This is a genomic window from Pseudomonas sp. HT11, from assembly GCF_044875395.1.
In the GTDB taxonomy this organism is placed as follows: domain Bacteria; phylum Pseudomonadota; class Gammaproteobacteria; order Pseudomonadales; family Pseudomonadaceae; genus Aquipseudomonas.
This window is the reverse complement of sequence record NZ_CP173217.1, coordinates 180,172-237,842: the sequence shown is the minus strand read 5'-3', so window position 1 is coordinate 237,842 and position 57,671 is coordinate 180,172. Positions and strand designations below refer to the sequence as shown.

Below are 57,671 nucleotides of genomic sequence, written 5' to 3'. Positions count from 1 at the left end.
CGGCTGGAGACATTCACCGCGATAAAACTCAGCGGCGCGCCATCGGCCAGCCATTGGCACATCTGGCGGCAGGCCTGGTCCATGACCCAGGCGTCGATGTCGGCAATCAGCCCGGTACGTTCGGCGATGGGGATGAAATCGCCCGGTGGCACCAGACCGCGCTCCGGGTGTTGCCAGCGCACCAGCGCTTCGACGCCGATCAGGCGGCTGCCCTGCAGGTTGTGCACCGGCTGGTAATACACGCGCAGCTCGTGCTGGTCGAGGGCGCGGCGCAGTTCGCTGGCGATTTCCACACGGTTCTGCGCATGGGCGGTCAACTCTTCGGTGTACAGCGCGTAGCTTTCGCGCCCGGCACTCTTGGCCTTGAACAGCGCGGAATCGGCATTGCGCAGCAACTGCTGGGCGCTCAGGGCATCGCTGGGGAACAGGCTGATACCGATACTGGCGCTGATAAACAGTTGGTGGCCGTCAAAGATGAACGGCTGCTTCATCGCGTCGAGCATGCGCTGGGCCAGGGCGGCGGCCTGCACCACCTGTGGACAACTTTCGGCGAGCACGGCGAACTCGTCGCCGCCCAGGCGCGCCAGGGTCACGCCGGGGCCGAACAGCCCCTTGAGCCGCTCGCCGACCGCTTTGAGCAACTGGTCGCCGACGTTATGGCCGAGGCTGTCGTTGATGATCTTGAAGTGATCCAGGTCAAGCAACAGCAAGGCACAGCCGCGTTTGTGCACTTGCGCCGAGGCCAGCGCCTGCTCGGCGCGGTCGGTGAACAGCAGGCGATTGGGCAGGTCGGTGAGCGGGTCGTGATGGGCGAGGTGCGCCAGTTCGTGCTCGGAATCCTTGATCGCGCTGATATCGGAAAACACCGCGACGTAATGGCTGACCTTGCCTTGGTCATCCTGGATGACGCGGATGGTTTGCCACTGTGGATAAATTTCACCGCTTTTGCGCCGATTCCAGATTTCGCCGCTCCATTCGCCGGTGCGTTCCAGCGTCTGGAACATCTGTTGATAAAAATTCGACGAATGGCGCCCGGACTTGAACAAGCTTGGTCGCTCGCCCATGACGTCTTCGCGGCGATAGCCGGTGATCTCGATAAACGCCCGATTGACGTGCACGATCAACCCTTGGGCGTCGGTGACCAGCACGCCTTCGCGGGTGCAATCGAACACGGCAGCCGCCTGGCGCAGGCGCTCGCGGTTTTCTTTCAGGGGCTGCTGCAGCTGGTGAGCACGGGCAAACCGGGCGCAAATCAGAGACAGGGTCAGCGCGCTGAGCCCCACCCAGACATAGCCGCGCACCTGCAGCCAGCGTTCCAATTCTCGAGGGTCATCGAGAAAGTCGATCAATAGATGATGGCTGAGCTGGAGCCACGCAATGGAAACCAGCAGGTATACCAGCCCCACACGCAGGGCACCTCGGTATGAAAACAGCATATGGTCAGTAATCCTTACCAAAAAACAAAATCGCCCTACAAAGGCTGCGGATTATAGAATAAGAAACATCCAGTCACTTCTATCTGAAAGGGCGGCTGGTTTTCTCTGTAGGCTTAGTGATAATGCGTGAGCTGCTTTTTTCTTTATCTGAGGGCCATACAGCCTATGTGGTACAACGGTTTTCTTGACTTGTCAGCCTGGCAACTGGTGGCAGTCACTCTGTTGATGACCCACGTGACCATCGTTGGGGTCACGGTTTATCTGCACCGCTATTCAGCCCATCGCTCCCTGGAGCTCAATGCCGGCCTGAAACACTTCTTCCGCTTCTGGCTGTGGCTGACCACGGCGCAGAACACCCGCGAGTGGACCGCCATCCACCGCAAACACCACGCCAAATGCGAAACCGTCGACGACCCGCACAGTCCGGTCGTCAAAGGCCTGTCCACCGTATTGCGCAAAGGCGCCGAGCTGTACCGCGCCGAAGCCGAAAACCCAGAGACCCTGCGCATCTACGGCAAGAACTGCCCGGACGACTGGATCGAGCGCAAGATCTATACGCCTTACCCGCTGCTGGGCGTGGCGATCATGGGCGTCATCGACCTGATGCTGTTCGGCACCATCGGCATCACCATCTGGGCGATCCAGATGATGTGGATTCCGTTCTGGGCTGCCGGCGTGATCAACGGCCTGGGGCATGCCGTGGGCTATCGCAACTTCGAATGCCGTGACGCGGCGACCAACCTGGTGCCGTGGGGCATCATCGTCGGCGGCGAAGAGCTGCACAACAATCACCACACCTATCCCAACTCGGCCAAGCTGTCGGTGAAAAAGTGGGAATTCGACCTGGGTTGGGCGTGGATCAAAGTCTTCAGCTTCCTGCGCCTGGCCAAGGTGCAGCGCGTTGCCCCCATCGCCCACCGTGTCGAAGGCAAAGGCCATCTGGACATGGACACCGCCATGGCGATCCTCAACAACCGCTTCCAGATCATGGCCCAGTACCGCAAGTTGGTGATCGGCCCGCTGGTCAAGCAAGAGCTGGAGAAGGTCGATCACTCGGTGCGTCATCAGTTTCACCGTGCCAAACGCCTGCTGTCGCGTGAAACCAGCTTGCTGGATGACCGCCACCACGTGCGTATCCAAAGCCTGCTGGAACACAGCCATGCGCTCACCGTGATCTACGAGAAGCGCCTGGCGCTGCAGCAGATCTGGCTGAAAACCAGCTCCAATGGCCACGACATGCTGGCTGCGATCAAGGAATGGGTGCACGAGGCCGAGGCCAGCGGCATTCAGTCTTTGCGCGATTTTGCCCACCAGCTGAAGACCTATTCGCTGCGTCCTACAGCGGCCTGATCGAGCATTCACAGCCCGCTCGTGTGAGCGGGCTTGCCGTGGCAGGGCGGGTTGGCCTTGGCAGGCGGGCTCCCTGTGGCGAGCGGGCTTGCCCCGCGTTGGGCTGCAAAGCAGCCCCAATAAAAACCACCGCATTTCTCCCGACAAACCGCAGTGCCAGGTTTCAGGGCCGCTTCGCAGCCCAACGCGGGGCAAGCCCGCTCGCCACAACAAGCACCCTCACCACCGTAAAACTAATCACCAAAACCAGCCTATTCACCGCGAAAATCGGCCTACAACCGGTTTCTGACGTCATTTCTTAGTCAGCCTGTTCACGGAACTTCACCGCAATTCCCCTCTCTCAAAGAACACTTCGCCATCATGGTGACCCCTTGTAGTGACCGCTGCTCCATCCTGCGGCGCGCCCAGAGAGAGTTGTACCGATGGTTCACGAAAAGCCTTACTTGCCCGATGCCCCCACAGCTGAGCCCGCCCGCCCGGCTGCGGCGGCAACCTTGCTGGCGCTCATGCACGCCCAGGGTGAAGTCGAGCGGCTGAGTGAGCGCGAGCAACTGCTCAGCTCACTGCTGGTCAGCGTGAATGCCGTGCTGTGGGCCATCGACTGGGAAACGCGCCAAGTGCTGTACGTGAGCCCGGCCTACGAGCGAGTGTTTGGCCGTCCGGCCGGTCTGCTGTTGGCCGACCACCGCGAATGGCGCAACAGCGTTCACCCCGAAGACCTCGATTACGCTGAATACAGCCTCGCCCGCGTGCTGGAGCAAGGCGCCGTGGAGGACCGCGAATACCGCATCATTACCGCCGACGGGCAGATTCGCTGGCTGAGTGACAAATGCTATATCAACCAGCAGGTCGAGCCCGGCAGGCCGGTGATCGTGGTCGGCATGGCCGAAGACATCACCGAAAAGAAACAGATGGAGTTGGAACTGCACCGACTCGCCACCACCGACGTACTGACCCAGAGCAGCAATCGCAGGCACTTTTTCGAATGCGCCAACCTGGCCTTCGACAGCGCCTGCGCCCAAGGCACAACGCTGGCGTTCCTGTTGCTGGACATTGATAACTTCAAAGAGGTCAACGACAGTTACGGCCACCTAGAGGGCGATCAGGTGTTGCGGCGTATCGCCGAGAGCGGTCGCAGCGTACTGCGCCGTGGCGACCTGTTCGGGCGCATCGGTGGCGAAGAATTCGCCGCCGTGCTGCCCGGTTGTGCGCCGCACATGGCGTTGCAAGTGGCCGAGCGGTTGGGCAAGGAAATCCAGGCGCTGAGTTTCAGCTACGAAGGGCGGCAATTTACCGTCACCGTCAGCCAGGGCCTGGCTACGCTGCGCGAAGAAGATGCGTCTCTGGACAGCCTGTTTGCGCGCGCGGATGCGGCGATGTACGAGGCCAAACGCCAAGGCAAGAACCGCGTCATAGCGAGTTAACGGCACTCAACGATGGGAGCGGGCCGGCTCCCACACGTGACCTCGTTGCTGGCTAAGCCTTACGTACCCGAGTCAACTCCGACAACCCGACCCTCAGCAAGCGCGCCGTTTTGCTGCCGGCGAGCTCTTCCAACCCTTCACGCTCGGTCAGCCGCGCCATCTGCGCCGCCAGGTTCATCACCAGCGATTCTCGCGAATACACCCCGCCTTCGAGTGAATAGATCGACGCAATCAACTGGCGTAGCTCCAACGGCAAACGCCAACGCGCGCGCAATGCCGAACCATAGGCCGCACCGTAGGTAGCCAGAGACTCGCCAATCACCTCGTCATCCAACGCCCCGCCGCCCTGGCGCCAGTCTTCCAGGCAACGCAACAACGCCAAGTCGCCCAGCCGATGCAGGATGCCGGCGCTGTAGCAGCGCTCGTGGTCCAGCTCCAGCATGCGCGCCAGGCGGCGAGCATAGTCGGCAGTGTCTTGGGACAGTTGCCAGTGGCGCTCGGCATAGGCCACCAGCGCCGGGTCGCCCAGCACCACGTTGTGCTTGAGGGCCAGGCCCAGAATCAGGTTCATGCTCTGCCCGGCTGCCAGTGTGTGCAGCGCAGCGGCCAGGGTGTGCACCGGCGTGCCGTGATGGCCGGCGCTGTTGGCGGCGGCGATCAATACGGCCGTTATTTGCGGGTCCATGCGCACCTGGTCTTCCAGGCGTCCGAGGTCCAGGCCATCCGGCGTGAGGCTGTGCTCTACGGCGTCTTTTACATCCACCCGCAACGGCGCGCCGTCAGAGGCTTCGCGGCGGCGCTCCAGGAACACCGGCAACGTCATGCCCGGCGCCAGCGGCGCAATTTCGCAGTACACGCTTTCGCCTTCGTTGAGCAGCAGGTCTTGCAGGCGCTGGGTCAGGCCTTCCATGTTCAGTGGTTTGGTCAGGTACGCCGTCGGCGCCAGGGGCAAGGCTTCGCGCACGCTGGCGCTGTCATTGCGACTGCTCAACAGAATAAAGGGCAGCGAACGGCGCTTCTGGCGCACGCTGCGCAGCAGGCTCAGGCCATCGACGCCCGGCAACTCCCAATCCGCGAGAATCAGGTCGTAGGTTTTTTCTCGCAACAGTGTGGCTGCTTGCTGCCCATCAGCACACACATCCAGCCGTGCGTCGCAGCGCACATTCAACAGCACTTGCTTGAGCAGATCCCGCGACCAAGGGTCCGCCTCGGCAATCAACACTCGGGGTACAGCCGGTAAATCAACAGCAGTCATCCAGCACGCTCCATCGGCAATGCTGCAACCTTAGACAATCACGCTGCCTAGGTACAATGAACAAGGCCTGAATGTGCTGCACCGGGCACAAAAAAACCCGCCGAAGCGGGTTTTTTCTGTCGATCAAATCAGGTTCCGCTTACAGCTCGGAGAAACACTCTTCGATGATCGCCAAGCCTTTGTCCAACTGCTCGTCTGGCGAGGTCAGCGGGACCAGTACGCGCAACACGTTGCCGTAGGTGCCGCAGGACAGCAGGATCAGGCCCTTGTCACGCGCCTTGGCCACCACGGAGGCGACGGCAGCAGCGTTCGGCTTGTGGCTGTCGCCACCTTCGAACAGCTCGACCGCGATCATCGCGCCCAGGGCACGTACTTCACCGATTACCGGGTACTTGGCTTGAATGGCTTTGAGGCCAGTCACCAGGCGCTCGCCGACAGCCTTGCAGCGGTCCAGCAGGTGCTCTTCTTCAAACACTTCCATCACCGCCAATGCAGCGGCGCACGCGATCGGGCTACCGGCGTAGGTGCCGCCCAGGCCGCCTGGGGCGATGGCGTCCATGTATTCAGCCTTGCCGCACACACCGGCCAACGGGAAGCCGCCGGCGATGGATTTGGCGAAGGTGGTCAGGTCGGCGGCGACGCCCATCTGCTCCATGGCGAAGAAGGTACCGGTACGGCCGGCACCGGTTTGCACTTCGTCGGCGATCAGCAGGATGCCGTGCTTGTCGCACAGTTCGCGCAGGCGCTTCATGAAGGATTTAGGCGCGACGTAGAAACCGCCTTCGCCCTGCACCGGCTCGATGATGATGGCTGCGATATCACGCGGCTCGGCATCGTTTTTGAAGATGCGTTCGATGCTGGCGATGGCGTCGTCATCGCTCACACCGTGCAGTTCGTTCGGGAACAGCGCGCGGAACACGCCACCTGGCATCAGGCCCATGCCGGCCGAGTACGGCACGACTTTGCCGGTCAGGCCCAGGGTCATCATGGTGCGGCCGTGGTAGGCGCCGGTGAAGGCGATCACGCCGGCACGGCCAGTGGCGGCACGCGCGATCTTCACGGCGTTTTCAACCGCTTCGGAACCGGTGGTGACCAGCAGGGTTTTCTTGGCGAAATCGCCTGGCACCTTGGCGTTGATTTTTTCGCACAGTTCCACGTAAGGCTCGTAGGCCAGAACCTGGAAGCAGGTGTGGGTCAGCTTGTTCAGTTGCTCGGTCACGGCGGCGATGATTTTGGGGTGCACGTGGCCGGTGTTCAGCACAGCGATACCGCCGGCGAAGTCGATGAACTCGCGACCTTCAACGTCGGTCACGGTGGCGTTCTTCGCGGATTCGGCGAAGATCGGGTGAATCTGGCCAACACCGCGCGGTACAGCGGCTTCGCGGCGTTTCATCAGGGATGCGTTGGTCTTGCTCATAAAGTCCTCATTCGCCACTCATCGGGTGGCGTGGTCCAAGGAATACGTGGCGGGGAGGCAACTACGGCAGCATGCGATGATCGACTGCCACAGCTTTCCCGGCCACTACGAATAACGGTGCGAAACACGCAAAGGGTCAGCGCTCTCGTGCCCTCTGCGTTTGCTGCAAGCTCTTGCCGGTCAGATGCCCAGGCAGAGGTATTTGATTTCCAGGTAATCCTCGATCCCGTACTTGGAGCCTTCACGGCCCAGGCCCGACGCCTTGATGCCGCCGAACGGCGCCACTTCGTTGGAGATCAACCCGGTGTTGACGCCGACCATGCCGTATTCCAGGGCTTCAGCCACACGGAACACACGGCCCAGGTCGCGGGCGTAGAAATAGGAAGCCAGGCCGAACTCGGTGTCGTTGGACATCGCGATCACTTCGGCTTCGTCTTTGAAGCGGAACAGCGGCGCCAGTGGGCCAAAGGTTTCTTCCTTGGCAACAGCGGCGTCTTTCGGCACGTCGACCAGAATGGTCGGCTCGAAGAAGTTGCCTTCCATCACCTTGCCACCGGCCAACAGCTTGGCGCCTTTGCTCAGGGCATCAGCGATGTGCTCCTGAACCTTGGCCACGGCTTTTTCGTCGATCAGCGGGCCAGTCGTGGTGCCATCTTCCAGACCGTTGCCGATCTTGAGTTTGGCCACGGCCACTTTGAGTTTCTCGGCGAACGCGTCGTACACCGAATCCTGGATGTACAGGCGGTTGGCGCAGACGCAGGTCTGGCCGTTGTTGCGGTATTTGGAAATGATCGCGCCTTCGACGGCCTTATCCAGGTCCGCGTCGTCGAACACAATAAACGGCGCGTTGCCGCCCAGTTCCAGCGAGACCTTCTTGATGTCCTTGGCGCATTCGGCCATCAGCTGACGACCGATTTCGGTAGAGCCGGTGAAGGACAATTTACGCACGATCGGGTTGCTGGTCAGCTCGCCGCCGATGTCGCCGGCACTGCCGGTGACCACGCTGAGCACGCCTTTAGGGATACCGGCACGGTGCGCCAGCTCAACCAGGGCCAGGGCCGAGAACGGCGTTTGCGAAGCCGGCTTGATCACCATGGTGCAACCGGCGGCCAGGGCAGGGCCGGCTTTACGGGTGATCATCGCGGCCGGGAAGTTCCACGGGGTAATTGCAGCGGTCACGCCGATGGGCTGCTTGATCACGATCAGGCGCTTGTCGGGCTGGTGGCCGGGAATCACATCACCGTAGATGCGCTTGGCTTCTTCGGCGAACCACTCGATAAAGGAAGCGGCGTAGACGATTTCGCCCTTGGCTTCGGCCAGCGGCTTGCCTTGCTCCAGGGTCATCAGGCGACCGAGGTCGTCCTGGTTTTCGATCAGCAGCTCGAACCAACGGCGCAGCTTGTTGGCGCGCTCCTTGGCGGTCAGCGCACGCCAGGCCGGCAGCGCCTTGTCGGCGGCTTCGATGGCGCGGCGGGTTTCGGCGGCGCCCATCTTCGGCACGGTGCCGAGAATTTCGCCCGTGGCCGGGTTGTTGACCTTGATGGTTTGACCGTTGTCCGCATCGACCCAAGCGCCATCGATAAAGGCTTGTTGGCGGAACAACTGGGTATCTTTGAGCTGCATGTCGGCTTTCCTTAACAGCACCGCGCGCACGCGGAGCGAATTAGAGTTGTTGAAAGGCGCCTTGTGGGCTGCCGTCAGGGAAATCAGCCCCAGCGCGCGGCAAGAGTGAAAGAGCGCACGGGAGACAGAGCGTTTGAAATCTCAAACGAATCCTAGGATCAATGGGGGTACAGGGCAATAGTCTGTTCGAAAAAAAGAACGAAAACGGCGCATTTGCCGAATCTTTCTGATCAGCGTGATCCGGCCGCGTTCCACCCCATCGACCACCGGCGCCCGGCGCAGGGCCTCTGTGCAGCCAATTCCTACCCAAAAACGGCCAAAGACCGGCATGGACGCCCAAGGACGACATGGGTATGATGTCGCCCGCACAAGCATCCGTAGCTCAGCTGGATAGAGTACTGCCCTCCGAAGGCAGGGGTCGTGGGTTCGAATCCCGCCGGGTGCACCAGACACAGACGAAAAAGCCCCAGGTCGAAAGGCCTGGGGCTTTTTTGTGGGCGACCGATAGCACGTTTGGTCACGCGCCTGGGCTGGTAAGACTGTGAGCAGCTCACACCCATCAGCGAAACGCGCGCTCTGCAGCAATGGCAGCAGCAACTCGGCGCACTGTGCGTTGGTAACCATCGCTTGGCGTTTGCCGCCTCTGTGGCCTTTGCAGGCCCGTTGCTGAACCTGCTTGGACATGAGTCGGGCGGCTTCCACCTCTACGGCGACAGCTCCGGAGGCAAGACCACCCACTTGCAGGTCGCTGCCTCGGTCTATGGCGGGCCGCGTCTGGTACGTTCGTGGCGTTCAACAGACAACGCCCTGGAGTCCATCGCCGCCGCGCACTCAGACGGCCTCCTGGTGCTGGATGAAATCGGCATGTGCGACCCGCGCATTATCGGCGAGACGGTCTACATGCTCGGTAATGGCACCGGTAAGGCTAGGGCGAATGATCGAGGACAAGCGGGCCGACAGGTGCAGGAGTGGCGCTTGCTGTTTCTCTCGACCGGCGAAAAGACGTTGGCGCAGCACATGGCAGACGCAAACAAGGAGCTGAAAGCCGGTATGGAGGTACGCATGCTCGCCGTCCCAGCGGATGCCAGCAAGGGCCTCGGCATGTTCGATGTGCTGAACGGTTTTGAGGACGCTGCTGCCCTCTCTGATGCGCTCAAAGCCCGTGTAGCGAAATACTACGGCACGCCCCTCTCCGCCTTCCTGCACGCACTGTGCGCACCAGGGGAAATGCTCAGGTGGTCGGTGATCGTTCGCCGCACGGTGGAACAGTTCACCACCCAAAACCTGCCCGCCTCGGCCAGTGGTCAGGCCCAGCGCGCCGCCCTTCGCTTTGGCCTCGCAGCAGCGGCCGGAGAGTTGGCTACCGCCTTTGGCGTCACCGGTTGGCCTGATGGTACGGCCACGACGGCTGCACGGGTTTGCCTGCATGCATGGCTAGCCGAGCGTGGCGGCGCCGGTAACTTCGAGGGGGATGCGATTGTGGCTCGACTGCACCAGGTCATCGAACGGTTCGGAGAAAGCCGCTTTACCCGCTGGGAATCTGCGGCCGCCAAGATCGATGAGCACGGCCCACGCACGATTGATCGACTGGGCTTTCGCAAGACGATGGAACACGGCATGGGCGATGCCCTGCATACCACCAATACCTATTACGTGCTGCCGGAAGCCTGGAGGGCCGAGATCTTCAAGGGCATGAATATCAGTGCGGTGAACAAGGAGCTGCTGCAACGGGGCGTGCTCGAGCCGGGAACCGACGGAAAAGCGTACAGCTTGATTCGGCTACCTGGACTGGGGCCTCAACGCTGCTACGTGGTGAAGACCGTACCAGGAACGGACGAAGGCGAGGCTAAGGCCGCCTGACGGCATGCCTACTGATCGAGGTAGCGCCGGCTCAATTCCGGCCTCGCCAGCCGTTCGATAACCATCCCTATCAACCGCTGTACCCAGAGACAATACAGATGAACACTATCCAAGAACTGAAAGACCGCCGCGACACGCTGACCCTCGAAATGGAGAGCATTCAGCGCGACCTAGCGCCCTTCGAAGAAGCGCTGGAAAGCCCGGAGGTTATCCAGCAAGGCCGTCAACGGGCAGTGCAAGATGAAATCAACGATCATAAAAGACGCATCGAATCACGAGATCATGAGATCTATTGCCTGAATCAAAAAATCGATCGCCTCGAGACTCTTGCGAACCGCGAGAGCTTGGCTGCGGGATACCTCAGCGGCATTGCGAACTGGAAAGCCGACGAGATGGAGCTTAACGAAAAACGCAGCAGCATCGAGACCAGGTTGCAGCAAGTCCGCCAGAGCGATCAGGAAGACATGGCAAAGGCTCGACAAGCTGAAACGGACGCAGCCACCGCTTATGCGCAGGCTGTCGCCTGGGGCGATGTAGAGGGCGAGAAGGCCGCTAACGCGGAAGCTCAAAAGGCAGCAAAAAACCTCACGGCTGCGGCTGAGCATCACCGTCGCCAACAACTGATCATCACAGCGCTGGAGAGAGAGCTGGTGACGATTGATCTGCACATCACAGAGGCACAAAAGGAACGCGCCAAGATCGAGAATAAAGCGGCTCACCTGGCGAACACTGTGCTGGAAGAAAAGTGGAATGAGGCGGCGAAAGCACTGCTGGAGACCGGCGGCAAGCTGTGGGCTGCGCGAAGACTGATTAGTCAAGATCCGGTTGCGCTGCTGAAGCTGGAAATCCCTGAGCAAGGTGAAAACTTCGGAAGCTGGACCTTCCGAGAACTTGCAGAACGATCACACCAACACAGCCTGCTTGACCTGTTGGCGGCCTAACCTCAACCCTGCCCGAAGCAATCGGCGAAGGCGGGTTGCTTTGGCTCTACCATCGGTCTAACCATGAATGAACCACAACAGAACAGCGCTCAGATGCCGGATTACCTAAAGGCCCGAAAGCTGCATTTGAACGGAATAATTGCCGGCATGGCGGGCATGAAAAAGCTCAATGCAAAAGCAAACAAAGACAATAAAGTCGAGACGCTCACGATTGATGCAATCAAGGCAGAGCTTGATTTCATTGACCTCCAGCTCAAAAGAAAGAGTGGGTGATGAAGAAGCGGAAGCTTAAGCAGCTTTCGCTCGCTAGATCCTCCCATTACAAACAAGGCCTCTGACCTCTTCGGCGTCTGATCTATGGCGGCCGAAGGTGGACTTATAACCACTTTCGGCAAACAACGGTCGCAAGCCGCCCTAATCAAATCAAACTGAACCGTCAACCGAAAGTAAAGGATCAATCTCATCGACTCCATGCAAAGATGCGTAATAACTCCCCCCAACGTAACTTAATATCCTGCTGAAGATGCAAATGGAACACGCACCTCTCATATATCTACTTTAGAGTGACTTACTGTAATCATAGTATCCGGATCAAAAATCCCGTATTGAGACTGTTCATAATCTAATAAAGGACGGCCGCCAATACTAATATTTCCAGACTCCTTACTAGGCCAAAATATACCGAACGGCCGAGCACTGGAATACTTATAAATCTTAACGATTTGCGGCGCGCCGCCGATTAAGTCGTAGTTTCCTGTGCGTAGCATATCTCTCAAAACCTCAAGAGGCTCCATATCGAAACCCCCACTTTGCAATTTATCCTTTTCCTTTAATCGATTTATCAAACGCTCTTTATACTCGTCTTTATAATCACCGGTAATAGCTATAGACTTATCCCCATTAGGTCCAGTCCAGTTTCCAGTCGGCCGAAACGTAAAGCGTTTTATATTTGCATCATAATGCAGCAACCAAGACTGAAAAGCTGCTAGCTTCCAAGACCATCCCGCAATCAAAAAAGTAGCTTCTGGCTCATTACTTACTCCTAAAGGAAGGTCGTGAACAAGCCTAACCATACCGTTGAGTATCCTTAACAGATGACCCTTTAGATCGGTAATATCCATAGCTCTACTAAGCAATTTCGGATGTTGAGCTACTGCTGACTGCATCTGTAAAATTATGGGATATGCATACATTGTATCTCCCGCAAAGCAAACTACTGAATCTTCTCGTGGCAAAATCCTTATCTTCGGACAGCAGTCCCAGCGACACCCAAAGCCTAAACGGCTATCTGTTGCGACAACAAGCTCTTCAACTGACTCTATTTTTCTTGTCCAAGCTATACTTATGGTCATCACAAACTCCCTTTGCAAGCTATCAACCTTAGAACCCATCCACTTCAACTTAAGCCAACTGTAGCAACCCCTTCCAAAAAGCAAAAACAACAAATTACAAATAACCACTTACACGATAAGCCTCAAGATCCTTTATAAACATATGCAAATCAACTGGAACCTCATCCGCACGAAACTCGTCAATTATTTTGAAGTCCGTCAGGCTGATACCCCACGTATCTAAGGCATAGCCTCGAAGCTCCTTCAATATGGTTTTTCCGCAGACTATTTCCATTCTCCTATCTATGTCATCCCATTTCTTATGGAAAAAATCCAATGCTTCCCTTGCCAAGGTTGCACCATCCTTTCCTTGTGACCTATGAAATTCAGAAAATTTACTGATATACTGCCCTTGCAACTCAGTTTGAAACTTTACACTTAGCCTATCTAATATTTTATAAATATCGACATTTGGCTCCTCCACCTTGCCTGTACTACCGCGCTTAGCCTTTTCTCTTAAGGACGCCTTCACACACCTATCTAAAACAGAGGGCACCAATAGATAATTTTCTATCTCTTTTCTTAAGTGAATATGAGCGAACTTAAGGTCACTCTTTAACTCTGAAAGAACTTTATCAGTCTCTGCCTCACACCAATAATCTCGATCATAAACCGCTGCGATTTGAATGTCTGCACCAAGAGTGTTTTTCAAACCCCAAGCAAGAGCACGGACCTTAGGCCACGAGCTATATCCCCCAGACTCTAGCTGAGTAATATCATTGCCCGCAGCCAGCTCAATATATTTTAATTTTCTTGCAAACCGCCTTATAACTTTGTAGTCGTGGCTACCCTCCATGAAAAGGACTCGCTTGTTTCTAGCGAGCTGGGTTAATGTCATATTTTGGATGGAGCCCAGAGCATCTAGCGCCTCTTGAACCCCTTCTACATCCCGCACTCTTTTAGCAGAATTTTTGCTTTTATCAACTATTAGTATTTCCGCAGGGTCCGCATCACCTATAATCTCCGTAGAATGAGTTGCAATTACAAAATCATTTGTATGATCGCGAAGAAGTCCAAGCAACTGCCTTTGCAAGTCCGGATGCAAATAAACTTCAGGCTCGTCAACGACCGTCATACTAAATTCTTTTGACCTAGAAAGATGGGTTAGCAATTGGCACCATATTTGGAACCCAAACCCGGCCCAAAAAACCTCTCGATCCATTCGACCTTCAGTGCAAAACATTGAAAGCTTCCGAGCAAGTATATCTGTAATTTCCACTTTCTTCACAGACATTCCCGGCCAGGAGTTCTCCACCATCTCTTTAAAACTATCAAAGCCTTCGGGTCTCTGGTACCAGAAATTTCTAAAATGCCGACATGCTTTGGGTGTACCAAGTGATCTACGTACCGTATCTTCTGTTACTAAAGCTTCCTCATGTTCGAGAGGCCCAAGTACAGGAATCACTTGAATTGAAAACGGAAATGCTTTTTTGAATCCCGATACACTTTTTATAGGTGCACCCGGACACTCCCACGTCATAATACATCCGCCATCCTCAGGAAAGCCAAGATATATCTTGTTTCCATTATCAAATCTATATTCTATTTTTGTACCGGCGTATTCATAGTCCGTATGAACATTCTCCAAACTAACGGGAAGTCCATTTACCGGCACTTTATGACCAAGAACTCTACGTTCTTCAAAGTTTATATATTCAGGACTTCGGCTGTTTGCACACCGAAAAGCGGCGTCCAGTATGCGGAAGGCGCTTATTATTGTCGACTTTCCTGAGTTGTTTGGACCAACTAATATGTTGCAGGTATCAAGCGAGACTGAGTATGACTTTAACGCCTTGAAGTTTTTGAACCTTACAGAGCTGATATTGACCACTTCGAGATCCCTTTCGCTTATTTTGATCTCGTATACCATAGGGAATAACCGCAAACCATCCTATTCTCATGCCTCAGCCCTTTTTTAGAAGCTCCAAGCCCTTAGGTTGACCGCTAAGGGCTTTACGTCTGCTTTTTGGCCGAATGCTACCCGTCGGAACGGCCGTAATCGATCAAATGCAGCCAGTCAAAAGCGTCAAGAAATCATAGTACTTTCAGATTATCCTTTAGCCTGACCTTTGCCGTAGGGACAACGCCAACAAATGAGCCATCACTCGAACAACTCCGACTCCTCATGCATAACCACGAAGCCATCCTGAGGGATGTATTTAAGGTAGGTTCGAAAGTCGACTTGTGAGCCAGCGTCCCCTCGCTGGTCGATAAAACCACGATTCGCGAATCGCCTATAAAGCAGGCTTTTCCCTGTTTTTTCCAAGAATAAATCCAGTGCCGTTTTGCGTATAAACAACGCATTGTTGCGGTAGGGACCAGAGGTGAAAGCGATGAGAGAACCTGACTCATCCAGCCATCCACGTTGCTGATCCCAAATGAGATCCAGTGTCCTAACAAGATCTTGGCACGGCACATCTAGGCTGGGTCGATCAGTCTCAGATGTGAATTCATACTCCCATTCACCGCCCCTGCTCAAGGTCACCATTGTGCGTGCAAGCCCGTCACTATGTGTGTTGGTCGAACCTTCCTCTACAAGTTGATTAAAAGCAGCGCCGTCCGGGTACTCCCCAAGAAAGCTTCTGTAACAGCTCGCATTATGAGAGAAAGCACGGTCGATGAGATCGTAAGATCTCGTACCGAAAATCTCTTCATCAACTAATACTGACGTGTAGAAAACATCGAATGAAAGATACGGTGTTGTCCACGCATCATCCTCACCTAAATCGTCGGCGGCTTCACTACGCTGTAGAGCAATCCACATTACGCCACTGGCATCTGCGCAAGATAAGCGGGTCTCGTGCGCCGCGAAATCATCGGTTTTAACCCATTTTTTGACATCGCTTTCATGAGAAGGAAAAGCGTACTCACGCCGACGCAGTATGCTGTCGGGATAGATTCCCTCAGAGATCACATCTCTCATGTCGGTTAAATCACGCTTTCGCACATCTACTGACCAGTATTGATCTGGTCCAGGCACAGTGCCCTGATATGACGCACACGGAGGGATGTGATCTGAAAGGACCCCTAGTAGTCGATGAAGTGAGATCCAATAGTATTTTTTACCCAGCCGTTCGGCATAGCCCGCCCGGGCACGGCCAGAGCCGAACTCACTATTCAAAGCCCGATCGTAATTTAGTGCTCCTTCCTTGTAGCCGGGAAACCCGAGCCTCAAGGTCTCGACCATAATCCAGCAGGCAATGTTTTCCTTCGTTACCGAAGCAGCTTTAAGATCAAACCCAGAGACCTTTCCCTCCACCTGATACCGCCAAAAATCAGGCCCAATATTTGAGCCCCAAAGCTTCATATCTGGGGGAAGATGCTCCAGATCGAGAAGTGGCTTTGTATCAACTAGCGTCGGCCATGCTTGTATGACTGGACTTTTACTCGGAAAACGCCCCAACCGCTCTCTTAGCGGCTCATCAATACCGTGATCTTTGAGTAACTCCGCTAGCATCCGAATAGAATCCCGAATGATCACATTGGCTCGGTCGTATCCGTGAGAGACCAAGACCCGGAGGGCCGGAATGAATGAGGGACGCTGCTCGCGTGCGATCAAACATGCGCTGTATATGGCCTCAGTCACACTCTCAAGAATGTAATCATCATCGGATGCCAGAAAATTTCCAGCTAAACCACCTGAGAGCGGAGGATCAGCCACTATCAAACGCACCAGGCCTTTAGATGCTTGATCTCGAACGCGACGGTCCGCGCAAGACGTCAGCCACCCAAGAACAATGGCAGCCAATCGTCGGCTTTCACTTGGCCATCGCATAATATCAGCGGTCAGAGAGGCATCTAGCAGGGACTTGACCGCGCCATTATTGTCGTATGACTTGAACGCGGCACGCGATAGGTAAACATCCCTGTTTACCAAAGGCTGGCGAGTCAAGAAGTTGTCTAGCCATAGCTCTGCGTTAAGACGGTGGTGAGGCACCAAACTGACTTTTACAAAGACTTCGTATAAGTCTTCCCAAAGTCCCGGAACCTTCAGTGCAGCAAAGATCTCATCTTCCAGCCCGTTATTTTCGAAGCTCTTGCTAGAGCGCCATGCTAATCCGTGAACGAACAGTCGGTTGGCAAACTCGGCCTCCAATCCAATATCAGGATTTACGATTTCAATTCCCGTTTTCTCGGGAAGTACCGCCGCGAGTACTTCCAACAAGCCTCTGTCCTCAGGCGGAAGCAAGACCAAGCTGGCGCCTAATCCTTTCACATCGAATTCACCAGACTCATGTGTGTGAGCATCTACCAGCGATATGGCTCGAAGGACGTCGCCATATCGCTCGTATCCAAGCCTGACCGTCCAAGTGTCATCGGTTCCTTCAGTGAGTATAACTAGACCTTCACGCTGAAGCTCTCGAATGAATACCTCAGGCGTGAGTTCCGGACCCACTACATCACGAAGGCCGGCAGCGCATGATTCCCAAAGCCGATCACTTGCTGATGCACTCGTGAGCCTTTGCGCCAGACTCAGCATCGATTGGCGGACCAAATTTTTCGGACTTGAATAGCCCAGTCGTTCTTTGACCGCAGCGTTGCTATATTTGAGGTGCCGTTCGAGCAAGGCAGAAAAACCTGGCAAGGATACATCCAGGGTTTTGCTCCCCTCTTCCTGCAAAGTTTTGCATGCCAAATGGAGGAATAACGGATTGCTCAACTCCTCCGAAAAAAGAGGAGTGATTTCTGAATCAAGCCCATAGAAATCAGCGAACGCTTGGAGTGCTTCGACTCCATGCCCGTTAAATCCTCGGTGTTCAAATGCATAGCCTGGAAATCTGGAATCAGTAACCAAGTCTTTATAAGTATCACGTGCAGATACGCAAATTTTTACTCCAGGGTATGGCTTACACTGCTGGATCAGTTCGGGAAGTTTTGCCTTCCAACGAGCAGCAGCCCGACTTTCATTAAGCGCATCAATGAATATTACGAACGGTAGGCCTGCGTGCTCGGCGGACGTGCTCAAACACTGGAACAGGTCATCACGCCCAATTTGAGCACCAAAGCCAAGCTTGCTTCGAATGGTTTCCCAAGGCTCGCCCCCATCAAAATCGTCTCCAAACACCACGAGAGACAGACCACCTTCTGCGAAACGCCGATAGGCCGCGCTGACTATTGCGTGGGTTTTTCCGACACCCGCCGGTCCGACGAGAAGCAACGAATTGCCCTCTGAAACGCTCATTTGGGGACAGGTCAGAATCTTTTCCACAGATTGATTAAGCTGGAAAAGCTCTCTTGCCGAGTCCATAGCCTCGGCGGGAAAAGCGCACATGTACTCAGCGTTGAATTGCCGAAAACTCGGGGTATCACTTTCCATACCATGCTGTTTAGCAAACGCTGCCTCTTGACCCTCCTTTGCTGTGAGCAAAACGGGTTTTAGCTGAATGACCGTTTTCAAAGCCTGGGTGACTGACTGCTCCGGCTTCTCGCTCTCCCGAACCTCGGCTAAGTGCAGCGATAATTGTTCAAGCAAGCTTTCTGCTTCTGCTTTTTTGTTCTTGTTGAACAGATCGAAAACGTCGTTCGTACGTCCGCGCAGTGATCTCAGTTCGCTTCGGATTGGGGAAAAGGTTTGACGTCGCCATTTTGAAAAATCAGCTGTTCCACCGAAGAAATCCAGGATGTCATGGGCATCGGTCACCACGTCTAATTGGCCCATATACCGAGGCCCAGCAAACTCCCGAGCCTGGTCAAGGCATTGCTGAACTTGAACCGGTGTAAGTACAGAATCGTCAAACCAGTAACGACGAATCCCTCCATGCGTATCCAATTGCTGGAGCTGTTCACGCATCACTGTAGCGCTACACAAAACGATTTTGACGCGCTGACCTTCAGCTTCGCTACGCTGTTCTAGCTCCTCTTTCCATCTCTCAAATCGTTCGACCTCACCCTGCCCACGTGCACCTCCAGCGACTCGCCCGGTTAGATCGAATGGGATGTAGATCCAGTATTCTGAAAGGGCTGGATGGTTCAGGCGGGCCGCTGTGACCGATTTTGTTATTTGCCCTAGCTCTTTGGCGCCAAGCTGGAAAAAATACTTTGCCTGTGCTCCCAACACCTCCCCATGCGGTGAGCGGAAATACGCCTCAACACCACCATCTCCACCATCACCCCGCAGACTGAAGAAACTTGAGTCCTCGGGAGCATCGCAGCTGAAGCGGAATAGCTGTACAGATAAGGCTTCAAAACTGTCATTTTTGCTTTTTGGAGCGCTGCGAATATTGGTGAAGTCGATCGTTGGCATACGTGCTACTCCATTCGGTAATTTCGGATCCTAAAAATATTGTACTGGTATCTGAAGAAATGGCTCTAGGCGATTGTGGCCAGATTCGTTGACCCATTTGCGTCGTTTCATGACTTTCTTAAATGCCTGCAGATTGCCGGGTAGCAGTCCTTCTTAGTGAAAGGCTCTAGCTCGCTGACACCCGCCTTAATCATCACAAACCGCTCCTTCCAGAGCGTTCATTGATGTAACACATATTTGCCATGTAACACGCAAATCGGCAAACCAATAGCAGCTGTGTAACGCCATATAAATCATTTAAAATCATAAGCTTATACATAATTGTAACGCGTATAACACGCGTAACACGGTTTTATTAGGGTATCCCCCAAGCCCCATCAATATTGCTCCTCCAGCGAGACGAGATCGATCATGCTCTTGGCTTTGGATAGATAGTGGGGACCCTGACGATATTGCTGCAACACGGGGCATAAAACCCGCGGAATCGTGTTAGCGGGAAGCCTCACAGCTTAGTGAACAGGTGAACCTGGTGAACTCCAGTTCACCTGTGCATTTGCCCTACCGTTTGGGCGATCTGCTGGCATCGTTACCAGTACGGTAACGATGCCCTCTTTTCTTCAAAATCCTTTCAATTTCAACGATTGAAATTTCAGTAACTTTCCACGCCTCCCACTAACTCTATCCCGCGGGTTTCATGCCCCGTGTACTCAGGATATCGTCAGGGTCCCCAGCACCTTTTCTGCAAGCCACCCGAGATATCAGATGAGTAACCTCCAGAACCTAATCGTAAATGCCCGATCCGGCTTAGCTCTCGACGAAAAAATCTCTGATGGCAGTTGGCAGGCAATCGCTAAGCAATGCGGTGCCGCTGAGATCGAAGAAATCGAAAAGCGTATCGTCAGCTTACGAGCCGAGCTAGAAACGGTTGAGGAGTGGGACGGAGATACCCAAGATGACATACACCTCGCAATTTACAGCTTCACCCAATTACTGAAGGCAGCGAAAGCACGGTAGTTGTGCTGGTGGCGAAAGGACCACAGGTTCAACGTGGAGAGGCCATTGAAGACAGCGAGTCACCCATCGGATCTAGGTTACGAGGAGCTTCGATGGAGCCTTCACAAAGAGCGTTAACGGCGTCAGCACACTGCACCCTGTATGCCCACGTGTATGCCTAACCGACGAACTACCAAAGAAACCCAATAAATACGGGCATCTTACCGCCCAGTTCAAACGACGCCGGGCACCAGATACAGACGAAACAGCCCCAGGTCGAAAGGCCTGGGGCTTTTTTGTGGGTGTCGATTAACGCTTCTGCAAAGCCTCCACCCGCGCCGGCAAGTCTTCCTTGGGAAAGCGCTTATGCAGCGCCAGCAGCTGTTCATCGGCCGCTCTGGTTTCTCCAGCCCGGCGCAGCTCCACGATCTGCTGCAACCCCTCCTCCAATGATGGCAACGCCACCGCACGCTTGCTGAGTTTCGCGGCCGGCTCATCCGCCATTGCGCCGGCCACCTCAGCCTGAGCCGGTGGTGCGGCAGCCATGCGGGCCATGGGCGCCGGTGCTGGCGCTGAATACGCTTGGACCACTGGGCGAGCGAGTTCCGGGTGGGGCGCGGAGAAGGTCGCGGTGGATATCTCCGGTTGCGGCACGGGCGAGCGCATCACCACGCCGATCATCAGCGCCACGCCGGCGACGGTGGCGAAAGCCATCTGCCAGCGCGGCTGGCGGCAGGCGTTCAGCCAGCGTTGCCAAAGGCTCGGCGGCGGCGTTGGAGCTTCGCGGCGGGCGGTGTTGAGGATGAAGGCGTCGAGGGACGCGGGCGGTTCGCCTGTGCTGTGTTGACGAAAGTGTTGGAGCAACACGTCGTCGGGGTCCTGGGTGTGTCGGGAGTCGGTCATGCAGGTATCTCCTCGGCCAGCAGGCGGCGCAGTTTCTGCTGGGCGTAGCGCAGGCGGCTTTTGACGGTTTCCAGCGGGGCACCGGTGAGGGCGGCGATTTGCGGCACTTCGAGGTCGCCGTGCAGGCGCAGCAGGAAGACTTCGCGCTGGTCTTCGGGCAAGTCTTGCAACGCAGCGTCGAGGCGCGCCTGGTCGCGGCTCAGGCTCAGTTGCTGCTCGGGGCCGGCGCTGTCGTCGGGCTGGGCGTGCAGTTGCTCATCGTAGCTGTCGTGCAGCGGGTTGTGGATACCGTGCTTGCGCCAGTGATCGATCAGGCGGTTGCGGGCAATCTGGAATAACCACGTACGAAAGCTCGCCCGACCTTGTGGCTGGGTGCTGCTGCGGATCAGGCTGAGCCAGGTTTCCTGGTACACCTCTTCGGCCAGTTCGACCTTGTTGCTCAGGGACACCAGGAACCGGTACAAACCTTGGCGATGGCGCGCGTACAAAAGCTCGAACGCAGTGCCGTCACCGGCTCGGTAGCGGGCCAGCAGCGCTTCGTCGCTGGGTGAATCATCGGGTACGGCCATGTAGGTGGCGAACTCCTTTCGATGGATCAATGCAGATTACCTGTGGGAGCCGGGCTTGCCCGCGATGCAGACGCTTCGGTGTTTCAGGCGCACCGCAGTGATGCTATCGCAGGCAAGCCAGCTCCCACATTGGATCGGCGCTGCAGGCAAAATCAGTGCTTAAGACTCTGCGCCAACTCCACCAGTTGCACGAACTCGTTGCGCAGCCCGAACGGGTCATCGCCTCGGGCCGAGCGGGCCAGTGCGGCGGTGTCCTGCAAACTCATGCTGCCAGTGTAGCGGCCATCGCCCTTGAGCTGTTGGGCGAAGGCTGCCACGGCTGCCGAGAAGCGCAGGTCGTCGCTGGCGACGGTCGCTTGGTTGCCGATGGGCCGCTCTATCAATTGGCTGTCGCCGCCCGCTGCCGGTTTATAGCGCACGCGCAGCATCGCCAACTCTGTGGATGTGTGTTCAGCCGCCGGCGCAGCGGCGTAGCGCAACGGCTCCAGCCAGCCTTTCTGGCCCGTCGGGACAATTTCGTACAACGCCGTCACGGTATGCCCTGCGCCGATCTCGCCGGCATCCACCTTGTCGTTGTTGAAATCCTCACGTTTCAAGGCGCGGTTTTCATAGCCCAGCAGTCGGTACTCGCTGACCTGGGCCGGGTTGAATTCCACTTGCAATTTCACATCCCGCGCTACAACCGCCAGGGTTGAACTGAGCTGGTCGACGAGTACTTTTCGCGCTTCGCGCAAGTTGTCGATGTAGGCGTAGTTACCATCGCCCGCGTCGGCCAATTGCTCCATCAGGTGTTCGTTGTAGTTATCCACACCAAAGCCCAGGGTGGTCAGCGACACGCCGCTTTTACGCTGCTCGGCCGCCATCTGCTTGAGGCTGTCGAAGTCGCTGATGCCCACGTTGAAGTCACCGTCAGTGGCCAGCAGGATGCGGTTGATGCCCTTGTCGATAAAGCCTGCGCGGGCCATCTGGTAAGCCAGCTCGATGCCGGATGCGCCGGCTGTGGAGCCGCCCGCCGTGAGTTGGTCGATGGCATTGCGGATATTGGTTTTGTCGCGGCCGGAGGTGGGTTCGAGCACTACGCGGGACTCACCGGCATACACCACCAGCGACACGCGGTCTTGGTCACGGAGCTGGTCCACCAGTAATTTCAAGGTGCTTTTCACCAGCGGCAAGCCTTCGCGGCGGTCCATGGAACCGGACACATCCACCAAAAAAACCAGGTTGGCCGGCGCCAGCTCCGCGACGGTGCGGTCGGACGCCTTGATGCCGATGCGCAGCAGCCGAGTGTGCGGGTTCCACGGTGTGGCGGCGATCTCTGTGGTCACGCCAAACGGCGAGCCGTCGGTGGGGCGTGCGTAGTCGTAGGGGAAGTAATTGACCATTTCCTCCAATCGCACAGCACCTTCAGGCGGTAGACGGCCTTGGTTGAGGAAGCGTCTTACGTTGGCATAGCTGCCGGTGTCGACATCGACACTGAAGGTCGAGACGGGCGTTTCGGCCACGCGGTGCACCGGGTTGTCCGGCAGGTTTGCGTAGTGCTCGCGGGGTTCGCTGCGGTAGGCCATCGCCGCTGAATCCTGACTGACCATGCGCATGGCCATTGGCGCCGGCATCGGCATGCGTTTGCTCACCGCACCCTGTACCGGCGCGCTTTGCAGTTCGGCGACAGGTGCAGCCTGCTCAGGCTTGGCGGCATCACGGGAAGAAGACAACCCACAACCGGCCAACGCGACCAGCAACGTAACGATAAAGCCGTGGGCAGCAGGGCGCAGGAAAAGCAGCGGACGGGACATGGGCTGAACCTCGTGAATGAATGATCCGTTCACAAGGTCAGACGCAAGGTGTGGAGGGTTCGGGTTAAACCGGAGTCGGATAACACCTCGATCACTGTGCAAGTGTGTAGACGCTGGCTTGCCTGCGAAGCAAACGCCTCGGTTTTTCAGTTAAACCGAGGTGATGCTATCGCAGGCAAGCCAGCTCCCACATAAGATCTGCAGTGTTTTCCCTACCCGGATCAGTCGGTGCCGTACTTCGGATTACGCGGACCGTACAGAATCCCGGTGCGTTGCCCCGCCGACAGCAGGCGCGCACTGGTGATGCCGGCAATCGGGTGCGCGGCATCGGTGGAGCTGTTGATCACCTGCTTGACCGCCGCCGTGATCAGCATGCCCACCAGGCCGCCGCCATTGTTGTTGCCTTCCTCGCTCGACGCCCGCGCCGAACCGGTCCACAGCGTGGTGCCGGTGCGCAGGTCGACAAGCTTGGCCGACGCCGTCACCGAGGTGTCGCTGGAGATCAGCATGTACTTGGTGCCGTACTCGCTGACAGTGATGTACAGCGCCGCGTCCGCACCAAAGATGTCATGCAGCTTGGCCGGTGCCACACCCTGGATGTCGTTGGCGGTGGTCAGGCCGTTCTGGCGGAAGGTTTCGTCCACCAGGGCAATCGGCAACACGTAGTAGCCCGCTTCGGCCAGCGGGTACGTCACCTGCGACACCAGGCTGTAGGACGCTTGCACTTCCGGCGACTCATTGATCGGCGGCAGTACCAGGATCGACTTCGGCCGCGCCTGTTTGTACGCCGTGTAATCGATGGTCTTGGGCGCTGCGCAACCACCGAGCAAGGCCAGGGCCAGCAAGGCGCCCGTGAGTTTTAACAGGCTCATTTGGTGGCGACTCCGGTCTTGGCGTTTTTCAGCAGAAAGTCCATGTAGGAAGCAGACTCGGGGAACAGGGCCTTCTCGGTGCGAAACTCCTGCACCATCTGGTCATCCTTGCCCATGGTCATGTACAGCATGCCCAGGTGGGCGTGGTAACCCGGCGGCGCCTTGCGGCCACTGGCGTTGATCTTTTGCAGATCGCGCTCCAGCGCCTCAACCTGCGCTTCCTTGGGCTCGCCCTTGAAGTACTCGTAAACCTGCGGCTGGTAGCTTTCCCACTGATACAGGGGTTGGGGCGCCGTTTGGCACCCGGCGACCGTCGCGATTGTTGTCAGCATCAGCGCCAACTTCACTGCCTTGCTCATCCGTGTACTGCTCCTTGAGGTGCTGCTGATCAGTTGCGCGGGTTCCAGGCGCCGGCGTTGATGCCGTCGACGAGGCGGTTGATGGCTTCGCGCATGGCCAGGTCCAGGACCTTGCCATTGAGGGTGGAGTCGTAGCTGGCGGTGCCGCCAAAGCCGATGACTTCACGATTGGACAGCGCGTATTCACCGGCGCCCTGGGTGGAATACACCACTTCGGAGGTGCTGATGTTGACGATGTTCAGCGCGACTTTAGCGTAAGCCACTTGGGTTTTACCGCGGCCAAGAATGCCGAACAGCTGGCGGTCGCCGGTCTCTTTGCGGCCGAACTCGGTGACGTCACCGGTCACTACGTAGTCCGCGCCTTTAAGCTTCTGTACGGTGCCTTTGATCGCGGCTTCCTGGGAAATTTCGCCCATGTTGTCGCGGTCCAGCACGCTGAAGCGGTTGGTCTGCTGCAGGTGGGTGATCAGGATGGTCTTGGCCTGGCCACCGAGGCGGTCGACGCCGTCGGAGAAGATGCCGCGCATGTAGCTGGAGCGGTTATCGAATTTGCCCACGGCAATCGGCACGCGCACGCCGGAATAGGCGACGTTGGCGCTGGCGACTTGTTCCACCGGCATCGCGCGGTTGCTCTCCGTGGCGCAACCGGCCACGGTCAGCAGCGCTGCGGCGGTGAGGCCAGACAGCAGGATTTTGGACAGTGTTTTCACAGGGTGCTCCTAGGGTGAGAGGTCCGCGGTTGCAGCGGGTGAACCCGCGGGAGGGACTGTTGTGTACGTCAACTACGCTGTCGCGGCGATCAGACCTTGCTGAAAAAAACGCGCGATCTTGCCCAGCACCTCAACATCAAAGGTGTCGGGCCAGCAGGCAGGTGTTTTGGCAAGGATGACCGGCGCGCAGCGGCCCGGCTGGAAAGTGCAGCCCGCCATCAGGCAGGTGACGGGGAGAAAAGCAGAAGTGCGCATTGCTTGATTCGTCCTTGAAAAATGCGATGTAGCCAATGCCGCGGCATTTTACGGGGTTGCCCGATGTACTCAAGCGGTTTTGCCGCCACCGTGAAGTTCGCCGCCCAACGGCGGCCTGCTAAGCTGCGCGCCCACCTCAAGTTTCACAGCCACCGGTCGAGACACTGGCTTGGCTTGCTCATTAAATAGGGATATTGCGTGTTGAACACCCTCCTGAGGGCTGCGGCCCTGATCGCGACGCTGTCGATGACCGGCTGCGTCTCCTACACCGTCACCGGCCCCATCGGTGCCCCGCTCCACCCGGCTGCTGCCAGCAGCCCGCGCAGTGCACAAATCGCTGACGTGACGGTGAACGCCGCCGACGTCAACGAGGCCAACAAAACTGCGATCAGCCGCTCGCTCACGGCCCAGCTCAACCAGTACGTGCGCGCGGCGGGTTACTTCAAGCAGGTCACCGAGTACCCCACGCGCCTGGAAGAAAACGACGTGGTGCTCAAATTCAACATGACCTCACTCAAAGGCCATCGCGCACCGCACCCGGCCTACATACCCGGCGCACTGCTGACGCTGACGATCTGGATCTGGGTCAACGGGCCGATCTACGTCGACAGCTTCGACGTGGCCGGCAACCTGGTGATCGTCGACCGCAACGGCAAAGAACTGGCCACGGCCGAGCAAGCGCTCAAGTTCGAACACAACGTCGGTCTGTATGGCGGCGAATACTGGGCACCGTCGATGGGCGCCCAGCAGCTGAACAAACTGGTCGCGCAACTGCTCGATACCGCTACCGCCAAACTGGCCAAACCCTGAATTCAAGGAGCAACACATGAAAGGATTGATCAAGCACAGCCTGGTCCTCGCCGCGATCTTGCTGAGCGGTTGCGTGTCCTACTCGCAACACGAACTGCCACCGGTGCAGACCTGGCCGCCGACCGCCAACGCGCCAGCGCAGAAACCCAGCGCATTCGTGCGCACCACAGCGCTGAACCAGGTCAACGGTGGCCCCGCCAACGCCGCCGCCGGCGCCCCGGCAGCGCTATGGGAAAAAGCTGTGGCGGATGCCTTCCGCCAGTCCAACCGCTTTGCGCGGGTAAGCACTGACAAAGTGGACTCGGACATTTACGCCGACGCCAAGCTGTATAACAACGAACAGTTCAGCATGGCCTCGGCGATCATTACCGGTGCCACCTTCTTCATTATTCCGTCCACGGCGAAAAACACCTTCACGATGGAAACGGTGTTCAAGGACAAGGACGGCAAAGAATTGGGCCGGGTGAGCAAAAGCGAATCCGTGCGCACCTGGATGCACCTGGTGCTGATCCTGGGCATCCCGTTCCAGGCGAACACGGGTGAAGTGGTTGAAGCGTTGACGCGCAGCACGCTGGACGAAGCGGTGCAGCGCAAGTTGTTCTGATTCGGCAGCGATCGCACCCTGTGGCAAGCGGGCTTGCCCCGCGTTGGACTGCGTAGCAGGCCCATTTTTGGGGGTCGCTTCGCAACCCAACGCGGGGCAAGCCCGCTCGCCACGGTCACCGTGCTCGCCTTGGCAATTGCGTCGCCGGCTCAGTCCGCGGCCACTGTCACCTCCACCGGTTTGCGCTCACCCGTCGCCGTCACTTCATAAATGCTCATCACAAACGCATCACTGATGACCGTCTCAATCAGGTAATGCTTCTTCGGCTGCACGGTGACGATCGCACCCTGTGGCGAGCGGGCTTGCCCCGCGTTGGACTGCGTAGCAGGCCCATTTTTTGGGGTCGCTTCGCAACCCAACGCGGGGCAAGCCCGCTCGCCACGGTCGCAGTGCTCGCCTTGGCAAGTGCGTCGCCGGCTCAGTCCGCGGCGACTGTCACCTCCACCGGTTTGCGCTCACCCGTTGCCGTCACTTCATAAATGCTCATCACAAACGCATCACTGATGACCGCCTCAATCAGGTAATGCTTCTTCGGCTGCACGGCAGCGATCGCACCCTGTGGCGAGCGGACTTGCCCCGCGTTGGACTGCGTAGCAGGCCCATTTTTGGGGGTTGCTTCGCAACCCAACGCGGGGCAAGCCCGCTCGCCACGGTCGCAGTGCTCGCCTTGGCAAGTGCGTCGCCGGCTCAGTCCGCGGCCACTGTCACCTCCACCGGTTTGCGCTCACCCGTCGCCGTCACTTCATAAATGTTCATCACAAACGCATCACTGATGACCGTCTCAATCAGGTAATGCTTCTTCGGCTGCGGCGTAAACACTTGAGTCGCCGGTTGCGCCGTAATGGCATAGCCAAACATGGAATGCATCGGAATGCCGTTGAGCGTCGCGATCTGCTGCTTGACGTTCGCGTGTATGCGCAGCGGTTTGTTGGCCTCGATCACTTTGTCGATAGAGTCAGTGCCACCGCCGATTTTTTTCAGGTAGCCCGGCACGCGGCTGAAGTAATACCCGTCGTAGACCCGCTCGCCAGCCTCGGCCAAGCCATAACTCGACTCCGCGTACGCCAGGGAATAGGTCACGGGGTTGTCGCCTGCGCCGCCCTTGGTGCGAAATGTCAGGCTGGCCTGATGGTCATTGGTGGCCAACGGAACCACCGGCTTCGAGAAGTTTTGCTCGGCAAGCCGATGGCTGCTGCACCCCGCCATCAGCACGGCAAAGGCCAGTGCGACGGGGATTGCGATGGATGCTTTCATAAGAACCTCGAGGTTGAATAATCGTGGTCCGGGGCCAGCAGGCCCCGGACCGAGCAACGCCGTCAGCGCTTAAAAGGCATACCGTGCCTTGAGCATTACGCCATCGGCGTCAAACCCGCTGCGCGCCTGGCGGGTGTAGCTGGCGCCCACGGTAAAGTCCGACACCTGGTAGTTCACACCCACGCTGGCTTCATAACTGTCACGCGCCACCGAAGCGCCGGTGACGGTGAATGGCGAGCCACCTGCCACGAAGCTGGAAGTTTGCGCGACGCGATCGCCCATCAGGTCGTGATAGGCCATCAGGGTTGCTTCCGGTTGCAGCTTGCCAGCACCCATCGGCAGGTTGCCTGCCAACCGCAGGCCGGCGCCCAGCTCACCCACTTCATAGCGTTGCGAGCGGGTGCTCAGCGCTGCCGAAGAGCCCTTCTCGTCGTAGCCATCCATGCGCACGTTGGCATAACGCGCCGCCACGCGCGGCTCGATCACCACCGCCTGCGACGGCTTGAAGCTGTAGCCGCCGATCACGCTGGCGGCCAACACATTACTGTCGTAGCTGCCCTTGGCCGTGGTGCCCGCCACATGGCGTTTGCTGTCGTTGTCGTTGTGGCCGTAGCTGAGGCTGCCGTCGACAAACCAGTTCTGCAGCGCCCAGTTGCCATACAGCGACAGCGCGTGGCCCTCGACGTCAGTCTTGTTGCCCAGGTCGGAATGGATGTTGGAGTTGAGGTAGCTGTAGGCCACGCCCAAGCGGGTGGTGTCGTTCAAGCGACCGTCCACACCCACCGCCATGCCGCTGCTGTTGGCCGAGTAGCCGTTGTTGCCGCCACGGCCGTCCTGGTCCATGTTGCTGCTCAGGCCCTGCACCCACACGCCGCCGGTTTGATGGCCTTCGCGCTGATCAGTGAGGCGGTTGAAGATCGCGCCGTTGATCACGGTTTGACCCGACAAGGCCACATCCAGCGCGCCACGGTTGACGTCTGGCTTGAGCTGCTCGCTCACCTGAGCAAGCTGTTGCGCAGTACCGGCGTTGGCGAGGGACTGGAACACGGGGTCGTTCTGGTTCAGCCCGCCGAGCACCTCGTTCTTGAAGGTATTGACCGCCGTCGCCGCTGCGGCGGTGGCACCTGCACCGGTAAGTTCCTGCTGCACTTGCTGGTTGTCTTTAACCGCGACGACAGCCTTGACCGTTTGGGCATCCGCCGAGTAGCTGAGCACGTTGAGCAGCGATGAAGAACTGGCAACAGACAGCCCGTTGTTTTGCACGCTGCTGGCTTGCAGCAGTGTGTACTGGGTGCCGTTGTTGGTGCGGGTGAAATCGCCAGGGTTGGCGCTCACGGTCAGCTTTGAGGCCTGGGCAAAATTGGCCGTGCCGTTGACCGTCAGGTACGGCGTGGTCGGCACCACGCTGTCGGCCAAGTGCATATCAATGCCCGCGCCGCTGGCGACGTTGAGGTCGCCGGTGATCGTGGTGCCCGGCGCAGAGAGGTTCAACGAACCGGCGTTGACCGAGACCGGCGCAATGATGCGCTGGCCGACGAAATCAGCCTGGCCTGCGACATTCACCGCGTTCAAGTTGAGCAGGTCGCCGGTGATTTTGCCGCCCGTCCAGTTCAGCGTGGCGAGGTTGGCGGCGTCGATGGCGGTGCCGGCGTTACTGCGGATCTCGCCGGCTTGCTGGTTGATTTCGAAAGGCGAGGTTTGGTACCGCGCATCCACCAGGATCGCCGTGCTGTCGGCCTTGATCAGGCCACGGTTGACGATGCCGCGCGCGCCCGTCTGTGGGTTCAAGGTAAAGGTCGCGCCCCGCAGGCTGACAGCGACCGCGTTGGCGCCATTGGCTTCGATAGTGCCAGTGTTGAGCAGATAGTCGTAAGTACCGGAGTCGAACCGAACCGCTCTGGCAAGGCCGCCATTGACCGTCACCAACCCGCTGTTTTCAATGCGCAGGTCACTGGTGTCGGTTTCAACCTCAATGCCCAGCGCCTCTTCACCGGTGACGCGAATGGTGCCGGAGTTGAGAATCTTGCCACCGACGGTCACCGGCAAATTGTTGTGGGTGTCCAGGATCAGGCCGAAGCCATAGTAGGACGTCACGTCCACCAGGCCGGAGTTGACGACATCGCCGCCTACGGTGGTGCCGTTGAGGTAGATCCCCTCACCGTCGCTCTCGGGACCGGAACCCGGAACGTCGACGGTGATGATGGTGCCAGTGTTGATCACGTTGCCGCCGACGGTGGCGGCGCCTACCTCAAACCCTTCGGCCCAGGTCTGGTTGGTCAGCCTGATCACACCGGACTGAACCACATCGCCGGTGATAATGCCGCCACGGGCTCTGAGATCTGAGTCAATCGCACCATCCACCACGAACCCGCGAATGTTGAGGCCACTGCCATCGATGGTGTAGTCGGCGCGGTTGATCAGCGAGCCCTGAATATCGGTCTCGGCAACACTCGCCCCATCGACATAACGCTGGGTGGCCACCACATTGCGTGAACCGACCAAGGTCACAGGCTCGTTGAACACCTGGCCTTTCCACGTGTTCTGGCCGCTGCTGACGTCAAATTCCACCGCAGCAACGTGCGCGGCGCCTGCGCTGACCATCAAGGCCAACAGGGTTTTCTGGAACGGCTTACGCTTCATTTCAAACTCCATGAACTACAGTCAAAGCCGCCAATAAGCCCGGCGGCTGTAGGTGTGCTGAGCGAAGGATCACTTGATCCGAGTGCATGCCCCCATGGCGCCTTTCTGAAACGCAGGCGCGAGCAAACGCACCGCAGCCGGTGGTGGCAGAAAAGGGGTTGGGGAGGTGAGGTTCACATTAATCCTTAATGTATTTTGAAAACGCTGCAGTCCATGCAGCCCTACCGGTTGCGGGTGGGCGGGGTAAAGACCCGGGCTTGAGGGAAATGGTTCCTTTTGCGGTAGGACGCTTCCCGAAACGACTGGGGATTTGCGTAATACCCGTGAGCAGACGGCGGGAAGCGTTGGCGTCGGTGGGGGTTGGGGATAGGACGCAGGGGTTTGAGTCAGGGCGTTGATGCCTTGCGTGGGTTTGGGTGCGGGGCTTATAGTCCGGCCCGTCGCCCATATGGCGATCAGGTTTGGCGACCTGACAACAGAGTGCAAAAGCAACCCGCTTCCATGCAGGTGTTTTTGCACCCGCAAAGCTGTGCATGTTATGGCGGCTGTGCGCGGGAGACCTTCGGGTCTGCCGGTTACTCTGTTCCGGTTCGCCAACCTGCGTACAGCTGCCACCCATTCGTTTGGCGACGAATGCGTGGTGGCTTAATCCACCAACAGAGTACTGAAAATGAACCAATACATGCCCCTAACGGGCCACGACTGCACCGTCCCCGCTCTGCTTATCGACACCAGCGCGCCCCTCGACGTGCTCCACGACGCCGCCGTGTACCGGATTCGAGCCGTCACGCAACTGTTGGAAAACCTGGCCTTCCGCGAACAGCTCAGCAGCGATGCCGTGGTGCTTCAAGACTTCGCGCAATTGTTGGCCATTCCGTTGCGCGATGGGTGTGATTTGCTGGATGTCATCATTCGCAGACTTAACAGCGTCAACTGACCGCGACAGGGCGGCTGACGAGTTGCCCTGTTAACGGTGAGGCAGTGAGTAGGTGCGGGCCACGCCTGGGCAGTAAAAGTGGCCTGTTGCCTATGCAACCTTGGCGCTGCGCTAAAAGCGTGAACAGCTGCTAGCCCAAACCGCCAATTACCTTTATTTTCTCCCGCAACTATTCGACGGAACGTGTGCGATAGCACCAGGCGTCTCTAGATCAGAGAGCAGTCGAATCACGCCACCGCACTGCCAGTCTTGCCTGTGTAGGTACGCCTCATAATCTTTACCTGCCTCAGGAACAAATACACGTGGATCAGGCACACAAGACGCCTCGGCGGCAACCATCTTCATCACAACCACAGACGGCACACCCGCAGGGATCACAAACTCGGCATAAGACTCGCCATAGCTCAGGTGCTCGCTCCTCCAGGAAGCGGGCATTCCGACACTTCGCTTGGTGTGTTGCCCCAAGGTGGAATTGACCTTATCCGCAACGGTATAACCGTAGGCAAAAAGAGGTTCTTTACTCGACGCGCAGTCTTGTCCGGGGTTGATGGCGACAGGCAAGCCGTTATTCCCAAAAAGACGGATACGTGCGGTGGTGGCCTGGTCGTAGGGGATAGGCTTCTCATAGCGCGCAGAGCCGCAGCCACTCAGCAATAGAGCAGAAAAAAGGGTCAACAAAAGTATTTTCAAGACGACTCCTAGGCTCACATATCAAGCGGTTATAGGCGAAAAGGGGATAGATTTATTTAAGCAACAAAGGGCTCGGAAAATTAAATAAATCCTTCCCCTTTCTCTACTGATTGTTTCCCCGCTGTATAATATGCAACGGGATATCCGGCAGTAAAACCCTAGGACGGCGAGCCATATAAACCCCTAACTGGATAAGAGCTTACAGTTTAGCCGCCCTTCAACAGGCCAACAGATTGGAATAATTACAAAAAATAAATCACACTTTTAAAGAGCAATTCTGCTTAACTCTAAAAAACAAAACCGTGGTCTGACCCTTATTTCATGCCCCTATTTCACGCTCGGTCTTGTATACCTGTCACAGATTTCAGAGTACTTAATGGTCACAGAATTAACATCATCAACAACACAATTCCATTTTTTACCAAACTCGTACGCCAACCATAAATACATTTCCATCGACCCTTTTGAGTGTCCCAACTGCATTTCAATCATTGTCCTCGGTGTGGCACCCAACAAAGTTTCCCAATCGAGAATATCTTGCGCATCATAAAAACCTATGAACTTTTCGGAGGTGAGTAATGACACATACAAAGTGGCCTCACCCCAGATCAATACTCCACGACTACGTTTACCCGCGCTGACGACTCCACCTATAGCGTGGAGAAAATCAGCGAACGCGTCTTCATCAATTACCACATCCGATATAATTGATGCTGAGTTGCTCACAGCTATAACCCCCCTTTTTTTGGCTCCATACTCGAATAACTCGTCGACGCTATTAATTACTTTAACCCCTACCTTTTCATAAGCTTTGATCTGCTGCGGCTTAACCACGTTCGGAGCAAAAAGTATGACTTCTTTACGATCAGGGTTAAGCATAGTGTTATTTTGTAACTTCTGTAACTGTTCGATTTTTCCAGGCTTCGGACTGCTGGCAACCTCAATGATAAAACGAGGTGTTTCAGCGTCAATCTCGCCAATCCCCACAGGCCTCCCATCAACAAAACCAGATCTGAATTTGCTTTGATAATCCAAAAGCATCCCTTTTTCGCTCAATGCCCTTCCAACTTGCCCCTCTAAAACCTCTCCCGTGACATCTGATTTAAGAGGGGAATAGGGGTCAGACCACTATTCCTCTATTCTTTTAACTGACACTTTTCGGGCGTCCTGACACGCCCTGCGAAACTCTTTTACCTAACGCCTGCGCGATCTCGGACGCAAACTTCTGATCGCCCAAAACATAATTACCGTTTGTAGAAGATCGAATTTGTTCTATCAGCCCAGGTGAAAGTCGTTCATTGAATATAGACCGGTAAGCTTCGGCTCGTTGCGCGGTGCCGCTACCTAATTCGTTATAAACCGCATGCGGGCTTATAAAGCCTGACAGCTCGCCCTGTGCGTTTGCCCTATAGCTGGTCCAGCGATAGTCGCCCGGATGAGCAACCATACCGGCTCTAACAGGGTTCATTTCGATATATCGATAGCAAGCTAAAACATAGTTGTCTTGTTGAACCAAACAGGAGCGGAAACGGCCTTCCCACAACGTGCCCGTTCGTTGATATGTTCGATTGACATATTGAACGTAGCGCTGCCCCAGCCCCTTCATAAGCAGGCCGGCCCCTGCGCAGCAGCTGGGAGTCAACAACAAATGAACATGATTTGTCATCAAGCACAATGCGTGAACTTTACAGCCGTACAATTCAGCAAGCACGGCTAATGTATCGATGTAAAAAATATAGTCTTCATCTGAATAAAAACACGCAGACCGATTGTTTCCCCGCTGAATAATATGCAACGGGATATCCGGCAGTAAAACTCTAGGACGGCGAGCCATATAAACCCCTAACTGGATAGGAGCTTACAGCTTAGGCGCCCTTCAACAGGCCAACAGATTGGAATAATTACAAAAAATAAATCATGTTTTTAAAGAGCAACTCTGCTGAACTCTAAAAAACGAAAAACGTGGTCTGACCCCTATTTCTGACCCTGCATCTTTTGCACCATTAGATCATGTTGAGCTCTCGCAATCTTTTCTCACTCACAAACTCCAACTCTCCACCACCCACCTTAGAACCATCTGAATAAGTGGAGTGACCACAGACGTTACACTGATAAGCAAGCAACCCGTTATATTTACCGACAAAAATACGCATCCCGTCGGATTGACACCTAGGGCATTGTCTATCGGTCTCGACAGTCACCAACGCTTCCATTGTGTCACGTAAAAATCTCGCAATAAGCTCTGCTTCATTAGCTTGACACCCAAAAATCACTTTCTTTAAATGAGCTATATCGCCAGGTAGAAATGACGAAAATTCAACCGGCATCAAATTCTCATCAATATGCGAAAACTCATCAATCCCATAGGTCGAAAACGGCTCAACCGTGAAGTATTTGTAGTTATCTCTAATCCACAAAAGAATCACCCCAAGAGCCTCCCTTAAAGATGAATTCTCATCCAGCAGTGTCATAGCCAATTGAAGTTCACGCCACACATACACAGGGAGAGTTCGCATTAGTTCACTGCCTTAGCTGGGAAAGCCGTTATCAAGTTACCCGCCTTATCGGTAAATACTTTTATCGCAGAGGTAGGAACACCTCCATCTTTCAGCGTAGTAGTTCCGATGACTCTGCCCGTGTCAACGGTCCTTACAAATTGACCATCTGGTAGCGCAGTAACAGGTGACTTTACGACTGGGCTACTCTGAAGAACCCCCTTCAATTCATTTGGGCTAATAGTAAACACAGGGGGAAAATAAGGGTCAGACCACGATTCTTCTAAAAATATAGTCTTCATCTAAATAAAAACACGCAGACCGATTGTTTCCCCGCTGAATAATATGCAACGGGATATCCGGCAGTAAAACCCCAGGACGGCGAGCCATATAAACCCCTAACTGGATAAGAGCTTACAGCTTAGCCGCCCTTCAACAGGCCAACAGATTGGAATAATTACAAAAATAAATCATGTTTTTAAAGAGCAACTCTGCTGAACTCCAAAAAACAAAACCGTGGTCTGACCCCTATTTCCTTTTTTTACTTTAAGCATTCAACACTGCAAAGCTTACATCACCGGACCTCAAAAATTCTTGAAAACAAGAAATAACGATTTCTATATTTCTTGTGACAAAACTCTCCGGATAGTAATCGCCCAGAACATCAACCAATTTTGCTCCAGTCGACGTATTATTAAGAGTACGCACAACATGCTCACCATCATCAAGGTATTGGTTCAGCATCAGAATATAATTTCCAGAATCAGCATAAAGATTGATTTCGTAAGGTCCGGCTTCAGGTGCCGGGGAAATAGACAACGAAGCGACGCCGTCGACTTTACTATATTCACATATAATGGACCTTACATCTTCCATGGTCGGCTGATCAATGAGAGGGATTTGCGATCTGCCGTGCTCAGGACTAAGGGTATACCCTCCGATGATCATCTATTTTTTCTCCTTAATAGACTTCATACCTGACTCCCAGTAATAGCTTTTCGGAAGTCCTGTTTTATCATCTATAGCTCTTACGGTTAAAGATTTCAACTCAGCCTTTTCTGCGGCAGCGGCTATGTCACCTTTGCAGAATCCGCATACATCTTTCCCTGCGACTGTCATAGACATGTCCGCTCCGGCAGTTTTACCAGAGCTATATGCTTGCTGGATCACACCGATTTCAGCGTGGGCATCTTTCATATTTCCGTTTGGATAAAGTTTGCCAGGATTCGCAGCGGCTTTATCTGCAATCCTATCCGTGATCAACGAAGGTATTTTCGGGTCCGCCTCGTTGAGTGGACGAGCGGTTTGATTGACGTCTTGGAAGGTCTGACCTCCTACTTTTCCCTCTGCCGCCACTTTTGGTGCAGCGCCCTTAGCCGTTCCTTCGATAACATATCTTTCGGTTAATACCGCAGTCTCCGAATCCGTAAGCATGCCTGTTGCATTCGCATTCTTAGACGCAGCGCCTTTTGCATCAAGAGCGCTACCTTTTGCGGTCTCGACATTTCGCGCCGCAGCCGCAGCATCCGCAGTAGCAGCTAACTCCTTGGCCGCAAGACTACCAAATCCTCCTACACCCAACGCTGTACCGCCAGCCGTTGCGGCACCAAAGGGCAACTCAACTGCTGTTAATGACAGTTCGGTACAAACAGCTGGGTTCATCGCACAGGAATTTAACAAGGCAGGACCGAGCAGCACTGCTCCGGCTACAGCTCCAACACCCGCCACGGTATAAGCAAGTGTTTCGCGACGCTCAGCATACATTTGCGCCGAGCACGCATCCGCGCTCATTCCTGCACAGTTTTGCTCCTTGTATCGCTCGTTTTCAGCCTTGACGCGCTCTTCGGCCTTTTGTTCAAGTGTTTTACGTTCTGCTAATGCTTCTGCAATATCACTGAGGGAGTTGTTCTCCACCGCATTGCTTCCCGCCTTTGCCCCTGTAACCGCACCGCCCAGATCACCACCAGCAATCCCCCCAGCCAACCCTGCTGCTAGACCCGAAAGTGCAACAACCGTCTCTCTCTCCTCCTCCGTCAACTCGATTGTCTTCTTGCCCGGATACAACTGATGGGCGATGAATTCACCCGTCGCAGCTCCCGCAGCCCCCGCTCCCGCAGAGTTGCCTTGCGCCTGCGCCACCACCGCACCCAATACGGCATGCGCCATGGTGTTGAGTACAGCGTTGTCTCCGGTGGTTTTCCTGATGACTTGCGCCATGTACGGCGCCGACGCGCCCGCAATAGCGGAACCGATGTCGCCTCCCACCAACCCTTGCAATGCTGCTGTCACCGCCTGCGCTACACGTGGGTAATTGCCGCCGACCCCGTAGTCCGCCATGATCCGTTGATAAGCGTCAGTGGCAATCAGTTGTTTCTTGTAGGCATCGACGTCCTCTTTTTTGGCATCTTTTCCAGGGTCCTTGATGCCACGCTTATCAAGTTCAGCACGCGCCTCTTTATCAGCATCGATCTGGCCTTGGGTTCGAACGATGTCTACTGCCTGAGTACCAATATCCGCAATCAACTGCACCTGGCGCAGGCGCTTCTGCTCTTTTTCCTTATCAAAGATCGGGCTGATGCTGCCGTTGGCGTGTTCAACATCGTGGCTCAGCGTTGCCACGTCCTGCTGCTGTTTGGCAGGGTCGCGAATGTCTAGGGTGCCGTTGGAAATGGCCGATGACGTGGTGCCGCTGTCACTGTCGCCATGATTGAACGCGATCAAGCTACCGGAAGGCATATTGCTGATGAAGGCGTTCGCACTGCTTGCGCCACTGCTGACGCTGGCGCTCTGCAACTGGCTTGTGTAGTCGGCTTTGTTCTTTAAAACGCTCCAGCCGAGGGTGCCGGTGCTCAGGCGGTTTTTGTCCGCTGTTGCAGTGCTGGCGATCACGCTGCCATCGAGTTGCGTGTGGTTGCCCACATCAATCTGATAGCCGCCCTTACCGCCGAACAGGCCGGTTTGCTCCTGCACGCTTTTATAGTTGGAGTCGATCTTGCTCTTGCTGATGCTGAGCGAACCACTGCCCGTCATGGTGCCAAACGTGAAACTTGCGCCACCGCTGACATCGGTTTGTTTGGACTTGTAGTCATCGGTGTCTTGCAGGCTTTGCAGCATAAGATCGCGGCCTACCGCGGCCTTGATCTGATCTGCACTGACCTGCGCACCTTTGAGGACGGTGTCTCGCCCACTGATCAGGCTGACTTGCTTGCCCGCATCCAGCGTCGTTTCCGTCCAGGTTGTGCCATTGCCTTTCTCGCTGCCGGTGCCCTTGTTGGCATTGGCGAAGATGCTAAGGCCAGCACCATTGGAACTCGCCCCAAAGCTAAGGCCTACGGCCCCGCCGCCACTGCTGTTCTTGCCATCGAGTTTTTGTGTGTTGGCGGCTGCTTCCAGGCGGATATCACGCTCTGCTGCCAACAGCATTTCATTACCGGCCTGGAGCTTGCTGCCCTGAACGCGGATGTCTCCATCTGCGCCAGGCGTGCCGTTACCGGCGGCTACAATACTGAGGTTATTGCCACTGGTGAGGCTGCTACCTTGGCTTGCCGTCTGCTCCTGGGTCTGTTTGGAGCTGGATTTTTGCGAGCCGAGCGAGATGGCGATGCCGACAAATTCCGCGGCGTTAGCGCCGGTCATGCCACCATTCTGCTGCGCCGCCTGCCACGCTTGCACCCCCGTCAACCCCGCCTTCACACCTTGCAGCGCCGAGAGGCGGCCGTCGTCCTCGCTCTTGGCTTGCTTGGCGGTCTTATAAGCAGAGTCCACCGCGCTACCCACGGTGCCGGACAACGCCAGGGTCAAACCACTGGTTTTGCTCTTGGAGGTCTGCTCGCTACGGTTGTTGTTCTCGGAAGCCAGGATGCTGACATTTTGCCCAACCAGGCTGATGTCCTTACCGGCAACCACGTCAGAACCGCGTATGGTCAGGTCTTTGCCAGCCTGAATATCCACGCTGCCCAGCACACTGCCGATGTTGCTGGCCCGGGTGGTTTCGGTGCTGCTGGTGAAGGTGTTCTGGTTGCTGCTTGAACCCAACGTCACGCCGATGCCGCCGCTGCTCATCAAGCCCGATTTTTTGGTCGAGGACGAATGGCTTTGTTCAAAGGTTTCCGTCGCCCCATCAATCACCACATTGCGCCCGGCAATCAGGCTGGTGGCGTTGGTAGAAACCACGTCGCTGGCGGTAGTGCCGATGTCCCGACCGGCACGCACAACCACGGTATCAGCGCTGATGGAAGAGCCCTGCTGGCTGATCTGTTTACTGCTGTCGATGCGCGTTTTCTGGGTGCTGGACAGCAACCCTTTGCTGGTTTTGGTTTTGCGGTAATAGCTGTAGTCGCTGTCTTGCGCAGCGTTCAACGCCAGGTCATTGCCTGCGTACAGGTAGGCTTCCTTGCCGGCACTCGCACGGCTGGCGCTGACCACGAGGTCGTTGCCGGCACTGAGGGAGAGGTTCTCACCGGCCACCAACGATGTGCCCACTTGCTGGACGTGGTCTTCCTGGCTGGTGACCTTCTTGGAATTAAACGCCGAATGCTGTTCATTCGCCGCCGACGCCAGGTTCACATTGCCCTTGGATACCAGCGCCAGATCACGCGTGGCATTCAATTGGCTGCCGATGGCGCTGATATCGCGCGCAGCCACCACCTGGAAGTCGCGCCCGGCTTCGATCACGGTGCCGTACTGGTTTGCGCTGCTGCTGCGCATGTAGGTGCTGACGGTGTTGGCATTGCGCTGTTCGGCGGTGGCCAGGTTTACATCGCGCCCGGCTTGAACGCCCAGGTCGGCGCCGCTTTTGAAGGCGCCGCCGGTGCTGTTGACGTCGCGCCCGGCTTGCAGGGTGAGGGTGTTGGCGGCTTCGATGCGGGCGGCGTTGTCGACGAAGTCGGTGCGCTCGGTGCGGTAGCCGCTGCTGCTTTGGTGGCTGGTGACGGTGCGTTCGTTGAGCACATCGCCATTCACTGCGCTGACGCTGACGTCGCGCCCGGCGATGATGCCGCCGGCGCGGTTGGTGAGGTTGTTGCCGGCGAGCAGGTCGAGGCGGTTGCCGGCTTGCACGAGCCCGCTGTTGACCATGTTGCGCCCGGCGCTGGCAGCCAGGTTGTTGGTGGCGCGCAGGGTGCCGACGTTGTTGAGGTCGGCGCCACTGACCAGGTTCAGGTCGCTGCCGGTAATGAGTGCGCCGTTGGGCGCCAGGCGGTTGTTGGCCTGGGCCAGGTAGAGCACGGGCACCAGCACTTGCTGGCCAGCGACGGTGGCGTTTTCCATCCACACGATGTCATGGGTCAGGGCCGCGACTTGCTCGGCGGTGAGGCTCACGCCCACCGACAGGTTAAGCGCCTGCTGGGTGCCAATGGCGTTGTCCATCAGGTACTTGAACATCGCCGTGTCGCTGGTCTGGCCATCGATGAAGCGCTGGCCGGTGCGCGCGATCACGGCTTGCTGGATCAGGCGTTGTTCATACAGGCCGTCACCCAGGCGCTTTTGGGCCTGGTCTGGGTCGTAGCCCAGTTTGGACAGCATGTAATCAGAGCTTAAAAACTGGCTGAGGTTGGTCAGCAGCGGGTTGGTTTCGATCAGGTATTTCTGTGGGTTGGAGACGAACTGGCTGTCTGGCAGGCCTTGCACACGGTTGATCACCACGCCGTCGGCCGAGGTGCCGCTGCCGGGTACGACCGGGCCGGTGACCGGCGTGCGGTCTACACCGCCGCCGCCGAGGGTCCAGCCTTGCGGGCCGGTACTGGCCGGCGCGCTGGCGCTTTCGCCACTGAGGCGGAACAGCCCGCCCTGCCCGCTGGGCAAGGTGAAGCCGGGCAGGCTCAGCGGGTTGATCTGCTGTTGGGCGAGGTCAGGCGGCAGTTGCTGGTTAAGGGTGACGCGCGTCGAGTAACCGGCTGCGCCACTGGCGCCCGTGGCATCTGTCGCGGTTTTGGCGCCCGCACCCACATAGGTGTAGCCCGGACGCACCACGGTGTTATCGATATTGTTCTGGGTTATTACATTGACCGCGCCGCCGGCTTGGATGATACCGGCGTAACGTTGGTCGCCCGTAGCAATTTTGGTGACGCGGCGCAGCGAGACGCTTTCCCGTTCAGTGGTGCCGATGAAAGCGGCCATGGCTGCTTCCAGGCCACCCAGATCATTGGGGTTGTAGGCGGCGCCGCCAACCGAGTACTTGCGGTTGAAGTCTGCCGCCAACGCATACCAGTCACTCGCGTCGCGGGTGCGCTTGGAGCGGAACAAGCGCCAGGTTTCGGTTTCGCCAGTCTCGATGCCGGTGTTGGTCAAGTTGTTGACCGTGATGTTAATCATACCGGCGGCGCCGATGCTGCTGCTTGAATTAAGCAACTGGCCGCCGGTAAGGGTGATGTTTTTTCCCGCACTGATGAGCGATGCCGCACTGGCCTGGAGTACTTCCAGCTTGTCGCGCTGCACAACCTCCCACAAGTGGTTGACCTTCGGGCCTTCGCAGTCGCCAGCGTACTCGGCGCCACGTCGGCAGGGCATTTCGGTGATCGAAGCGGTATAAATGCCGCCGTCGTTGGTTGTCAGCACCGCGCGCTCGTTTCGCATCACTGCTGCTGCCAGACTCAGGTCACCATCACTCTGTATGCTCGACGAGCTATTGATGATGCTGCTGGCCAGGCCGCCCTTGCCGTCACGGTCGACGCTCAGGTTGCCCATGCTGTAGAGGTCGGCGTAGCTGTTGTTCAACGCGTCGACACGCAGGCTCATGTCGCCGCCGCTGAAGATCAGGCCGTGATCGTTGAGTAACGCACCGGTGGTAGCGGTCAGTCGCTGGCCACTGCCCAGGGTCGCGTAGTTGTTGATCGCGCCCGCGTTAAGCACCAGGTCGGTGGCGGCGGTGATGCGCCCGCGGTTGTTGAGCGTGCCGGCGATGTTGGCGGTAGTGATGCCGCCGCCGGCGATGCTTGCCGTGTCGGTCAGGGTGGCCTGTGCCGCGCTGAGGTTGAGGTCGCCCAGGCTGCTGATGCGCCCGCTGCTGTTAAGGGCGCCGCTCAACGTCAGGTCGAGCGTGCCGTCGCTGGCGATCAGGCCTTGGGTGTTCCAATTGGCGCCGCTGCCGACGAAGCGTCGGGCACCGAGCAGTTGGCCGCTGGCGGTCTGGTCGAGGGTGTCGACGTTGACTGTCAGTTGCCCGGCCTGGATCACGCTGCTGTTGGTCCAGTGGCCCTGGCTGATGGTCAGGTCGCCACGGGTGACCAGGCTGCCGCCCACTTCGTTGAGGTTAGCGGGGGCAATGCCGAAGTTGCCGGTGCCCACGTGCAGTACGTTGCCGCCCAGGTTCTGCAGGCTGCCGGCGTTGAGGGTCAGATCGTTGTTGGCGGTTTCGAGCACACCGTTGCGGTTGTCGAACAGGCCACCGATGGCAAATTCGGTGGTGCCCGCCGTGCCCAGGGCACGCAGGCGCCCGGTCTGGTTGTCGAGGCTGGCAGCGCGCACCTTGAGGGTGCTTTCGCTTTCGATGATGCCCAGGCGGTTGTTAAGTGCGCCGCTCAGGTCCAGGTCGATTTGTTGACCGGCAATCTGGCCGTCGTTGTCGCCGCTGTTATCAAAGTCATGCCCGACCACGCGCATCAGGCCTTTGGCATAGAGCCCGCCGTTGCGGTTGTCGAAATTGCCGGTGGTCACCAGTGCGTTGCCGCCCTGCGCCGCGATGCGCCCGCCATAGTTGTCTACGCTGCCGGCTTGCAGGTTGAGGCTTTGCCCCTGCATCACGCCGCCCTGACGGTTGTTGTTGAGGTCATAACCGTTGCGCAGCACGCCGACCACACGGGTTTGCAGTGCGGCCTTGAGGCTGGCGAGGGTGCCGCCGCGGTTGTCGAGGCTGGCGGCGTTGACACTCAAATCGCCCGCCTGGGCGATCAGTTTTCCGCTCTGGTTGTCCAGCGCGTCGGCCACGTCGACGGTCATGCCGCCCTGGCTTTGCACGGTGCCTTTGCCATTCTCCACGCGGTTGGCCGTGAGGCTGAGGTCGGCGTTCTGGCTGTAGATCAAGCCGTCGTTGCCGTTTTGCACCAGGCCGCTGGCGGTGAGGCTCAAGCGGTCGTTGGCGGCCAGGGTGCCACGGTTGCGGTTGTCCAGGCCGCCGGTCAGCAGGGTCAACAGGCCCTGGCTGGCGATCTGGCCGCCCTGGTTGTTGATCTGCGCGGCACGGCTGATCAGCAGCGGGCCGCCGCTGGACAACTTGCCATTGGTGTTGGTCAGGGTCGCGAGCAGGTCGAGGGTGGTGGCGGTGCCGCCGCTGATGCTGCCGGCGCTGTTGTCCAGGTTTTGCGCGTTCAGGTTCAGGGCTGCGCCGCTGTCGATCACGCCGCCCTGGGCGTTGTTGAGCAAACCGCCCACGTTGAGACGTTGGCCGGCGGCGCTGGAGAGTACGCCCGTGTTGCTGTTGTCCAGCTCAGCGGCGGTCACGTACAGCGCTTTTTGACTCACCAGCGCACCCGCTCCGCTGTTGAGCAGGCTGGCGGTCAGCGTGGCATTAAGGTCGCCATAACGGCTCGACAAGGTGCCGTTGTTGCGGTTATCGAGGTTGGCGCCGCTGACGGTCAAGCCCTGCCAGCCGGACATCAAGCCGTTCTGGTTGATCAGGTTTGTGGCATTGAGCAGCAGCAGGTTATTGCTGATCAGCTTGCCGTTGCTGTTGTTCAACGTGCGAGCGCTGAGGTCCAGGGTTTGCGCACTGGAGAGTTCGCCACCGCCGTTGCTCAGGTCACGCAGATGGTTGATGGTCAGATTGCCAGCGGTGGTGATCAGGCCCCCGGCGTTGTTCAGGTCGCCGGTGGCGCTGCCGAAGTCCAGGGCAATTGCGCTGCCCAGCAGTGAGCCATTCTGGTTATCCAGCTCGGCGCTGTTGAGTGTCAGGGCAGCGCCTGCGTTGAGCAGGCCCTGATCGCGATTGGTCAGGCGGCCATCAATGTTGAGTACGGTGTCGCCACGGCTGGTGAGTGTGCCGCCGCTGTTGTCGAGGCTGGCGGCGTGCGCGTCGACCGACGCTGCGGCGATCATGCCTTTGACGTTTGCCAGGGCCTGGCCGATGCGCAAGGTCAGCGCGGTATTGCTCAGCAGTTTGCCGCCGCTGTTGTCCAGGTTGTCGGCGGTGAGTGTGAACGCCTGGCTGCTGGAAATCTCGCCGCCCTGGTTATGCACATCTTTGAGGTTGTTGAGCATCAGCAGCGGCGCGTTGATCAGTCCGCCCTGGTTATTGAGCTGACCACGGTTGAGGTCCAGGGTCAGGGCCTCGGCGCTGGTGATCTGACCGCCTTGCTGGTTGTTCAGGTCAGCGGTGGTGATCTGCGCGGCCTGACGTGCGCTCAGGGTGCCTTTTTGGCTGTTGTCGAGACTCGCGCTGTTGAGGATCAGGCGGGCGTCAGTCACCAGCCGCCCGCCCTGGTTGTCTACCGCGCCAAGGGCGTTGAGGGTCAGCGGGCCGGCGCTGGACAGCGTACCGCCGTTGTTGGCCACGTTGCGCGCCGTGACGCTCAACAGCCCTTCGCTGCTGATCAGGCCCTGGTTGCGGTTGAGCAATTGATCGACATTCAGGCCTGCGCCGCTGCCGGCAATCACCAGCCCGCCGTCGCTGTTATCCAGTTGCGTGCCCGTGACCTGCACGCCCGCACGGCTGGACAGCTCGCCGTTGCGGTTGTCGATGTTGGCGACAGTGACCTGCACACCCTCGACGCCGGCGACCAAGCCTTTTTCACGGTTGTCCAGGCTGTTACCGGCCACGCTGACCAAGCCTTGGCTGGTGACCAGACCGCCCTGGTTGTTCAGGCTGCCGACGTTAAGGCTCAACGCCTTACCCGCCGTGACCAGCCCCGCGACGTTGTCGAGGGTGGTGACCGTCAGCGCTGCGGTGTCCAGGCTGGAGACTTCGCCGCCCTGGTTATGCAACTCACCGACAACCGCGGTCAGCGGACCGTTGCTGGTGACCAGCCCGCCTTGGGTGTTCTGCAGGCGATCGGCCGTGAGGGCCAGGCCGCCGTTGCTCAGAATGCGGCCTTTGTTCTGGTTGTCGACTGTGCCTGCCGTAATCTGCGTGTGCTGTTTTGCACTCAGGGTGCCGCCCTGGTTGTTCAGGGTCTGGGCATCGACGCTCAACGTACGGCTGGCGATGACATTGGTGCCGGTGTTGCTGACGGTCTTGCCGCGCAGGCTGACGTCGCCCGCTGCGTTGCGGGTGTTATCGGTGTTGACGCCCGCTTCGATAATGTCGCTATTGGTCAACGTGCCGCTGCTGGACAGCGCAATGCGGTCACGGGCGGCCAGGCTTTGGCGGTTGGTCAGATCGCCTTGGGTTTGCACGTCCAGTGCCGTGCCGGCGTACACCGGCCCCTTGGCGTCCAGGCTCGCGGCCTTGACGTTGACCGCGCCGCTCGCGGCGGTTTGCGCCATGCTCAAATGCCCATTGGCATCAAGCTGAATATCCCCACCACTTGCCGCCAACGTCCCGTCCAGCTTCACGCCCACGCCGGCTTCGGTGCCCACCAGTTTGATCGCGCCGGCGTACATGCCGCCCAGCGCGCTGGAGTCGATGGCCAGCTCGGGTTTGGCGCTGCCGTCGTCGGCGCGTGCGGTGGTTTTCAGGCTTTGGGCATCGACGTCGTTGCGCCCGGCGATTACGGCCAGCTCGCGTGCGTTGATCTGGGCGTTGATCTTGGCCGAGCGGGTGATGATTTCGAAGCGGTCGACGTTGCTGGCGTTCAGGCCCTCGCCGTCGATGGTCACGGCGCCGCCGTCAACCTGGTAGTGGTCCAAACGGCCGACGTTGTCCATCACCGGTTTGCCGGTGGTCAGGGTCACGTTGGGCGTGTTGATAAAACCGCAGCCACTGCACGTGATGCCGTACGGGTTGGCGACGATGACCTTGGCCGACTGGCCCGCCACTTCGGTGTAGCCGCGCAGCTGGCTGGGGCTGCCGCCGTTGACTTCGTTGAGAATGACGTTGGCGGCGCCGCCCTTGAGGTTCGGGTTGCCGACGATGTAGCCGCCGAGCTGAGTGTTCTGCACCGCGCCGGTGGCGTTGTTGAGGATCACGCCGTTGGGGCCGACGTTGTAGTCCTTGAACTGGTTATGGGACAAGCCACTGCCATTGGGCGCAGCGATGTTCACCACCGGCACGCCATTGCCGGCCTGGCCGACGCTGGTGGCCGGGTTGCTGACCACAATGCCTTCGGCCTGGGCGAGCAACGGCTGCCAGAACAGCGCGTTGGCCAAAATCAGCACCAGGCCGCGCTTGGGCAGGCCAAGGAACGCGTCCAGGCGCTTCAGGGCAGCAGAAGGTTGGCGGGCCAGAAAGGCAAAGTGGCGAACATCCATTTTCAGATTCTCGTTGCAGCAGGGCGTTGAATTACAGGAAGAAATCCATGCGGAAGTAGATCGGTGCTTCGCGCTCCATCACGACCCCAGGCCTTTCTAACGAGTGAGCAAACGTCACGCTGGTGCTGACGTATTTGCCCCGGGCGAACAGCTCCACGGAGTTGCTTGAAACGCGGCCGTGGTAGTCGTCGTTGTAACGGTCGTTGCGGATCACGCCTTGGTCGTAACCCAGGCTGGTGCCGTATTCGGCGAAGGCCGGGCGCAGCCATTCCAACGTGACCGGGCGGGCCCAGCGCACTTCATTGCGCCAGTAGCCACCGCTGTCGCCGGACAATTGCTGATCCTTGAAACCGCGTACCGAAGAAGAGCCGCCGAGGCTGATGCGTTGCGGCGAGAACAGCACGTCTTCACTGCGTTGCCCGGTGGCCAAGCTGGTAAAGCTGAACGATTCGCCCCACAGGCTGAACGGCTGCAGATAACTGACGGTGGCGGTGTATTTGCGGTAATCGGGAGTGGCCGTGAGGTGCCCGTACTGATCGCGATGCTGGTCGTCGCGCTGGGCGTCAAATGCACCGATGCCGTTCTGCACGCCCAGGTCAACGTTGACAAAGGCATTGCCGATGCGCCGGCCGTGGTTGATGCCAAATTGCAGTTCGCTGAGGCGATTACTGCTGGTTTCGAGGTGGGCGTCGTCGATGTAGTTGTTGGTGCGCAGGTGAGCCAGACCGACGTTGACTGAGGTCTTGCTCACGTCATCGCGGTGAATCACGCGCTCTGCGCGCAGTTGGTGGTTTTCGTTATCGCCCGACTGCTTGAACTTGAAGGTGTCGGTGTAACCCAGCGCGCGGTAATCGCTCTCGCTGTAGGTGTAGCTGAAGTTCCACCAGCCCCACGGCACGTTGTAGTAGAGCATGGTGTTTTTCGACGTTTTCTGGTGGTCGCTGATCGCGTCGTGACCACCGCGCAGCACCAGTTGGTCGGCCAGCCCCAGCGGGCTGTCCCACTCCAGGCCCGCGCCCCATTGCTGCTCGCCGGTGCTTCTTTGCCCATCGTTATTGCGCGACAGGCTGGCGCGCCACGGCTTTTGCGCGGTGTTCTTGACCACCACGTCGCTGCCGCCCACGTCTTTGCCGGGGGTCAGTTCCATTTGTGCCTGTTTGGACGGCAGACGGTTGAGCTGGTCGACCAGTTGCTCGACCTCGCGCAGGTTCAGCGCCTCGCCGACCTTGCCGGGAAAGGCCATGGCCAGCTCGCGACCGGTCACGTTGCTGCCTTCGGCGCTTCTCAAGGCTTCGAGCTTGCCCTCGACCACCATCACTTGCAGGTGGCCGCTGGACAGGTCCTGTTGCGGCAGGTAGGCACGGCTGGTGACGCGGCCTTTGGCGATGTAATAGTCGGTGATGACTTTAAGCAGCTCATTGAGCTGCGAGACGCCCAGGCATTGGCCCACATAGGGTTTGAGCAACAGCGTGCGGTCGGCAGCGGATAGGCTGTCGGCGCCCTTGAGCTCGATGTCTTTGATCGGGAAACAGCGGGTGTCAGCGGGCGTCGCCGGGGCTTGGGGCTTGGCCTCTTTGCCGGGCAGGTCCTGGAGTTCTTGCAGACGCCGGCCTTGCTCTTCGAGCAGGCGATTTTGCCGGTCGCGGATCAAGTCTTGATCCCCTGGCGTGGGAGCGGCTGTGGCGCTGTTCAGGCCCAGACAGGCGAGCAGGAAAGTGCACAGCAAATACCGAGTCCGTGGCAATAACAAAGACATGTTCGATCCATCGAAAATCAAGGAGCGGCAAACTAACATCGAACTCGCGCTAGCCCAAGAAGCTGGACTTGTCGGACATTCGCACTTATTAAAACCGCAACCTATTGATTAATAACAACAAATAATCATAAAACGGTGATAGCGCTTGTTGTTGAAACTTTTATTCCGACAAGCGGCCACTGTTTTTGATAACCCTTCGGCAAACAACCCAGCAGATGCCATTACTTAGCCATCAACTAAATGCCGAGTTAGGTTAGTACAGGGGAATACAGAAAAGTTCGCGCATGTTTTGTGAATTGGATCCCATTTATCGGATGAGTCTGGGATAGCGCCTCTTGTGGCGAGCGGGCTTGCCCCGCGTTGGGGCGCGAAGCGTTCCCCTGGTCAGTGTCGCCGCGTTACGTCAGGAAGATCGTGGCGTCAGGTGTGGGGCTGCTTCGCAGCCCAACGCGGGGCAAGCCCGCTCACCACACAGACCGCTCGCCACAGAGCGCGGGGTAAAGAGCACGGGGCAATTAGCCTGCGCCTTTGTCTTTTTCCTGCCCTGGCACCAGGGTCAGTCCTGGCCGCTCAACGTCGCGCGAAACATGGGCCTTCACATCTTCTACGCCGCCCTCGTCATCGTTGTGAATCACCAGCACGCCCGACTTGCGAAACTGCTCGAGGTGGCCGTCGCCCAAGTTGAAGCTTTCACTCAGGCTTTTATCGCTGAGCGCGTTGGCTTCGGCGCGACGCTGGGCAAACTTGCGCCCACGGCGCTGTTGATAGCGTGCCCAACTGATCAGGATCACCGCATTGAACAAGGCGATCCACAGGTAGATCTGCAAGGTGTTGAGCGCCGCAAAAATCGGCGCCTCAATGCGCGGGCCGCCATGGGTTTCCAGCATTGCGCCGATCCCGCGTGCCAGCAGCCAGACCAGCCCGGCCCAGGCCAGCAGGGTGAGCAGCACGTCGATGATCCACATCACTGTGTTCTGGCGAGTTCTGACCAGTTTCATCGTCACGCCTCCTCTTCGCTAGGTTTAATACCGCGGTCCGGGCTGACCCAGCGCGCGCGCTTCTGGTGCTGGTTGAAGAGCACCTTGGGAAAGCTGACCAATGTGGTGAGCAAACTGACCAGCCAGAACACCATCGGGTACCACACGGTCCAGAAGAGGGTTTTCCACAGGTCCTTTTCGTAGCGCCGATCAATCAGGATGCTCACCGCAAACTGCAGCAGGCACACCATCGCCAGCACCAGCCCGGTAAACGCCGGCGGCACCAGCGAATCCACGGCAATCGCCTGCGGCAGCACCATGAATTTGCCCAGCCCCCAGAAGATCACCGAGAGCAGGAAAGTGAAGGCCCAACCGGTGGACAAGCAGTATTCGAACAACAGCGGCCACAGGTAGCGATGGCGCCATTGCCAGATGCCACGGATGTTTTTGAACAGTACTTCGGCGCCGCCCTGGGCCCAGCGCAGGCGTTGCTTCCACAGGCCACCGACGGTTTCGGGCATCAGGATCCAGCACAGGGCACGCGGCTCGTAGAAGATGGCCCAGTGATCGAGTTGCAGCTTCCAACTGACATCGATGTCCTCGGTGATCATGTCGGTGCTCCAGTAGTCGATGCGGTCCAGCGCTTTCTTGCGAAACGCCACCACCACACCCGACACCGTAAAGATGCGACCGAACACCCGCTGGGTGCGCTTGATCAAGCCAATGATCGAAGAGAACTCGCCCACCTGCACCCGGCCGATCAAGGTCGAACGCGTACGAATGCGCGGGTTGCCGGTCACGGCGCCCAGGCGCGGGTTGTCCAGCATCGGCGCGACCATGTAGGCCGCCGCATTTTTATCCAGCAAGGCATCGCCGTCGATGCACACCAGGTACTCACTGCGCGCAGCCACCGCGCCCATGCGCAGGGCCACAGCCTTGCCCTGGTTCTGCGCCAGGTGCAGCACGCGCAGCCGTGGGTGCTCCAGCGCCAGGGCATCAAGCACCGCGGCGGTGTTGTCTTTGGAGCCATCGTTGACGGCGATCACTTCGATGTTCGGGTACAGCTGGTCCAGCGCCGCATGAATGGTGTCGGCGGCGTTATCGCCCTCGTTGTAGCAAGGAATGATGATCGAGATCAGCGGGTTGCCGGCCAGGATCGGCGCCGGCGTGTCTTCCTTCCACGGCCAGTGACGCTCCCAGTGCAGCCAGAAGTACAGCCCGCCGGCGATCCACAAGGCCGACATGAACAGCGGGTAGAAAAACACGAAGTCCATCAGGAACTGCCCGGTGACCAGAAAGATCAGGCCAAGGGGCACACCCAACACCAGCGCCAACACGAATAAAGCCAGGATTCTGTCGAACATGGTCAAGGGTTCCATTGGTTGGACAGGGCCGGACGTACCGTCTTCAGGTCCGGCGAATTTTCCAGGAAGTTGTCCGGGTAGTAGCCAAAACTCCTGACCCCCTGGCGTTTGAGCACACCCATCCATTCAGCCATCTGCGCGCCGTCGATATCGGGCGCGTCTTTGGTGCGCCAGTCTTTGGCTTGCAGTTCAAACACGGTGCGCTGCAAGGCATCGGGACGGGCTTTGACGGTGGCCACGAGTTTTTCCAGCCAGGCGTTGGAGTTCTTCAGCGTCTCGCCTTCCATCAGCGGCATGGCCATCGGCGCGGTCCAGTCGTAGGTCTGGAGGAAGTCATCGAGGTTCTGCGCGAACCACGCTTCGCTCGCCGGGTTGAGCATCGGCTCGGCGAAGATATTGCGCGCCGTCTGCACCTGCGGCCCGCGGATGGCGCGCACTTTTGCGGCCAGTTCCTGGGTAAAGTCGATCAGGTAGCGGCTCTTGAAACGCGTCCAACGCTGCATCACGGCCGGGTCGGCACGCAGCGCGGCAATGCTGCCCGGCAGGCCGTTGGCGGCGTAAGCCTTGAGCGCTGCGGGGCTGGCGTCTTCGAAATCAGAGAGGACCGCGTCGTCGTGGAACAGCACGCCGTCGATGGCAGTGTTGCGTGCCAGGTCTTCATAGATCTCACCGATCTGCTGGCGCACGGCCGGATCAAACGGCGACAGGCGCTTGTACTGGTCCGGGTCGAGGCCGACCTGGCCGGTTTTCGGGTCCATTCGCGTGACACGCGGCAACGAAGGGTCGAGCGCAAAGCTCAGCACTGGCATCCACGCGTAGATCGCCACGTGGCCACGGGTACGCAGTTGCCAGGTGACGCGGTTGAACAAGTCGCGGCGCACCGGCAGATGGCGGTTGGGGAAGTACAGCGAATGCACCAGGCCGTCACCCTTGGGGTCGGCGAAGGCTTGCAGGAACACGGTGCTGGCGCCCATGTCGACCACGCGCTGCACCAACTGGTCGAGGTTGCGTGCCTCTTGGGCCGGGTCCGGGTCGTAGACGTTATCCAGGTCCACGTGCAGCACGCGCATCGAGGTCCGCGCCTGTGTGCCGACAATCGCGTTGGCGTAGTGCTCGCCGTCCGGGTCGGAGGCCACCAGGAAGCGTGGGCTGCTTTTGAGGTTGGCGAGGTCGTCGAGGCCGTCGTCCAGGGTCAGGGCCATCTGGTAGCCCTGTTCGCCGACGACCGCCAACGAGGTGCCGTCGGCGGCGCCGTAAGGCCACACCCATACACGCGGCGCCTTGCCGGTGACGGCGCGCAGTTTGTGGGTAATGGCCGTGACGTCGGCGCGCATCCGCGCCTGGAACTGCGCCTCGGTTTCATAGGTGCCAGTGGCGGCGTCATAACGTCGCGTTGCGGCGGCCGGCTCCTGGTTACCTTGTGGGTTGGCCAGGATGCCGGTGTGGCTGGCGTCAGTGTGGGCGGCGATTTCGACCAGGCCCGATTTGGAGATCTCGCGCACCTGCTCCCATGTCAGGAAGTCGGAACGCGCGCGCGGTGTGCCGGCAAAATCCACCGGTTTATTCAGCGGCGTGTCGATCCAATAGCCGACCGGGGCCAGAATTGCCGGCCAGTTATAGGCACGCAAAATCGGTAGCACGCGGGTATAGAAGCTGGAATAGCCGTCGTCGAAGCTGAGCAGGATGGCTTTGGGCGGCAACTGCGGCCCACCGCTGCGCGCTGCCAGGATCTGATCGACACTGACCGGCCGGTAGCCGTTCTCGCGCAGCCAGGCCAGTTGGTCGACCAACCGTTCAGTGCGCACCGCCACCACCGCCTGATCGGGGTCGCGATCTTCGATGTCGTGGTAGGCAATGCCCAGGAAATGGTTTTTCGGCCACGGCGCTTCACGCGCAGGTGTCGGCCGCTCGGCGGGTGGGGTATAGGGCGCAGGTTGCTGGGCGCACGCGCCGGCCAGCAATACACCCAGGACCAATAAACAACGGCTGAGGACAGTCATGTTCAGGCTCTTTTAGAAACGGTAAGTGAGGTCGACGAGCAGGCGCAGATCGCGTTCGCGATCGCCGTCATAGGTGCGGCTGATCAGGCTCAGGTTGGCGCCGGCTTCCAGCACGTCGTTCCAGCGAAAACGTTGGCCGTAGCCGATCAGGCCGACCCCACTGGTGGAATAATCGCGCTGGCTATAGGTACCGGCACCGACCTGGAACTGCTGACTCCACTGGGTCTCATAGCGGTGATAAAGCACGTGATTGACCGTCATGGTGGGCAACACGCTGAAGTCCGATTTCGGGTTGAAATACACCACGTCGTCCTTCGTGTTGCGGCTGGCGCCGACTTCCAGGCCCAGGTCCACCTGCACATGCGGCGAGCTGTAGATGCCCTCGCGGCCGGTGAGCAGCGCTTCGAGGCGGTTGTTGCCGTCGCTGAAATGCGACGGGCTCAGGGACAGCTTCCACTCGCGGCTTTCATTCTCGCGCCAGCGGACAAAGCCACTGCCGCCGTTGGCCGTGACATCGGCATTCAATGCGCGCAGCGGCGTGGTCGCCAGGAGGTAACCGAGGCTGCCGCCGTACTGCCAGTTGTCATTGATGTCGCGGGCAATCGACACGCTCGCGCCTTGCTTGGAGCCATAACCGTAGGAGTGGTTGGACACCTCGGCTTCCAGGGTCATGTCGCGGGTGCGCTGCTCGACGCCGACGCGCTGGAAGCGATGCTGGCCGGTGCCTTCGGTAAAGTCTGCGGTGGCGTAACCGGCGCCGGCGAAGACGCGCCAGTCTTCATCGATGGGCGGGCTGTAAAGCACGCTTTCGATGCCCCAGTCCCGGCTGCCCGCCACTGCGCCCACATCATCATTACCGCCACCGCCGTAGCTTTTACCGGTGTAGGCTTCGACGCGCAGTTCGGCCATGTCGTGTACGTCGCGCAGGCGGCTGAGGCGCTGCACCTGGCGGCTGTCGGGGTTGCGCGCCAGCACGTCATCGGTCAGCGCGTCCATCTGCCGCCATTCCTGCAGGTCCATGGCGGTGTAGGCCTGGGACACTTCCAGGCCGATATCACGCGGGGCCTGGGTTTCAACTTCCTTGAGCGAGCCTTCGGCGCGCCGCGGCCAATCACGCGCGCGGTACATATCGGCCTGGGCCAGGCGCAGGCCGACATTGCCAGGGGCTTTCGCCACCAGGGCTTCCAACCCGGTTTCGCTGCCTGGCAGGTCACCGCCGTAAGTGCCGGCCTGGGCCGCCAGTTGCTGCGCGTCCATCCAGCTGTCGTTGGGGTTGCCGATGGGCAAGCCCTTGAGTTCAACGCGAGGTTTCTGGTTGGTGGCCAGGTTATTGGCGACTTCGCGCGCTTGCATCACCTTGTCGCTTTCGAGCAGGGCGTAAAACAATGCGGTGCTGTCTTCGACGTGGTCACCCGGATCAGCATCCGGTGCCGTCAGCGCCTGGCGGTACAGCGGCTCGGCTTTTTCCGGCTGGCGCTGGTCGAGGTAGGACGCAGCCACCCAGCGCAAGGCGTAGGTCGGCAACTGCACGCCTTCGCCAGTGAGGGTTTCGTACTCGCGGATAACCTCGGCGGTGCGCGCGCGTGCCTTGAGGGCGCCCAGGCGGTCGATGCGCCAGCGCACCACGTCGTCATGGGCGCTCTGGTCAGGGGTCCAGCGGGCGAGCAGTGTGTCGTAGTCGCTGAGGGCGCGATCAGCAACCACATAACGTTCTTTCTCGGTGCGCGTGGCGTACTCGGCCATGCGCACACGTTCGGCGGCGAGGTCGCCTTCCAGACGGCGCTGAGTAACAACATCGAGCACGCCTGGGTGCTTGGCCGACAGGCGCAGGGCCGGCTCCGGCAAACGGGCCTTTTGCAGGGCGACGATGTATTCGCGCACCACTTCGGGTTTGTCACCCGCGCGGATAAAAGCCTGGTCGAACTCGAACAGGGCGTCGTAATTCAAGCCCGCGCGGGTCAGCGCGTAGCCCAGGGCCATGCGGCGGTTGGGGTCATTGGGTTGCGCCGCCACCAATGCGCGGGTGCGTTGCACCGCTTCGTTGGTTTGGCCCCCGTCGGCCTGGGTCAGGGCCTGGCCCAGTTGCAGGTCGATATTATTCGGTTCACGCAGCAGCGCCTGCTGATAAACCGCCAGGGCCTGAGGCCACTGCTTTTGATTGCGATAGGTACGGGCGACCGTGGCCAGCGCCTGAGTAGTCAAGTTGCGATTCTTGCCTTGCGCCTCGTACACCTTCAGCACTTCGGCGTCTTGCCCGGCCCAGCCGGCAATCACAATGTGATCGCTGATCTGGCCTGGCGTCTGGCGCTCGGCAGGTAATTGGCGCAGTTGGGTAAGGGCCGGCGTGAAGTTGCCGTTTCGCGCCTGAATAATCAACGCGTCGTAGGCCGGATCGGCCAGGGCGAGGCCGGGCATCAGCAATTGACTGCACAAGGCAGCCCCGATGAGCAGTCGCAACCGGCCTGAAGCACTTATGGGTAGGTTTCGCAACATATCGTGAGCTTCCTTACACGCGGAAAGCTGTAACGATAGGTGGTCCTGAGCGGTTTGCATCAGGGTGCCGGCGTCTGATGACCCGGCCTAGCTTTCCTGTAGGAACTATCCCCTATGAATGTAGGAATATGTCCGATTCGGAACAATTGTTCAGAATTGTCCCGTCAACAGAAAAGCCAATGGGGGAGCAGACTTGCCGGGGCTGACCGGTCACCGCCGGCCCGTATGCCGACTGTTTGACCGCTGCCCCAGGCAACCCTGCTCCCCCATTATTTATTTCTTACTGATGTAAGAAATCTTACTGCGCGCCGCTGACCGCGCCGGCTTTGGCCATCACAAACCCGATGAATTGCTCAACCGTCATCTTCTGGCCGTTGAAGGTCACTTCATTGTTGGCGTAATGCAGCTTGGAGACCACATCCGTGCCCACCAAGGTAGCCAACTGGGTGCCGACGGCCATGCCGCTGACCATCTCGGCCGCCATCTGCGATTGCTGCTCGATGGCTTTAGGGTCGGTCACGCCGCCCACTTGCGCTTGCAATGCAGCAACGTCACCGATCATTGGCTTGGACAGGGTCAGGTTGGCATCCAGCAGCGCGATGACCTGCTTGCCCAGTTCAACCGGCGGCAGCTCCATGGAAGCCGGCTTGGTCAGGTCGACCACCAGGTTGAATTTGCTTTCGCCGTGGGTGGTTTTCAGCGACAGGTTTTCCACCGCCACTTGCGGCTTGGCAGCCAGCACCTGATTGACGTTGGCCTCGGCCAGGGTCTGCTCGGCTTCGGTCAGTTGCAGCTCAGGCACAGGCTGACCAGCAGCGGCGGCGGCTTGCACCGGCTGCATCTTGTCTTGATAAAGCTTGGTCAGTACCAGCATGGCCGGGATGTCGACGTTTTTCATGCTCAGGGCCATGGCGGCCGAACCGACAGGCTTGCCCTGGTAACCGATCTCGTCGATTTTGTAATCGACGCGGCCGGCCAGGTTGTTGTCCTTGGTCTCGCTGGTGTCTTTCTGCTCGAAGCCCTTGAGGGTCAGCACGGCTTTCTGCGGGCCGTAGGTCACTTTGGTGTCGGTCAGCTCAACGGTGTTTTGCCCGGTGTAGAAACCAAACGTGGTTTTTTCCAGGTTGCTGGCCACGGTCAGGCCGGACAGCTCGGCTTCAAAAGGCGCGCCGTTGGCATCGATCACCGCGACCTTGAGGCTGTTCATATAACCTTCAGCCTTGACCTTCTGGCCTTCGGCGGTGCCGTCGAAGTCCAGGTTGGCGCCGGAGAAGCTCACCGAGGACTTGTCGTCCTTGAGCTCCAGAGGCAGCAGCTCGACGTTGCCATCGACCGAACGGTTGTAGCCGATATTGGCCACGCCTCTGAGCGGCGACACGTCTTTGCTGGCGGCGAACCATTTTTCGGTGGTGGCGTTCTTCTCCAGCTCATAGTGACTGGTGGCCATAACCGGCAGCCACTTCAGCGAAACCAGGCGCGAGAACGGCAGCGGGCCGTGTTCGATGTGGTCGACAAACAGCAGCTCAGGGTTCGGATTTTCTTCGCCGAATACGCTGCCTTGACCCTTGAGGCGGTAGTGAGCGGTGCTGCTGAACAGGCCACGGTCCAGGGACACCAGCTCCAGGTTCACGCTACCGTCGACGCCGGCCATGGAGGTCTGCAGTTCCTTGTTGGCGTTCTGGATCGCGGTCTGCAGCACCGGCTCCAGTTGCTTACCGGTGTACCAGGCGCCGCCTGCACTGACGACGCCGACGGCGACAACGAAACCCAAAAGAACGACTGCTGGCTTATTCATGAAGTGACCTGATCAAATCCTGTGAGAAGTGGGCTGTCTTCCTTGAACCCCAAGAGGGGTTGGCTCAAACCCGCCGAAAACGGGGGAAGATTAGCACTGGCGGCCGCGAACGGCCCAGCTTTTCAGAGGGGTCAGGTCAACCGTTGGTTCACGAGTACTCCAATTCAATCTCATCGAGTTGATGATCAAAACTCTTCAAACGTGCGGTCCAGGTGTACACCAACACCTCGAATTCGCGGTGTATGACGGCGTTTCCCGGGGTGTCGACCTTGGGGTTGCAGAAGTCCAGCTGGTAGCGCTCGCGTGCCATGGCGTTGGCCACGTCGGACAATTCCCGTGCGTTATTCAGCCAATGCCTACCGTCGGCTACCTGCTGGTCGAGCAGCACGCACTGTTTTTTCAGGGCTTCGAGGCTTTTTTCCAGCGGGGTGCCGGTGAGTTCGCCCATGACTTCCTGGAAGGTCCGCCCGGGCTGCCAGTAGCTGCCCCAGAAATAGCGGTCGAACACGGTTTCGACGCGGCGCAAGGCGACTTTGGTGTCCCAGATCGCCACGCGGGTCTTGCCTTGTTCGAGCAGTTTTTTCTTCACCCGTTGATTTTGATACGACGCCCACGCCACCACGCCAATGGACAACGTGCCAATCACCAGGCACGCGCTGTCGAGAAACACCATGGCCTTGTCGATTTGATGGGCAAGCATGACGCCGTAGAAATAGGCAGCCGATAACAACACCAGTGCGAAGCACACGCACCAGAAAGCGGGAGCATAAGGGTTTTTCATTATTGGAATCCCCATGAGCAAACGCGAGCAGTGTCAGGTGAGCCGCCACGGCGACTCACCTGACAAAGCATAGCTTTTAGCTCAGGGTTTGCTGGCCTGAGACGCTTGCGTTCGTCCGCTTTCCCAACCACCGCCCAATGCCAGGAACAGATCGATCTGGCTCATGGCAACCTGGGTGTTCGCCGCCGCCAGCTGCGCGCGCACATCGGTGTAGGTGCGCGTGGCTTGCAGGTCGGCCAGGAACGAGGCGCGCCCGGCCTGGAAGAAGCGGTGCGTCTGCTCCGACGCTTCTTTGGCAGACTGGCCGGCATCGGCCAACGCGTCGCGGCGTTGCAACTGC

Annotated in this window: 40 protein-coding genes, 1 tRNA gene and 1 pseudogene (2 of these 42 only partly in view); 10 read left to right on the top strand and 32 right to left on the bottom strand. The window is 58.2% G+C overall.

Annotated features, from left to right (window positions below):
* Window positions 1-1,436, bottom strand: partial view of a phosphodiesterase DibA gene (dibA, locus tag ABWL43_RS00970; protein WP_404486279.1) — the 5' portion only. 475 nt of this gene lie to the left of the window's left edge; only the first 1,436 of its 1,911 coding nucleotides appear in the window; it begins with the start codon at window positions 1,434-1,436; its stop codon lies off the left edge, out of view.
* Between the two features lie 165 nt (window positions 1,437-1,601).
* Here dibA and desA point away from each other — a divergent pair, with 165 nt between their 5' ends.
* The gene (gene desA / locus ABWL43_RS00965; protein WP_404486277.1) at window positions 1,602-2,786 is read left to right on the top strand and encodes a delta-9 fatty acid desaturase DesA; all 1,185 of its coding nucleotides are present in this window, start codon (window positions 1,602-1,604) and stop codon (window positions 2,784-2,786) included.
* A gap of 422 nt (window positions 2,787-3,208) precedes the next feature.
* On the top strand, window positions 3,209-4,210 hold the full coding sequence (locus ABWL43_RS00960) for a sensor domain-containing diguanylate cyclase (RefSeq protein ID WP_145159695.1): 1,002 nt from the start codon (window positions 3,209-3,211) through the stop codon (window positions 4,208-4,210).
* Window positions 4,211-4,262: 52 nt separating this feature from the next.
* Here ABWL43_RS00960 and ABWL43_RS00955 read toward each other — a convergent pair whose 3' ends face one another.
* The 3 genes from ABWL43_RS00955 to gabD all read right to left on the bottom strand — a co-directional run bounded on the left by ABWL43_RS00955 (window position 4,263) and on the right by gabD (window position 8,505).
* The gene (locus tag ABWL43_RS00955) at window positions 4,263-5,465 is read right to left on the bottom strand and encodes an HDOD domain-containing protein (RefSeq protein ID WP_404486275.1); all 1,203 of its coding nucleotides are present in this window, start codon (window positions 5,463-5,465) and stop codon (window positions 4,263-4,265) included.
* 139 nt (window positions 5,466-5,604) lie between these two features.
* The gene (gene gabT, locus ABWL43_RS00950; RefSeq protein WP_106577350.1) at window positions 5,605-6,882 is read right to left on the bottom strand and encodes a 4-aminobutyrate--2-oxoglutarate transaminase; all 1,278 of its coding nucleotides are present in this window, start codon (window positions 6,880-6,882) and stop codon (window positions 5,605-5,607) included.
* 180 nt (window positions 6,883-7,062) lie between these two features.
* A complete protein-coding gene (gene gabD, locus ABWL43_RS00945; protein ID WP_126569792.1) occupies window positions 7,063-8,505 on the bottom strand; it encodes an NADP-dependent succinate-semialdehyde dehydrogenase in 1,443 nt (480 codons plus the stop codon).
* A 371-nt stretch (window positions 8,506-8,876) separates the two neighbouring features.
* Here gabD and ABWL43_RS00940 point away from each other — a divergent pair.
* The 4 genes and pseudogenes from ABWL43_RS00940 (at window position 8,877) to ABWL43_RS00925 (ending at window position 11,579) form a co-directional block, all read left to right on the top strand.
* A tRNA-Arg gene (locus tag ABWL43_RS00940) sits at window positions 8,877-8,953 on the top strand.
* Between the two features lie 98 nt (window positions 8,954-9,051).
* Window positions 9,052-10,365, top strand: a pseudogene (locus ABWL43_RS00935) (DUF927 domain-containing protein); the annotation flags it as partial.
* A gap of 98 nt (window positions 10,366-10,463) precedes the next feature.
* The gene (locus ABWL43_RS00930; RefSeq protein WP_404486273.1) at window positions 10,464-11,306 is read left to right on the top strand and encodes a chromosome segregation protein SMC; all 843 of its coding nucleotides are present in this window, start codon (window positions 10,464-10,466) and stop codon (window positions 11,304-11,306) included.
* 63 nt (window positions 11,307-11,369) lie between these two features.
* A complete protein-coding gene (locus ABWL43_RS00925) occupies window positions 11,370-11,579 on the top strand; it encodes a hypothetical protein (protein ID WP_404486271.1) in 210 nt (69 codons plus the stop codon).
* 272 nt (window positions 11,580-11,851) lie between these two features.
* On the opposite strand, the gene ABWL43_RS00920 is transcribed toward ABWL43_RS00925, so the two are convergent.
* The 3 genes from ABWL43_RS00920 to ABWL43_RS00910 form a co-directional block, all read right to left on the bottom strand.
* The gene (locus ABWL43_RS00920; RefSeq protein WP_404486269.1) at window positions 11,852-12,658 is read right to left on the bottom strand and encodes a hypothetical protein; all 807 of its coding nucleotides are present in this window, start codon (window positions 12,656-12,658) and stop codon (window positions 11,852-11,854) included.
* A gap of 94 nt (window positions 12,659-12,752) precedes the next feature.
* Window positions 12,753-14,567: an ATP-dependent nuclease gene (locus ABWL43_RS00915; RefSeq protein ID WP_404486267.1), complete on the bottom strand. Its 1,815-nt coding sequence runs from the start codon at window positions 14,565-14,567 to the stop codon at window positions 12,753-12,755.
* Window positions 14,568-14,798: 231 nt separating this feature from the next.
* Window positions 14,799-18,941, bottom strand: a complete 4,143-nt coding sequence (locus ABWL43_RS00910) for an ATP-binding protein (RefSeq protein ID WP_404486265.1) — start codon at window positions 18,939-18,941, stop codon at window positions 14,799-14,801.
* 762 nt (window positions 18,942-19,703) lie between these two features.
* Between ABWL43_RS00910 and ABWL43_RS00905 the strand changes: the two genes are divergently transcribed.
* Window positions 19,704-19,955: a hypothetical protein gene (locus ABWL43_RS00905; RefSeq protein WP_404486263.1), complete on the top strand. Its 252-nt coding sequence runs from the start codon at window positions 19,704-19,706 to the stop codon at window positions 19,953-19,955.
* 288 nt (window positions 19,956-20,243) lie between these two features.
* Here the strand turns inward: ABWL43_RS00905 and ABWL43_RS00900 are convergent, their stop codons facing one another.
* From ABWL43_RS00900 to ABWL43_RS00870, 7 genes are all read right to left on the bottom strand, one after another.
* On the bottom strand, window positions 20,244-20,837 hold the full coding sequence (locus ABWL43_RS00900) for a hypothetical protein (RefSeq protein WP_404486261.1): 594 nt from the start codon (window positions 20,835-20,837) through the stop codon (window positions 20,244-20,246).
* Complete coding sequence (locus ABWL43_RS00895) at window positions 20,834-21,406, bottom strand: RNA polymerase sigma factor (protein WP_404486259.1); 573 nt, start codon at window positions 21,404-21,406, stop codon at window positions 20,834-20,836. Before ABWL43_RS00895 ends, ABWL43_RS00900 begins: the two co-directional genes overlap by 4 nt.
* Window positions 21,407-21,558: 152 nt before the next feature.
* Window positions 21,559-23,199, bottom strand: a complete 1,641-nt coding sequence (locus ABWL43_RS00890; RefSeq protein ID WP_404486257.1) for a von Willebrand factor type A domain-containing protein — start codon at window positions 23,197-23,199, stop codon at window positions 21,559-21,561.
* Between the two features lie 221 nt (window positions 23,200-23,420).
* Complete coding sequence (locus tag ABWL43_RS00885) at window positions 23,421-24,071, bottom strand: DUF799 domain-containing protein (protein ID WP_145159672.1); 651 nt, start codon at window positions 24,069-24,071, stop codon at window positions 23,421-23,423.
* Window positions 24,068-24,430, bottom strand: coding sequence for a DUF4810 domain-containing protein (locus tag ABWL43_RS00880; protein WP_106577341.1), 363 nt, complete (start codon window positions 24,428-24,430; stop codon window positions 24,068-24,070). Before ABWL43_RS00880 ends, ABWL43_RS00885 begins: the two co-directional genes overlap by 4 nt.
* 29 nt (window positions 24,431-24,459) lie before the next feature.
* The gene (locus tag ABWL43_RS00875; protein ID WP_010214228.1) at window positions 24,460-25,140 is read right to left on the bottom strand and encodes a CsgG/HfaB family protein; all 681 of its coding nucleotides are present in this window, start codon (window positions 25,138-25,140) and stop codon (window positions 24,460-24,462) included.
* A gap of 72 nt (window positions 25,141-25,212) precedes the next feature.
* Window positions 25,213-25,395, bottom strand: coding sequence for a hypothetical protein (locus ABWL43_RS00870; RefSeq protein ID WP_404486255.1), 183 nt, complete (start codon window positions 25,393-25,395; stop codon window positions 25,213-25,215).
* A 198-nt stretch (window positions 25,396-25,593) separates the two neighbouring features.
* Here ABWL43_RS00870 and ABWL43_RS00865 point away from each other — a divergent pair, with 198 nt between their 5' ends.
* On the top strand, window positions 25,594-26,205 hold the full coding sequence (locus ABWL43_RS00865; RefSeq protein ID WP_124416142.1) for a hypothetical protein: 612 nt from the start codon (window positions 25,594-25,596) through the stop codon (window positions 26,203-26,205).
* Window positions 26,206-26,221: 16 nt separating this feature from the next.
* Entirely contained in the window at window positions 26,222-26,809 is a 588-nt protein-coding gene (locus ABWL43_RS00860) for a hypothetical protein (RefSeq protein ID WP_119738306.1), read from the top strand.
* Between the two features lie 149 nt (window positions 26,810-26,958).
* On the opposite strand, the gene ABWL43_RS00855 is transcribed toward ABWL43_RS00860, so the two are convergent.
* The 4 genes from ABWL43_RS00855 to ABWL43_RS00840 all read right to left on the bottom strand — a co-directional run bounded on the left by ABWL43_RS00855 (window position 26,959) and on the right by ABWL43_RS00840 (window position 30,703).
* Window positions 26,959-27,081 (bottom strand): hypothetical protein, encoded by a 123-nt coding sequence (locus ABWL43_RS00855; RefSeq protein ID WP_277933770.1) that lies wholly within the window; start codon window positions 27,079-27,081, stop codon window positions 26,959-26,961.
* Window positions 27,082-27,227: 146 nt separating this feature from the next.
* Window positions 27,228-27,350, bottom strand: coding sequence for a hypothetical protein (locus ABWL43_RS00850; RefSeq protein WP_404486252.1), 123 nt, complete (start codon window positions 27,348-27,350; stop codon window positions 27,228-27,230).
* Window positions 27,351-27,496: 146 nt separating this feature from the next.
* Window positions 27,497-28,063, bottom strand: coding sequence for a hypothetical protein (locus ABWL43_RS00845; protein ID WP_404486250.1), 567 nt, complete (start codon window positions 28,061-28,063; stop codon window positions 27,497-27,499).
* Between the two features lie 69 nt (window positions 28,064-28,132).
* Window positions 28,133-30,703, bottom strand: a complete 2,571-nt coding sequence (locus ABWL43_RS00840; RefSeq protein WP_404486248.1) for an autotransporter domain-containing protein — start codon at window positions 30,701-30,703, stop codon at window positions 28,133-28,135.
* 682 nt (window positions 30,704-31,385) lie between these two features.
* Between ABWL43_RS00840 and ABWL43_RS00835 the strand changes: the two genes are divergently transcribed.
* Window positions 31,386-31,640 carry a hypothetical protein gene (locus ABWL43_RS00835; protein WP_404486246.1) on the top strand — a complete coding sequence of 85 codons (255 nt, stop codon included), beginning with the start codon at window positions 31,386-31,388 and terminating at the stop codon, window positions 31,638-31,640.
* 153 nt (window positions 31,641-31,793) lie between these two features.
* Here the strand turns inward: ABWL43_RS00835 and ABWL43_RS00830 are convergent, their stop codons facing one another.
* The 14 genes from ABWL43_RS00830 to ABWL43_RS00765 all read right to left on the bottom strand — a co-directional run.
* Window positions 31,794-32,330, bottom strand: coding sequence for a hypothetical protein (locus ABWL43_RS00830; RefSeq protein ID WP_242201726.1), 537 nt, complete (start codon window positions 32,328-32,330; stop codon window positions 31,794-31,796).
* Window positions 32,331-32,657: 327 nt separating this feature from the next.
* A complete protein-coding gene (locus ABWL43_RS00825; protein ID WP_242201725.1) occupies window positions 32,658-33,386 on the bottom strand; it encodes a hypothetical protein in 729 nt (242 codons plus the stop codon).
* An 88-nt stretch (window positions 33,387-33,474) separates the two neighbouring features.
* Window positions 33,475-34,164, bottom strand: coding sequence for a transposase (locus tag ABWL43_RS00820; protein WP_242201724.1), 690 nt, complete (start codon window positions 34,162-34,164; stop codon window positions 33,475-33,477).
* 169 nt (window positions 34,165-34,333) lie between these two features.
* Window positions 34,334-34,846, bottom strand: coding sequence for a hypothetical protein (locus ABWL43_RS00815; RefSeq protein ID WP_242201722.1), 513 nt, complete (start codon window positions 34,844-34,846; stop codon window positions 34,334-34,336).
* 525 nt (window positions 34,847-35,371) lie between these two features.
* Window positions 35,372-35,773, bottom strand: coding sequence for a DUF6911 family protein (locus ABWL43_RS00810; RefSeq protein ID WP_119738319.1), 402 nt, complete (start codon window positions 35,771-35,773; stop codon window positions 35,372-35,374).
* Entirely contained in the window at window positions 35,774-46,165 is a 10,392-nt protein-coding gene (locus ABWL43_RS00805) for a hemagglutinin repeat-containing protein (protein ID WP_404486243.1), read from the bottom strand. It abuts the gene before it with no gap.
* A gap of 31 nt (window positions 46,166-46,196) precedes the next feature.
* The gene (locus ABWL43_RS00800) at window positions 46,197-47,921 is read right to left on the bottom strand and encodes a ShlB/FhaC/HecB family hemolysin secretion/activation protein (protein ID WP_404486241.1); all 1,725 of its coding nucleotides are present in this window, start codon (window positions 47,919-47,921) and stop codon (window positions 46,197-46,199) included.
* Window positions 47,922-48,436: 515 nt separating this feature from the next.
* Window positions 48,437-48,919, bottom strand: coding sequence for a poly-beta-1,6-N-acetyl-D-glucosamine biosynthesis protein PgaD (pgaD, locus tag ABWL43_RS00795; protein ID WP_106577326.1), 483 nt, complete (start codon window positions 48,917-48,919; stop codon window positions 48,437-48,439).
* Window positions 48,920-48,921: 2 nt separating this feature from the next.
* Window positions 48,922-50,262 carry a poly-beta-1,6-N-acetyl-D-glucosamine synthase gene (pgaC, locus tag ABWL43_RS00790; protein ID WP_177017148.1) on the bottom strand — a complete coding sequence of 447 codons (1,341 nt, stop codon included), beginning with the start codon at window positions 50,260-50,262 and terminating at the stop codon, window positions 48,922-48,924.
* A gap of 2 nt (window positions 50,263-50,264) precedes the next feature.
* On the bottom strand, window positions 50,265-52,262 hold the full coding sequence (gene pgaB, locus ABWL43_RS00785; protein WP_369301839.1) for a poly-beta-1,6-N-acetyl-D-glucosamine N-deacetylase PgaB: 1,998 nt from the start codon (window positions 52,260-52,262) through the stop codon (window positions 50,265-50,267).
* Window positions 52,263-52,274: 12 nt separating this feature from the next.
* A complete protein-coding gene (gene pgaA / locus ABWL43_RS00780; RefSeq protein WP_404486238.1) occupies window positions 52,275-54,755 on the bottom strand; it encodes a poly-beta-1,6 N-acetyl-D-glucosamine export porin PgaA in 2,481 nt (826 codons plus the stop codon).
* A gap of 298 nt (window positions 54,756-55,053) precedes the next feature.
* The gene (locus tag ABWL43_RS00775; protein ID WP_145159633.1) at window positions 55,054-56,550 is read right to left on the bottom strand and encodes a YdgA family protein; all 1,497 of its coding nucleotides are present in this window, start codon (window positions 56,548-56,550) and stop codon (window positions 55,054-55,056) included.
* Between the two features lie 148 nt (window positions 56,551-56,698).
* On the bottom strand, window positions 56,699-57,331 hold the full coding sequence (locus ABWL43_RS00770; protein WP_106577321.1) for an NADH:ubiquinone oxidoreductase subunit N: 633 nt from the start codon (window positions 57,329-57,331) through the stop codon (window positions 56,699-56,701).
* A gap of 81 nt (window positions 57,332-57,412) precedes the next feature.
* On the bottom strand, window positions 57,413-57,671 hold the end of the coding sequence (locus ABWL43_RS00765; protein ID WP_106577320.1) for an efflux transporter outer membrane subunit. Its footprint extends 1,190 nt past the window's final position; only the last 259 of its 1,449 coding nucleotides appear in the window; the start codon falls outside the window, past its right edge; the stop codon is at window positions 57,413-57,415.

Bases quoted from the DNA above. Each gene is read 5' to 3' on its own strand.
- ABWL43_RS00840 (WP_404486248.1), bottom strand. From the start codon at position 30,703: ATGAAGCGTAAGCCGTTCCAGAAAACCCTGTTGGCCTTGATGGTCAGC.
- ABWL43_RS00810 (WP_119738319.1), bottom strand. From the start codon at position 35,773: ATGATCATCGGAGGGTATACCCTTAGTCCTGAGCACGGCAGATCGCAA.
- ABWL43_RS00805 (WP_404486243.1), bottom strand. From the start codon at position 46,165: ATGGATGTTCGCCACTTTGCCTTTCTGGCCCGCCAACCTTCTGCTGCC.
- gabT (WP_106577350.1), bottom strand. From the start codon at position 6,882: ATGAGCAAGACCAACGCATCCCTGATGAAACGCCGCGAAGCCGCTGTA.
- ABWL43_RS00815 (WP_242201722.1), bottom strand. From the start codon at position 34,846: ATGCGAACTCTCCCTGTGTATGTGTGGCGTGAACTTCAATTGGCTATG.
- pgaD (WP_106577326.1), bottom strand. From the start codon at position 48,919: ATGAAACTGGTCAGAACTCGCCAGAACACAGTGATGTGGATCATCGAC.
- ABWL43_RS00885 (WP_145159672.1), bottom strand. From the start codon at position 24,071: ATGAGCCTGTTAAAACTCACGGGCGCCTTGCTGGCCCTGGCCTTGCTC.
- ABWL43_RS00915 (WP_404486267.1), bottom strand. From the start codon at position 14,567: ATGGTATACGAGATCAAAATAAGCGAAAGGGATCTCGAAGTGGTCAAT.
- pgaB (WP_369301839.1), bottom strand. From the start codon at position 52,262: ATGACTGTCCTCAGCCGTTGTTTATTGGTCCTGGGTGTATTGCTGGCC.
- ABWL43_RS00845 (WP_404486250.1), bottom strand. From the start codon at position 28,063: ATGAAAGCATCCATCGCAATCCCCGTCGCACTGGCCTTTGCCGTGCTG.
- desA (WP_404486277.1), top strand. From the start codon at position 1,602: ATGTGGTACAACGGTTTTCTTGACTTGTCAGCCTGGCAACTGGTGGCA.
- ABWL43_RS00775 (WP_145159633.1), bottom strand. From the start codon at position 56,550: ATGAATAAGCCAGCAGTCGTTCTTTTGGGTTTCGTTGTCGCCGTCGGC.
- ABWL43_RS00895 (WP_404486259.1), bottom strand. From the start codon at position 21,406: ATGGCCGTACCCGATGATTCACCCAGCGACGAAGCGCTGCTGGCCCGC.
- ABWL43_RS00870 (WP_404486255.1), bottom strand. From the start codon at position 25,395: ATGCGCACTTCTGCTTTTCTCCCCGTCACCTGCCTGATGGCGGGCTGC.
- ABWL43_RS00960 (WP_145159695.1), top strand. From the start codon at position 3,209: ATGGTTCACGAAAAGCCTTACTTGCCCGATGCCCCCACAGCTGAGCCC.
- gabD (WP_126569792.1), bottom strand. From the start codon at position 8,505: ATGCAGCTCAAAGATACCCAGTTGTTCCGCCAACAAGCCTTTATCGAT.
- ABWL43_RS00900 (WP_404486261.1), bottom strand. From the start codon at position 20,837: ATGACCGACTCCCGACACACCCAGGACCCCGACGACGTGTTGCTCCAA.
- ABWL43_RS00770 (WP_106577321.1), bottom strand. From the start codon at position 57,331: ATGAAAAACCCTTATGCTCCCGCTTTCTGGTGCGTGTGCTTCGCACTG.
- ABWL43_RS00910 (WP_404486265.1), bottom strand. From the start codon at position 18,941: ATGCCAACGATCGACTTCACCAATATTCGCAGCGCTCCAAAAAGCAAA.
- ABWL43_RS00905 (WP_404486263.1), top strand. From the start codon at position 19,704: ATGAGTAACCTCCAGAACCTAATCGTAAATGCCCGATCCGGCTTAGCT.
- ABWL43_RS00890 (WP_404486257.1), bottom strand. From the start codon at position 23,199: ATGTCCCGTCCGCTGCTTTTCCTGCGCCCTGCTGCCCACGGCTTTATC.
- ABWL43_RS00800 (WP_404486241.1), bottom strand. From the start codon at position 47,921: ATGTCTTTGTTATTGCCACGGACTCGGTATTTGCTGTGCACTTTCCTG.
- ABWL43_RS00820 (WP_242201724.1), bottom strand. From the start codon at position 34,164: ATGGCTCGCCGTCCTAGAGTTTTACTGCCGGATATCCCGTTGCATATT.
- ABWL43_RS00880 (WP_106577341.1), bottom strand. From the start codon at position 24,430: ATGAGCAAGGCAGTGAAGTTGGCGCTGATGCTGACAACAATCGCGACG.
- ABWL43_RS00835 (WP_404486246.1), top strand. From the start codon at position 31,386: ATGCCCCTAACGGGCCACGACTGCACCGTCCCCGCTCTGCTTATCGAC.
- pgaC (WP_177017148.1), bottom strand. From the start codon at position 50,262: ATGTTCGACAGAATCCTGGCTTTATTCGTGTTGGCGCTGGTGTTGGGT.
- ABWL43_RS00955 (WP_404486275.1), bottom strand. From the start codon at position 5,465: ATGACTGCTGTTGATTTACCGGCTGTACCCCGAGTGTTGATTGCCGAG.
- ABWL43_RS00920 (WP_404486269.1), bottom strand. From the start codon at position 12,658: ATGACCATAAGTATAGCTTGGACAAGAAAAATAGAGTCAGTTGAAGAG.
- ABWL43_RS00860 (WP_119738306.1), top strand. From the start codon at position 26,222: ATGAAAGGATTGATCAAGCACAGCCTGGTCCTCGCCGCGATCTTGCTG.
- ABWL43_RS00930 (WP_404486273.1), top strand. From the start codon at position 10,464: ATGAACACTATCCAAGAACTGAAAGACCGCCGCGACACGCTGACCCTC.
- ABWL43_RS00925 (WP_404486271.1), top strand. From the start codon at position 11,370: ATGAATGAACCACAACAGAACAGCGCTCAGATGCCGGATTACCTAAAG.
- pgaA (WP_404486238.1), bottom strand. From the start codon at position 54,755: ATGTTGCGAAACCTACCCATAAGTGCTTCAGGCCGGTTGCGACTGCTC.